This is a genomic window from Streptococcus sanguinis (genome assembly GCF_003943655.1).
In the GTDB taxonomy this organism is placed as follows: domain Bacteria; phylum Bacillota; class Bacilli; order Lactobacillales; family Streptococcaceae; genus Streptococcus; species Streptococcus sanguinis_F.
This window is the reverse complement of the sequence record NZ_RJMM01000010.1, coordinates 1-57,099: the sequence shown is the minus strand read 5'-3', so window position 1 is coordinate 57,099 and position 57,099 is coordinate 1. Positions and strand designations below refer to the sequence as shown.

At 44.3% G+C, this 57,099-nt stretch carries 57 protein-coding genes; 50 read left to right on the top strand and 7 right to left on the bottom strand.

All coding sequences use genetic code 11. The features are described from left to right. Positions 1-71: 71 nt before the first annotated feature. Positions 72-674 carry a DUF6287 domain-containing protein gene (locus D8886_RS11690; protein WP_002910874.1) on the top strand — a complete coding sequence of 201 codons (603 nt, stop codon included), beginning with the start codon at positions 72-74 and terminating at the stop codon, positions 672-674. Between the two features lie 141 nt (positions 675-815). Here the strand turns inward: D8886_RS11690 and D8886_RS05880 are convergent, their stop codons facing one another. Together D8886_RS05880 and D8886_RS05875 are read right to left on the bottom strand one after the other, a co-directional pair. Then, the gene (locus D8886_RS05880) at positions 816-1,388 is read right to left on the bottom strand and encodes a TetR/AcrR family transcriptional regulator (protein ID WP_125434544.1); all 573 of its coding nucleotides are present in this window, start codon (positions 1,386-1,388) and stop codon (positions 816-818) included. Between the two features lie 212 nt (positions 1,389-1,600). Further along, positions 1,601-2,203 (bottom strand): TetR/AcrR family transcriptional regulator, encoded by a 603-nt coding sequence (locus tag D8886_RS05875; protein ID WP_002896831.1) that lies wholly within the window; start codon positions 2,201-2,203, stop codon positions 1,601-1,603. Between the two features lie 355 nt (positions 2,204-2,558). Here D8886_RS05875 and D8886_RS05870 point away from each other — a divergent pair, with 355 nt between their 5' ends. Beyond that, positions 2,559-4,952 (top strand): SIALI-17 repeat-containing surface protein, encoded by a 2,394-nt coding sequence (locus D8886_RS05870; protein WP_125434542.1) that lies wholly within the window; start codon positions 2,559-2,561, stop codon positions 4,950-4,952. A gap of 178 nt (positions 4,953-5,130) precedes the next feature. Further along, positions 5,131-6,261, top strand: a complete 1,131-nt coding sequence (locus tag D8886_RS05865; RefSeq protein WP_002910867.1) for an ABC transporter ATP-binding protein — start codon at positions 5,131-5,133, stop codon at positions 6,259-6,261. Between the two features lie 83 nt (positions 6,262-6,344). Here D8886_RS05865 and D8886_RS05860 read toward each other — a convergent pair whose 3' ends face one another. After that, positions 6,345-7,193 carry a methyltransferase domain-containing protein gene (locus tag D8886_RS05860; protein WP_002910866.1) on the bottom strand — a complete coding sequence of 283 codons (849 nt, stop codon included), beginning with the start codon at positions 7,191-7,193 and terminating at the stop codon, positions 6,345-6,347. 93 nt (positions 7,194-7,286) lie between these two features. Then, a complete protein-coding gene (gene tyrS, locus D8886_RS05855) occupies positions 7,287-8,543 on the bottom strand; it encodes a tyrosine--tRNA ligase (RefSeq protein ID WP_032912553.1) in 1,257 nt (418 codons plus the stop codon). 154 nt (positions 8,544-8,697) lie between these two features. Here tyrS and pbp1b point away from each other — a divergent pair, with 154 nt between their 5' ends. From pbp1b to D8886_RS05685, 32 genes are all read left to right on the top strand, one after another. Continuing rightward, positions 8,698-11,112 carry a penicillin-binding protein PBP1B gene (gene pbp1b, locus D8886_RS05850; protein ID WP_125434540.1) on the top strand — a complete coding sequence of 805 codons (2,415 nt, stop codon included), beginning with the start codon at positions 8,698-8,700 and terminating at the stop codon, positions 11,110-11,112. 393 nt (positions 11,113-11,505) lie between these two features. Then, positions 11,506-15,072, top strand: coding sequence for a DNA-directed RNA polymerase subunit beta (gene rpoB, locus D8886_RS05845; RefSeq protein WP_125434538.1), 3,567 nt, complete (start codon positions 11,506-11,508; stop codon positions 15,070-15,072). 40 nt (positions 15,073-15,112) lie between these two features. Then, positions 15,113-18,793 carry a DNA-directed RNA polymerase subunit beta' gene (gene rpoC / locus D8886_RS05840; protein WP_125434536.1) on the top strand — a complete coding sequence of 1,227 codons (3,681 nt, stop codon included), beginning with the start codon at positions 15,113-15,115 and terminating at the stop codon, positions 18,791-18,793. Positions 18,794-19,556: 763 nt separating this feature from the next. Then, a complete protein-coding gene (gene wecB / locus D8886_RS05835; RefSeq protein WP_125434534.1) occupies positions 19,557-20,714 on the top strand; it encodes a non-hydrolyzing UDP-N-acetylglucosamine 2-epimerase in 1,158 nt (385 codons plus the stop codon). Beyond that, positions 20,707-21,495 (top strand): hypothetical protein, encoded by a 789-nt coding sequence (locus tag D8886_RS05830; RefSeq protein WP_125382177.1) that lies wholly within the window; start codon positions 20,707-20,709, stop codon positions 21,493-21,495. The genes wecB and D8886_RS05830 overlap by 8 nt, the downstream gene beginning before the upstream one ends. Positions 21,496-21,506: 11 nt before the next feature. Then, the gene (locus D8886_RS05825) at positions 21,507-21,650 is read left to right on the top strand and encodes a hypothetical protein (RefSeq protein WP_125434532.1); all 144 of its coding nucleotides are present in this window, start codon (positions 21,507-21,509) and stop codon (positions 21,648-21,650) included. Then, entirely contained in the window at positions 21,643-22,953 is a 1,311-nt protein-coding gene (locus D8886_RS05820; RefSeq protein WP_004189100.1) for a glycosyltransferase family 2 protein, read from the top strand. The genes D8886_RS05825 and D8886_RS05820 overlap by 8 nt, the downstream gene beginning before the upstream one ends. A gap of 8 nt (positions 22,954-22,961) precedes the next feature. After that, a complete protein-coding gene (locus D8886_RS05815) occupies positions 22,962-24,068 on the top strand; it encodes a family 8 glycosyl hydrolase (RefSeq protein ID WP_185761262.1) in 1,107 nt (368 codons plus the stop codon). Between the two features lie 376 nt (positions 24,069-24,444). Beyond that, positions 24,445-24,825 (top strand): DUF1033 family protein, encoded by a 381-nt coding sequence (locus D8886_RS05805; RefSeq protein ID WP_125434528.1) that lies wholly within the window; start codon positions 24,445-24,447, stop codon positions 24,823-24,825. A 129-nt stretch (positions 24,826-24,954) separates the two neighbouring features. Then, positions 24,955-25,896, top strand: a complete 942-nt coding sequence (gene comGA / locus D8886_RS05800) for a competence type IV pilus ATPase ComGA (RefSeq protein ID WP_125434526.1) — start codon at positions 24,955-24,957, stop codon at positions 25,894-25,896. Then, positions 25,826-26,860, top strand: coding sequence for a competence type IV pilus assembly protein ComGB (comGB, locus tag D8886_RS05795; RefSeq protein WP_260469499.1), 1,035 nt, complete (start codon positions 25,826-25,828; stop codon positions 26,858-26,860). Before comGA ends, comGB begins: the two co-directional genes overlap by 71 nt. Further along, positions 26,860-27,177, top strand: coding sequence for a competence type IV pilus major pilin ComGC (comGC, locus tag D8886_RS05790; RefSeq protein ID WP_002896769.1), 318 nt, complete (start codon positions 26,860-26,862; stop codon positions 27,175-27,177). Before comGB ends, comGC begins: the two co-directional genes overlap by 1 nt. Then, positions 27,137-27,571: a competence type IV pilus minor pilin ComGD gene (gene comGD / locus D8886_RS05785; protein ID WP_185761261.1), complete on the top strand. Its 435-nt coding sequence runs from the start codon at positions 27,137-27,139 to the stop codon at positions 27,569-27,571. Before comGC ends, comGD begins: the two co-directional genes overlap by 41 nt. Beyond that, the gene (gene comGE / locus D8886_RS05780) at positions 27,537-27,830 is read left to right on the top strand and encodes a competence type IV pilus minor pilin ComGE (RefSeq protein WP_125434522.1); all 294 of its coding nucleotides are present in this window, start codon (positions 27,537-27,539) and stop codon (positions 27,828-27,830) included. Before comGD ends, comGE begins: the two co-directional genes overlap by 35 nt. Continuing rightward, positions 27,814-28,251: a competence type IV pilus minor pilin ComGF gene (gene comGF / locus D8886_RS05775; RefSeq protein ID WP_125434520.1), complete on the top strand. Its 438-nt coding sequence runs from the start codon at positions 27,814-27,816 to the stop codon at positions 28,249-28,251. The genes comGE and comGF overlap by 17 nt, the downstream gene beginning before the upstream one ends. Continuing rightward, the gene (gene comGG / locus D8886_RS05770; protein WP_125434518.1) at positions 28,232-28,624 is read left to right on the top strand and encodes a competence type IV pilus minor pilin ComGG; all 393 of its coding nucleotides are present in this window, start codon (positions 28,232-28,234) and stop codon (positions 28,622-28,624) included. Before comGF ends, comGG begins: the two co-directional genes overlap by 20 nt. An 81-nt stretch (positions 28,625-28,705) precedes the next feature. Beyond that, on the top strand, positions 28,706-29,671 hold the full coding sequence (locus tag D8886_RS05765; protein WP_125434515.1) for a class I SAM-dependent methyltransferase: 966 nt from the start codon (positions 28,706-28,708) through the stop codon (positions 29,669-29,671). A 36-nt stretch (positions 29,672-29,707) separates the two neighbouring features. Continuing rightward, positions 29,708-30,901, top strand: a complete 1,194-nt coding sequence (locus tag D8886_RS05760) for an acetate kinase (protein ID WP_125434513.1) — start codon at positions 29,708-29,710, stop codon at positions 30,899-30,901. A gap of 134 nt (positions 30,902-31,035) precedes the next feature. Continuing rightward, a complete protein-coding gene (locus tag D8886_RS05755; RefSeq protein WP_185761260.1) occupies positions 31,036-31,785 on the top strand; it encodes a CPBP family intramembrane glutamic endopeptidase in 750 nt (249 codons plus the stop codon). Positions 31,786-31,902: 117 nt separating this feature from the next. Continuing rightward, the gene (locus tag D8886_RS05750) at positions 31,903-32,541 is read left to right on the top strand and encodes a hypothetical protein (RefSeq protein ID WP_002901701.1); all 639 of its coding nucleotides are present in this window, start codon (positions 31,903-31,905) and stop codon (positions 32,539-32,541) included. Positions 32,542-32,735: 194 nt separating this feature from the next. Continuing rightward, positions 32,736-33,695 (top strand): dihydropteroate synthase, encoded by a 960-nt coding sequence (gene folP, locus D8886_RS05745; RefSeq protein ID WP_125434509.1) that lies wholly within the window; start codon positions 32,736-32,738, stop codon positions 33,693-33,695. Between the two features lies 1 nt (position 33,696). Next, positions 33,697-35,094: a bifunctional folylpolyglutamate synthase/dihydrofolate synthase gene (locus D8886_RS05740; RefSeq protein WP_125434507.1), complete on the top strand. Its 1,398-nt coding sequence runs from the start codon at positions 33,697-33,699 to the stop codon at positions 35,092-35,094. After that, entirely contained in the window at positions 35,075-35,629 is a 555-nt protein-coding gene (folE, locus tag D8886_RS05735) for a GTP cyclohydrolase I FolE (protein ID WP_002896758.1), read from the top strand. The genes D8886_RS05740 and folE overlap by 20 nt, the downstream gene beginning before the upstream one ends. 87 nt (positions 35,630-35,716) lie before the next feature. After that, positions 35,717-36,529, top strand: coding sequence for a 2-amino-4-hydroxy-6-hydroxymethyldihydropteridine diphosphokinase (gene folK, locus D8886_RS05730; protein ID WP_125434505.1), 813 nt, complete (start codon positions 35,717-35,719; stop codon positions 36,527-36,529). Positions 36,530-36,623: 94 nt separating this feature from the next. Further along, complete coding sequence (locus D8886_RS05725) at positions 36,624-37,331, top strand: ABC transporter ATP-binding protein (protein ID WP_060976232.1); 708 nt, start codon at positions 36,624-36,626, stop codon at positions 37,329-37,331. Between the two features lies 1 nt (position 37,332). Beyond that, entirely contained in the window at positions 37,333-38,121 is a 789-nt protein-coding gene (locus tag D8886_RS05720; RefSeq protein ID WP_125434503.1) for a lantibiotic ABC transporter permease, read from the top strand. Further along, a complete protein-coding gene (locus tag D8886_RS05715) occupies positions 38,121-38,843 on the top strand; it encodes a lantibiotic ABC transporter permease (RefSeq protein WP_125434502.1) in 723 nt (240 codons plus the stop codon). The genes D8886_RS05720 and D8886_RS05715 overlap by 1 nt, the downstream gene beginning before the upstream one ends. Before the next feature lie 12 nt (positions 38,844-38,855). Continuing rightward, a complete protein-coding gene (locus D8886_RS05710; protein ID WP_125434501.1) occupies positions 38,856-39,554 on the top strand; it encodes a response regulator transcription factor in 699 nt (232 codons plus the stop codon). Continuing rightward, entirely contained in the window at positions 39,521-40,558 is a 1,038-nt protein-coding gene (locus D8886_RS05705; protein ID WP_125434500.1) for a sensor histidine kinase, read from the top strand. The genes D8886_RS05710 and D8886_RS05705 overlap by 34 nt, the downstream gene beginning before the upstream one ends. Positions 40,559-40,854: 296 nt before the next feature. After that, positions 40,855-41,058: a type II toxin-antitoxin system RelB family anti-toxin gene (relB, locus tag D8886_RS05695; protein WP_002896748.1), complete on the top strand. Its 204-nt coding sequence runs from the start codon at positions 40,855-40,857 to the stop codon at positions 41,056-41,058. Continuing rightward, on the top strand, positions 41,055-41,219 hold the full coding sequence (locus D8886_RS05690) for a hypothetical protein (protein ID WP_002928949.1): 165 nt from the start codon (positions 41,055-41,057) through the stop codon (positions 41,217-41,219). The genes relB and D8886_RS05690 overlap by 4 nt, the downstream gene beginning before the upstream one ends. Before the next feature lie 9 nt (positions 41,220-41,228). Then, positions 41,229-41,663 (top strand): hypothetical protein, encoded by a 435-nt coding sequence (locus D8886_RS05685; RefSeq protein WP_125434499.1) that lies wholly within the window; start codon positions 41,229-41,231, stop codon positions 41,661-41,663. 54 nt (positions 41,664-41,717) lie between these two features. On the opposite strand, the gene D8886_RS05680 is transcribed toward D8886_RS05685, so the two are convergent. Together D8886_RS05680 and pepA are read right to left on the bottom strand one after the other, a co-directional pair. Next, positions 41,718-43,202 (bottom strand): DUF1846 domain-containing protein, encoded by a 1,485-nt coding sequence (locus D8886_RS05680; RefSeq protein ID WP_125434498.1) that lies wholly within the window; start codon positions 43,200-43,202, stop codon positions 41,718-41,720. A 119-nt stretch (positions 43,203-43,321) separates the two neighbouring features. Next, complete coding sequence (gene pepA / locus D8886_RS05675) at positions 43,322-44,386, bottom strand: glutamyl aminopeptidase (RefSeq protein WP_125434497.1); 1,065 nt, start codon at positions 44,384-44,386, stop codon at positions 43,322-43,324. 170 nt (positions 44,387-44,556) lie between these two features. On the opposite strand from pepA, the gene D8886_RS05670 reads away from it, so the two are divergent. The 3 genes from D8886_RS05670 to ytpR are packed head-to-tail and all read left to right on the top strand — an operon-like array spanning position 44,557 to position 45,799. Next, positions 44,557-44,844, top strand: a complete 288-nt coding sequence (locus tag D8886_RS05670; RefSeq protein WP_125342633.1) for a DUF4651 domain-containing protein — start codon at positions 44,557-44,559, stop codon at positions 44,842-44,844. After that, positions 44,841-45,176, top strand: a complete 336-nt coding sequence (locus D8886_RS05665; protein WP_125434496.1) for a thioredoxin family protein — start codon at positions 44,841-44,843, stop codon at positions 45,174-45,176. Before D8886_RS05670 ends, D8886_RS05665 begins: the two co-directional genes overlap by 4 nt. Next, entirely contained in the window at positions 45,173-45,799 is a 627-nt protein-coding gene (ytpR, locus tag D8886_RS05660) for a YtpR family tRNA-binding protein (protein ID WP_125434495.1), read from the top strand. The genes D8886_RS05665 and ytpR overlap by 4 nt, the downstream gene beginning before the upstream one ends. Positions 45,800-45,879: 80 nt before the next feature. Here the strand turns inward: ytpR and D8886_RS05655 are convergent, their stop codons facing one another. Then, positions 45,880-46,467, bottom strand: coding sequence for a hypothetical protein (locus tag D8886_RS05655; RefSeq protein WP_125434494.1), 588 nt, complete (start codon positions 46,465-46,467; stop codon positions 45,880-45,882). A gap of 129 nt (positions 46,468-46,596) precedes the next feature. Between D8886_RS05655 and D8886_RS05650 the strand changes: the two genes are divergently transcribed. The 12 genes from D8886_RS05650 (at position 46,597) to groL (ending at position 56,961) form a co-directional block, all read left to right on the top strand. Next, the gene (locus D8886_RS05650; RefSeq protein WP_125434493.1) at positions 46,597-46,992 is read left to right on the top strand and encodes a single-stranded DNA-binding protein; all 396 of its coding nucleotides are present in this window, start codon (positions 46,597-46,599) and stop codon (positions 46,990-46,992) included. Positions 46,993-47,273: 281 nt separating this feature from the next. Further along, complete coding sequence (locus D8886_RS05645) at positions 47,274-48,260, top strand: substrate-binding domain-containing protein (protein ID WP_125434492.1); 987 nt, start codon at positions 47,274-47,276, stop codon at positions 48,258-48,260. Further along, positions 48,260-49,573 (top strand): sensor histidine kinase, encoded by a 1,314-nt coding sequence (locus tag D8886_RS05640; protein ID WP_002896734.1) that lies wholly within the window; start codon positions 48,260-48,262, stop codon positions 49,571-49,573. The genes D8886_RS05645 and D8886_RS05640 overlap by 1 nt, the downstream gene beginning before the upstream one ends. Next, positions 49,566-50,249, top strand: coding sequence for a response regulator transcription factor (locus tag D8886_RS05635; protein WP_002896732.1), 684 nt, complete (start codon positions 49,566-49,568; stop codon positions 50,247-50,249). Before D8886_RS05640 ends, D8886_RS05635 begins: the two co-directional genes overlap by 8 nt. Next, positions 50,246-51,529 carry an ABC transporter substrate-binding protein gene (locus D8886_RS05630; RefSeq protein WP_125342625.1) on the top strand — a complete coding sequence of 428 codons (1,284 nt, stop codon included), beginning with the start codon at positions 50,246-50,248 and terminating at the stop codon, positions 51,527-51,529. Before D8886_RS05635 ends, D8886_RS05630 begins: the two co-directional genes overlap by 4 nt. A gap of 220 nt (positions 51,530-51,749) precedes the next feature. Beyond that, positions 51,750-52,187: a PTS sugar transporter subunit IIA gene (locus D8886_RS05625; RefSeq protein WP_002919851.1), complete on the top strand. Its 438-nt coding sequence runs from the start codon at positions 51,750-51,752 to the stop codon at positions 52,185-52,187. Between the two features lie 43 nt (positions 52,188-52,230). Further along, positions 52,231-52,725: a PTS sugar transporter subunit IIB gene (locus tag D8886_RS05620; protein WP_002896729.1), complete on the top strand. Its 495-nt coding sequence runs from the start codon at positions 52,231-52,233 to the stop codon at positions 52,723-52,725. A 27-nt stretch (positions 52,726-52,752) separates the two neighbouring features. Continuing rightward, a complete protein-coding gene (locus D8886_RS05615) occupies positions 52,753-53,598 on the top strand; it encodes a PTS mannose/fructose/sorbose/N-acetylgalactosamine transporter subunit IIC (protein ID WP_002896728.1) in 846 nt (281 codons plus the stop codon). After that, complete coding sequence (locus D8886_RS05610) at positions 53,582-54,436, top strand: PTS system mannose/fructose/sorbose family transporter subunit IID (RefSeq protein WP_002896727.1); 855 nt, start codon at positions 53,582-53,584, stop codon at positions 54,434-54,436. The genes D8886_RS05615 and D8886_RS05610 overlap by 17 nt, the downstream gene beginning before the upstream one ends. 94 nt (positions 54,437-54,530) lie before the next feature. Beyond that, complete coding sequence (locus D8886_RS05605; RefSeq protein ID WP_002901670.1) at positions 54,531-54,821, top strand: hypothetical protein; 291 nt, start codon at positions 54,531-54,533, stop codon at positions 54,819-54,821. Between the two features lie 212 nt (positions 54,822-55,033). After that, on the top strand, positions 55,034-55,315 hold the full coding sequence (gene groES / locus D8886_RS05600) for a co-chaperone GroES (protein ID WP_125342626.1): 282 nt from the start codon (positions 55,034-55,036) through the stop codon (positions 55,313-55,315). Between the two features lie 23 nt (positions 55,316-55,338). Next, positions 55,339-56,961 carry a chaperonin GroEL gene (gene groL / locus D8886_RS05595; RefSeq protein ID WP_125342627.1) on the top strand — a complete coding sequence of 541 codons (1,623 nt, stop codon included), beginning with the start codon at positions 55,339-55,341 and terminating at the stop codon, positions 56,959-56,961. Positions 56,962-57,099: the final 138 nt, after the last annotated feature.

The following is a 57,099-nucleotide window of genomic DNA, read 5'->3' as shown; positions in this document are numbered from 1 at the left end:
TTTGCGCCTGCCCAGTTGCTAGAATTCTTCTTGTAAAAAGCGATGAAATAATCTATAATGTTACTAATCACATGATTTATCTTACCGTGAGAAAGAGGAGAAAAATGAAGAAAAAAGCTTTACCTTTTTTACTAGCAGGAGCTGCTTTATTAGCTATGACAGCTTGCTCAAGGGGCAGTGCTACGAATCAATCAGAGACGCCTACTAGCAGTACGGGCTCGGTAACAAGTTCTGTGGAGCAGGCATCCAGTCAATCAACTGCAGCAGCATCTTCAGCGGCTAGCAACACTAGCTCAGAGAGTGCGAGCACAGAAAAAACCAAGGAAAAGAAGGAAGCGATGGACATTTCAGCACTTGCAAATGGTAATTATACCAGCGTTAAAGGAACCTGGCAGGATGCTTCTGGCAACCAGCTTGTTTTTGATGAAAAGGGCTTGGTTTCAAGTGGTTATGAATTGTATGGAGCTTCTCTGACAGACTATGGTACTGCTGCTGGCGGTGTCTACGGCGGAGAAAGCGGAGGTTTTCTGATTGAGTTTCTTCCCAAGGGAGTTAAGGTCGCAGACAAGGAAAACTTTACAGACAACTCCGATGCTGGCCAAGACAGAATCTGGACAGGTGTTGGCCTGAATAGCTTTGACGAGCAAGGCAGCTTCTATTATCGTGTAGATTAAACGAAGCTTGTCTTTTGATGTTAAAATCTATATAGTTGATGAGAGCAGAAAAACATCTGCTCTTTTTCTTTGGGAGAGTAAGAAATTTTGCCGACAAAAAAGCCTGCCTAAATTAGGCGGGCTTCATAATTTTGAGTTGAATTAGGATTCACTGTGAGGTGTTATAAACTGATCCATAGGGGTTGAAATCACATTCAGGAAGAGCTTGGCGAAATCCTCTGCTGGCATAGGATCTTCTTTGATAATCCAAATTTCAATGAGGGAGTTAATCCATCTAACAACAATTTCCGTAGCCATTTCTTTTGGAATTCCCAATTTTTTAGAGTCAATTTCTAAATTTTGCACGACCCACTGAGTGAAGAAGGTAGATAGATAGTCACTCCAGAAAGGATCGATAGCTGTAGTATAGAGCACCTTCATCCATTTCCTATGGTCATAGAGGGTAGGAATCATATGCTTGGCAAAGAAGCAGAATGGATTTTCTCCATTTCCTTCTTCGTAGCTTTCATACAGGGGCAAAAACGGAGTCATAATTGTTTGGCGGATGTATTGGATAATGTCTTCAACATTGCTAAAATGCTTTTTATAGATAGCCTGGCGCGATAGACCAGCTTGTTTTGCAATCTCTGAAAAAGTAAAATAAGACTTTTCAGGGTTTTGCTCTGCCAGCTCAATTAAGGCATTGACGACTTTGTCTCGAGTATCTTGGGGCATAAGTACCTTCCTTCTTTTTTATTAAGTTCTTGCTGGTTTGTCTAAAAACAGAGCAAATTCCAACAAAATAGTTTACCGCTTGTCAACTAAAATGATAACACTTTATAGAGGAAATGTCCAATTATTTTTAAAATTTAATATAAAAATATTAAAAAACCAGTCTTACCTTACAAGGACCGGTTCTGTCATTTCTCTGTTTTTCTTCTAGTTGGTTATGCGATAACAATTTTATTTGAAGGACCAGCTGGACTATCATAGGCAGCAAAGCTGGTTAGGGGTGAAGATACAAGGTTGAGAAATGTCTTAGAGAACTGCTTGCAAGGAACGGGGTCATCCTGAGTGATCCAATTCTCAATAAGAGAACTAATCCAGCCGGCCAGCAGTTGATTGGCCAGGTCTTCAGGAATACCTAATTTTTGGTGGTCAAGATTTAAATTCTGCTCGATCCAGTCCTTGTAACTGGCAGTAATAAAATCGCTCCACAAGGGATCGACAGAACTAGTATATAATATTTTAATGCGTTGGCGTTGCTCATAAATAGCGGGAAGAATCGTTTGAGCCAAAAAAGTGAAAGGATCTAAGTCCGCTTCAGCATTGTTGCTATTCCAGTTGGGGGCAAAGGCTTGCTTTACCATATCTTGGCGAATGTATTCGATAATTTCAGTAGTGTTATTAAAGTGTCGTTTGTAAATAGCTTGTCTTGACAAACCGGCTTCTTTAGCGATTTCTGTAAAGGTAAAACGCGACCTGTCTGGCTGTTTATCTGCTAATTCAAAAAATGCATCTAAAATCCTATCTCGTGTATTAAGAGCCATAATTTTATCCCTCCTATACCATTTTACTTTTTCTGTCTGAAATAAGCTAGAAAATAGCCCGGAATTTTTACTAAAAAAGTTTACACATTGTTAAATGGAAAAATTTTTAGTTTAATTTCTGGACATCATGTCTGTTTAAAAACTGGACGATTTCACAAAAATGTACATAAATCAAGCCGATAATTCTTTTATTTTAACAAGTTAATATGATAAAATAATAAAAAATCTTATCAGAAGTCAAATAGAAAGTGTAGTTTAAAGATTACCTAATCTGAAAGATTTATGGGAGGTTTGACTGGACTTTTTATTAAGGGTTACTGATCAGGAAAATAAAATATGTTCAGAGGAGAATAAAATGAAAAGAACAGAAAAAGTTTTGCGATATTCTATTCGGAAGTCAGTTTTAGGTGTTAGTTCAGTCCTTATTTGTGCTCTGTTTTTAGGTCACAGTATGGTGGCGGCAGATGAGGAGCGGCCAGTGGCAAATGCAGTAGAGACTCCGGTCGCTGCATCGCCAGTAAATCAGGATTTGACAACGGTCAGGGAGGCTGCTAATACAGAAGTAGGCACGTTTCTGGCTGAGAAAGTGACAGATCTTGGGAATAATCCAAATTTGTCAGCTGAGGAGCTTGCAGCAGCTAAGGAGGAAGTCAATCAAACAGCTGCAAAGGCTCAGAATGAAATTGCTGCAGCTGAGGATAAAGAAAGGATTGATCAAGCTAAGGAAGATGGATTGGCAGACATCAACTCTATCAATCCAGTCGGCAAAGATTTACTTCTAGATGAAATCCAAAATGGAAAAGCAGAGTTTGACAAACTTGTAGATAGTAGCGATTTACTGCTTGAGGAGCAAAAGAAAAGCTTCCAAGAGTCTGTAAGGAAGAAGGCAGCAGAGGCAGAAGATGCAATTCAGAAATTAGATGTTAATGCAACAACAGCTGAGCAAGCGGAAGTGATTCAAGAGCAAGCAGTAACCGAGGAAGATAAGTTTTTCAAATTTATAGCAAGTTCAACCGTAGATTTCACTCTGGCTTCCAAGTTAGCTGACTTGGAAGCAAATCCTAATCTTTCAGAAGCAGAAAAGAAAGCAGTTAGAGGCGAGATAGAGCAGGTGGTGGAAGCAGCCAAGAAGGCTATTGAAGGAGCAGATTCTCAGGAAGTCTATGACCAGGAAAAAGAAACAGCTATAGCCCGCTTAGCCAAGATTCACCCTATTGGCAAAGAGCAGTTCTTAAAAGAAATTCAGGAAGAAAAAACAGCTACTATCGAGGCTGTTGAGAAGAGTCAAAGTCTTTCTGTTGAGGAAAAAACTGCAGCTAAAAAGAAAATTGAAGATGCAGCAGCCATAGCTCAAAAAGCAATTGCAGCTTATAATGCTTGGGTTGAAAGTCCTGATGATGCCGAAAAAATTCAAGAACAGGTAGCGGCAGAGAAGCAAGGTTTGCTGAAAGCTACGACTGGACTGAAACTAGATCTTGCTCTGTCTGATAAGCTAACAGACTTACGGAGCAACCCGAATCTGTCAGATGCAGAACGGGCTACGGCTAAAGCTGAAGCGGAAGCAACTCTAGCAGATACGAAAACAGCGCTTGAAAAGGCTGATACCGAAGAAGAACTGGAGAGAATTGAGGAAGCTGGAATTGCTAGCTTGGACACGATTCATCCAGTTGGCAAAGATTTGGTTTTAGATGAGCTTGAAGAAGAAGTCGACAAACAGATTGAAGCAATTGAACATCATCAAACACTTTCAGAACTCGATAAAAAGCAAGCTAAAGAAAAGATTCTAGCAGTATTAAAGACGGTGACAGATGCGATTGCGCAGCTAGATGATAGTGTAGACAGTGCTGAAAAAGCAGAGAAGCTGCAGGAACAGATTGCTGCTGAGCAGACAAAAGCTCTTGAAAATCTAGAAGCGATTGTCAAGAATGCTGCTAAAGCTAAGACAGCTTCTTCTATTCCAAGTGATTCACCACAGGAAGATAGGCAAGAATTTAGTGGAGGCGTCAGCGACTCTGAGCCAGCAACAGCAACGGCGTCGAAATATGATTTGTCTAGCCATGAAGTTGGAACTCATCCCGATACAGCTCCACAGTCTTCAGTACAACCAGAATTCAGTGGCAATGTAAATGATTCAGAAGCACCAACAGCAACACGGCCTGAATTTAGTGGAGGCGTCAGCGACTCTGAGCCAGCAACGGCAACGGCGTCGGAATATGATTTGTCCAGCCATGAAGTTGGAACTCATCCCGATACAGCTCCGCAGTCTTCAGTACAACCAGAATTTAGTGGAAATGTAAATGATTCAGAAGGAGCAACAGTAACACGGCCTGAATTTACAGGAGGCGTCAATGATTCTGAGCCAACCATGGCAGAAAATAACGCCTATGATGCTGGCGTTCAGCCATCAGTCAGGAGTGCACATCCAGACAGCGCTCCTCAAATGGCGGCTCTTCCGGAATTTACCGGCGGTGTCAATGCTGCTGACGCGGCAGTAGCTGATGCTTTACCTGCTTACCAAGTAACTAGCGGTATTTTGCCAGCAGTTGATGGGACCAAATCAGTACAAGAGCAGTCTTCATCAGCTAAGGTCACCCAGCTAGCTCAGCTTAAAAACAAGGAAAGTAAGAGTGGTGCGTCAGTCTTGCCGCATACGGGTCAAGCTTCTAATGCTCTTTTCACAGTTGCAGGACTTATCAGCGCTTTAGGCGCAGCTGGATTGTCATTCCGTAGTAGAAAAAAAGAAGAATAAGTTTTAAAGAGGCCCAGTGGTCTCTTTTTTTGATGGAGAAAATTTTCAAAAATTATGCAAACGTTTTACTAAAAGTGCTTGAAAAAGTCAAAAAAAAACGATATAATGGACAATGTGAAAGCGCTTTGCAAACGAGAGCTTAAAATAAAATATTTTTATTCAAAAGAAGGGGCTTATTATGGTCGAATTAAATCTAAAAAATATCTATAAAAAATATCCCAACAGCGACCACTACTCAGTGGAAGACTTCAATTTAGATATCAAGGACAAGGAATTTATCGTCTTTGTTGGTCCGTCCGGTTGCGGAAAATCAACTACTCTGCGTATGATTGCGGGTCTTGAAGACATCACTGAAGGAACTGCTTCTATTGACGGTACAGTGGTCAATGATGTGGCGCCAAAAGATCGTGATATCGCTATGGTCTTCCAGAACTATGCCCTTTATCCGCATATGACTGTCTACGACAACATGGCTTTTGGTCTCAAGCTGCGCAAGTACAGCAAGGAAGATATTGAAAAACGGGTCAATGAAGCAGCAGAAATCTTGGGCTTGAAGGAATTCTTGCAGCGTAAGCCAGCTGATTTATCTGGTGGTCAGCGTCAGCGGGTAGCAATGGGACGCGCTATTGTTCGGGATGCAAAGGTTTTCCTTATGGATGAGCCTTTGTCTAACTTGGATGCTAAGCTACGTGTTTCTATGCGGGCAGAGATTGCCAAGATTCACCGTCGTATCGGGGCAACAACTATTTATGTTACCCACGACCAGACTGAAGCTATGACTCTGGCTGACCGGATTGTTATCATGTCAGCGACCAAGAATCCTGCTGGAACTGGAACGATTGGACGAGTGGAGCAGATTGGTACACCTCAAGAAGTCTATAACAACCCAGTTAATAAGTTCGTTGCCGGTTTCATCGGCAGCCCAGCTATGAACTTTATCCCAGTTAAGCTTGAAGGGAATGAGATTGTAGCAGAAGGTCTGCGCTTGACTGTGCCAGAAGGAGCTCTCAAGGTTCTGCGGGAGAAAAATTACGAGGGCAAGGAGCTGATCTTCGGTATTCGTCCGGAAGATATCAATGCGGAAGCTGCTTTCTTGGAAACTTTCCCGAATTCAGTTGTCCATGCTAAGATTTCTGTTTCAGAATTGCTGGGAGCAGAGTCTCACCTCTACTGCCAAGTGGGTTCTAGTGAGTTTGTAGCGCGTGTGGATTCACGGGATTACCTAGAAACTGGTGCAGGTATTGACCTAGGCTTTGACCTCAATAAAGCGCACTTCTTTGATCCAGAGACAGAGAAGACAGTCTATTAATCAGTTGATAAACAAATAACGCAGACAGGCTTGTCTGCGTTTTTAAAATGGCTGTTATAACAGCGTTTTTTACTGAAAGGAGCTTAGATTTTTTCTTGTTTTAGTTTTCCGATAAGAATCTCAGCTGAAATGGTGGCATGTGTAAGCTGCTCCCAATTGATTAGATTTTTTTCAACATGAAAGAGTAAAGGAGTCATCTGCAGTAGGGCAGTTTTCTCCTTAGAATGCAGGGCATGTGTGGATTCTACGGTTTTTCTGGATAGAATCGTAAAGTGCTTCTGGAAGTGCTGGATGATATCTTGATTAGAATAATCTTTCTTGTCCAGATATTGAGTAGCTTTTTGACGAATTTCTTTCAGATGACTTTCTGTCGGGATGACTTTAATGATAAGCCCCTCTTTTTTCAATACTCGTTGAAATTCATGATAGTTAGCTGGTGAGAAGATGTCCAGTAAGACATCCATGCTTTGATCCTGAACGGGTAAGTGTGCCAAATCCCCGACGAACCATTTTACAGCAAGGCTCTGATCACTTTTGGCAGCTAGTTGAATAGAATCTTTGGATAGATCAAAAGCGTAAATTTCTTTGTTGGGGAATTTTTCCTGAATTTTTCGAGCATAGTAGCCCTCTCCGCAAGCGACGTCTAGAATGGTCTGTTCTTTAGGCAGGGTCTGCAGCAGATCCTGCAACTCATCTAGAATATGCTGATAAAAGCCGGCTTCCAAGATGACTTTTCTATTTTGAAAGCTCGTTTTGTCATAGTCTCTAGCTTGTTTGACCTGGGGAGCTAGATTGACATAACCGAATTTGGCGATGTCGTAGGAATGGCGATTAAGACACTTGAGGCTGCTTTCTTCCATAGCCAAGCTTTGCTGGCAAAGTGGGCAGGCCAGAGCCGAAGCTTGGGCAAAGCGGGCGAGTTTTGGTTTCATGAGAACTCTCTTTCTATCTGTTTTTATAAAGTTGAATGTCCTTTCCTTGGTAAGACATAGAAAAATCCGATTCAGGTAATCGGATTTTTATCTTTAGTAGGTCAGGACAAAGTATTTCTTCTTACCGCGGCGGATAACTGTCAGCTCGTCTTCCAGTTTATCTGAGGCGCTAAGGACATAGTCTAAATCTTGGATGCGCTCGCCATTGAGGTAGATGGCACCGTTTTGGACATCCTCGCGGGCTTGACGTTTTGAGTTTACCACGCCGGCTGTCACAAGCAGTTCTACAATATTGAGGTTGTCTTCTGCTTGGACCTGATAGTTAGGCACACCGCGCAAACCTTGTTTGAGTTCCTTGACGGATAGGTTCTTGATATTTCCGGCAAAGAGCTGCTCAGTGATGTTGAGGGCTTCCTGGTAAGCTTCTTGACCGTGAACCAGACTGACCACTTCGCGAGCTAGGACTTTCTGAGCCAAGCGTTCGTGTGGTGCTGCTTCAAACTGCTGACGAATTTCTTCAATCTCATCCAAGGACAGGAAGGTGAAGATTTTCAGGAAGCGGATAGCATCTGCGTCCATGACATTCATCCAGAATTGATACATTTCGTAAGGAGAAGTCTTGTCAGGATTGAGCCAGACAGCATTGCCTTCTGACTTACCAAATTTTTTGCCAGTAGCATCAGTAATGAGCGGAACGGTTATCACATGGCCAGTCTTGTCAGCCTTGCGGCGCAGGAGTTCTGTACCTGCTGTCATATTGCCCCACTGGTCAGAACCACCGATTTGCAGGGTTACACTATGGTTTTGATTGAGGATATAGAAGTCATATCCTTGCATGATCTGGTAGGCGAATTCTGTATAGGAAATCCCTGTCTCAATCCGGCTCTTGACGGAATCTTTACTCATCATGTAGTTGACAGTGAAGTATTTGCCGACGTCACGCAGGAAGTCGATAAAGCTGATGCTGCTAAACCAGTCATAGTTGTTGACCATTTCGGCCTTATTATCACCCTTTTCAAAGTCCAGAAAACGAGAAAGCTGATCTTGGATGGATTTTACCCAGCCTTCTACCGTTTCTTTGGTTTGGAGACTGCGCTCTGCATCCTTAAAAGATGGATCGCCAATCAATCCAGTTGCTCCTCCAACCAGAGCGTAGGGTTTATGGCCAGCTAGTTGCAGGCGGCGGCTAGTCAGAATGGCTACCAAGTGGCCAAGGTGCAGACTGTCAGCGGTTGGATCGTATCCGGTATAATAAGAGACTTGTCCTTCTTCTAAGGCTTTGCGTAAAGCTGCTTCATCAGTGGTTTGGAATACCAAGCCACGTTCTTTTAGCTCATCAAAAATGTGCATCATGTCTCTCCTATTCTAAAAGCCAAGAAATTGGCTTATTTATATTTTAAATTTATGTTACTCTATTGTATCATAAAGCTTTTAAATAGCAATGATTCCTTGAAATAAATCATAGATATTTGGTATAATGGGAAGATAACAAGGAGAATCAAACTTGGAACAATTAATAGAAAAATTAAAAGAGTTCTGGGAAAAAGCCCAGCATTTTATCAAAAAAATACATCTTCCAGAATGGAGCAAGAAAATCGGCAGTAGCAACAACGGCTGGTCTATCGGTGATGTTTTTGCTGTTTTCTTGCGGACTTTTAAGCTTCTGATGAATATGGCTTTTGTGTTTATCTTCTTCGGTGGCGTAATTGGTGCTGGGATCGGGATAGGCTATGCAGCTAGTCTATTCAGTAAGGTTGAAGTGCCCAAGCAAGAAGAGCTGGTCAAGCAGGTGAATAATATCTCTGGGATTTCTAAGCTTACCTATGCTGATGGTAGCTTGATTGCAGAAGTGGATAATGATTTGCTCCGCATCCCGGTTAAGAGTGACGCCATTTCTGAAAATGTAAAAAAAGCCGTTATCGCTACAGAGGATGAGAATTTTGAAACGCATAACGGAGTGGTGCCTAAAGCTGTGCTTCGGGCTACGCTCGGCTCTGTTGTCGGAGTTGGCTCGTCCAGCGGGGGTTCAACCATTACCCAGCAGCTAATCAAGCAGCAGGTGGTGGGCGATGCGCCGACCTTCAAGCGGAAAGCGGCGGAGATTGTCGATGCGCTGGCTTTGGAGCGCTACATGTCCAAGGATGATATTTTGACCACCTACTTGAACGTTTCGCCTTTTGGGCGTAACAATAAGGGGCAGAATATCGCTGGTGTGGAAGAAGCTGCTCAAGGGATTTTTGGTGTTTCTGCTAAGGATTTGACTGTGCCCCAGTCTGCTTTTATTGCCGGCTTGCCACAGAGCCCGATTGTTTATTCGCCTTATGCAGCGGATGGCAGTCTCAAGAGTGAAGGGGATATGGCTCTGGGCTTGGAACGTGCCAAGGATGTGCTCTATAATATGTACCGGACGGGCCATCTAAGCGAGAAAGAGTACAAGGAGTACAAGGACTACGACTTGACCAAGGATTTCAAGCCTTCTGAAAGCTCGGAAAAATCTTCGCATGGCTACCTTTATTACACAGCGATTGAAGAAGCTCAGCAGACCATGTACGAGTACTTGATTCAGCGGGATAATGTTTCTCAGCAAGAGCTGAAAAACAATGACACTGTCAAAGCCTACAAGGAATTGGCCGCTAAGGAACTGAGCGATGGCGGCTATACTGTCACCACCACGATTAACAAGAACATCCACATCGCTATGCAAAATGCAGTAGCCAACTATGGCGGCATCTTGGATGACGGCACTGGTGCAGTTGAAGTGGGAAATGTCCTCTTGGATAACAAAACCGGTGCTGTGATTGGCTTTGTTGGCGGCAGAGATTATGCTTCCAATCAGAACAATCATGCCTTTGATACAGAGCGCTCGCCGGGTTCGACTATTAAGCCGATTCTGGCTTATGGGATTGCTATTGACCAAGGTCTGATGGGCAGCGCCAGCGTTCTTTCTAACTATCCGACTAACTTTTCAAGCGGCGATCCAATCATGCACGTGGACAGTCGTGGTACGGCCATGATGGATTTGCAAGAAGCTCTCAATACTTCTTGGAATATCCCGGCTTATTGGACTTACCGCGGATTACGCGAGAAAGGTGTCAATGTCCGTGGCTATATGGAAAAAATGGGTTATTACATCGATGACTACAGCATTGAGAGTCTCCCAATGGGCGGCGGAATCGAAGTATCTGTAGCTCAGCACACCAATGGTTTCCAAACCTTGGCTAATAATGGAACCTACCAGAAAAAATACATGGTTGAAAAAATCACTGACCGAGATGGGAAGGTAATATACCAGCATAAGGCCAACCCGGTTCAGATATACAGTCCGGCAGCAGCTACGATTATGCAGGAGCTCATGCGGGGAGTTATCAATTCTGGAGCGACTACGACCTATAAATCCAGAATCAGTCAGGTTAACGGAACCTTGGCTGGAGCCGACTGGATTGGTAAGACTGGAACGACCAACAGCAACGGCGATATGTGGCTGATGCTTTCTACTCCAAAGATGACTTTGGGAGGCTGGATCGGTCATGATGATAATAGCTCTATGGCAGCGTTGACTGGTTATAACAATAACGCCTCCTACATGGCCTATATGGTAGATGCCATCTATCAGGCAGATCCGAATGCCTGGGGTGTTGGTGATAAGTTCACTCTTGATCCGAGTGTGATTAAGTCTGATGTACTCAAGTCCACAGGAGAAAAGCCAGGGACAGTAACGGTAAACGGCCGCTCTGTTAATCTCAGTGGTCCGACAGTGCCTAGCTATTGGGCTAAAAATGGTGCTCCGACCACGACCTACCGCTTTGGTATCGGGGCATCAGATGCGGATTATCAGAAGGCTTGGTCAGCTATTCTGGGCGGTTCTACCTCCAATTCTAATTCAAGTTCCAATTCCAACAATAATCGGCAGGGGAATTAGCGCATCAAGAACAGTTTTAACTTTTCAGAAAGCGGATGAAATCCTTGCAATTTCTAGCTAAATAAGGTATAATGATAATAATAATTTGTCGTGTGCTTTATTTGAAATATTGTCCAAATAGAAGCTTACAGCAGTTAAATCAAACTTGAATAAGTCAGATTTAGCTGCTCTTTTTGTGCCTATTTTTAGGAAAAACGAATTATGTAACCATAATTTAATTTTTCTGAAAATTAAACAAAAGGGACTGATTGTGGCTGTTTTGCAGCATTGTAAATGACAGAGGATTTTCCTCTGAAAACATTTCACAGAACTCGCCCTCAAAGCGTTGAGAAAAAGATACCTTTCTTCTCGCTTTATCAAGGGCTCAGTATCTTATCATAAAGGAGTAAAAACTTGGCAGGACATGAAGTTCGATACGGTAAACACCGTACCCGTCGTAGTTTCTCAAGAATTAAGGAAGTTCTTGATTTACCAAATTTGATTGAAATCCAAACGGATTCGTTCCAAGATTTCTTGGATCATGGTCTGAAGGAAGTCTTTGAAGATGTACTTCCTATTTCAAACTTTACCGACACCATGGAATTGGAATTTGTCGGCTATGAAATCCGTGAGCCTAAATATACGCTGGAAGAAGCACGCATTCACGATGCCAGCTATTCAGCGCCAATCTTTGTGACTTTCCGTCTGATTAATAAGGAAACTGGTGAAATCAAGACTCAGGAAGTCTTCTTTGGTGATTTCCCAATCATGACTGAAATGGGAACCTTCATCATCAATGGTGGTGAGCGGATTATCGTATCCCAGTTGGTGCGTTCTCCAGGGGTTTACTTTAACGATAAAGTTGACAAAAATGGAAAAGTTGGCTACGGTTCAACGGTTATTCCTAACCGCGGAGCTTGGTTAGAGTTGGAAACAGACTCAAAAGACATTGCCTACACTCGTATTGACCGGACACGGAAGATTCCATTTACCACTTTGGTGCGTGCGCTTGGTTTCTCAGGTGATGATGAGATCTTGGACATCTTTGGTGACAGCGACTTGGTGCGCAACACCATCGAAAAAGATATCCACAAGAACCCAATGGACTCCCGTACAGATGAAGCTCTGAAAGAAATCTATGAGCGTCTTCGTCCAGGTGAGCCTAAAACGGCTGAAAGTTCTCGTTCCCTTCTTGAAGCGCGTTTCTTTGATCCGCATCGTTATGACTTGGCAGCAGTTGGTCGTTACAAGATCAATAAGAAACTCAGCGTCAAGACACGCTTGCTGAACCAAACCATTGCAGAGCCATTGGTAGATGCTGAAACAGGAGAAATCTTGGTTGAAGCTGGTACAGTCATGACCCGCAGTGTGATTGACAGCATTGCAGAGCAGTTGGACAATGGTTTGAACAAAATCACTTATATTCCAAACGACTCAGCTGTCTTGACAGCTCCTGTAGAATTGCAGAAGTTCAAGGTAGTGGCACCAACTGATCCAGACCGCGTTGTGACTATCATCGGTAACGCAAATCCATCTGACAAGGTTCGGATTGTAACACCAGCTGACATCTTGGCTGAGATGAGCTACTTCCTCAACTTGGCTGAAGGTATCGGTCGTGTAGATGATATTGACCACTTGGGGAACCGTCGTATTCGTGCAGTTGGCGAACTTTTGGCCAACCAAGTTCGTCTGGGACTTTCTCGGATGGAGCGTAATGTTCGTGAACGGATGTCTGTTCAAGACAATGAAGTTCTCACACCGCAACAAATCATCAACATCCGTCCAGTAACTGCAGCTATTAAAGAATTCTTTGGTTCTTCTCAGTTGTCTCAGTTCATGGACCAACACAATCCGCTGTCTGAGCTTTCTCACAAGCGCCGTCTTTCTGCCTTAGGACCTGGTGGTTTGACACGTGACCGCGCTGGCTATGAAGTGCGGGACGTGCACTATACTCACTACGGTCGTATGTGTCCGATTGAAACGCCTGAAGGACCAAATATTGGTTTGATTAATAACTTGTCTTCTTATGGACACCTTAACAAATACGGATTTATTCAAACGCCTTACCGTAAGGTAGACCGTGAAGCTGGTGTAGTAACTAACGAAATCGTTTGGCTGACCGCTGATGAGGAAGATGAATTTATCGTAGCGCAGGCCAACTCTAAGCTTAATGAAAAAGGCGGCTTTGCGGAGCCTATTGTTATGGGACGCCACCAAGGTAATAACCAAGAATTCCCGTCAGACCAAGTAGACTACATGGATGTATCGCCTAAGCAGGTAGTTGCCGTAGCGACAGCATGTATTCCTTTCTTGGAAAATGACGACTCCAACCGTGCCCTAATGGGTGCCAACATGCAGCGTCAGGCTGTGCCTTTGATTGATCCAAAAGCGCCTTATGTCGGTACTGGTATGGAATACCAAGCTGCCCACGACTCTGGTGCAGCAGTCATTGCCCAGCATGATGGTAAGGTTACCTATGCGGATGCTGACAAGGTTGAAGTCCGCCGTGAAGATGGTTCTCTTGATGTTTACCAAATTCAAAAATTCCGCCGTTCTAACTCAGGAACTGCTTACAACCAACGTACCTTGGTGAAAGTTGGCGATGTCGTTGAAAAAGGCGACTTTATCGCTGACGGACCTTCTATGGAAAAGGGAGAAATGGCCCTGGGACAAAACCCAATCGTTGCTTACATGACATGGGAAGGTTACAACTTCGAGGATGCGGTTATCATGAGTGAGCGTCTGGTGAAAGACGATGTCTACACCTCTGTTCACTTGGAAGAATACGAATCAGAAACTCGCGACACCAAGCTTGGCCCTGAAGAAATTACCCGCGAAATTCCAAACGTAGGGGAAGATGCCCTGCGCAACCTTGATGAAATGGGGATTATCCGCATTGGGGCGGAAGTCAAAGAAGGCGATATCCTAGTCGGGAAAGTCACTCCAAAGGGTGAAAAAGACCTTTCTGCTGAAGAGCGTCTGCTTCATGCCATCTTTGGTGACAAATCTCGTGAAGTTCGTGATACCTCTCTGCGTGTGCCACACGGTGCCGATGGAGTGGTTCGTGACGTGAAGATCTTTACCCGTGCTAATGGTGATGAACTGCAATCTGGCGTTAATATGTTGGTTCGTGTCTACATCGCTCAAAAACGTAAAATCAAGGTCGGAGATAAGATGGCCGGTCGTCACGGAAACAAGGGGGTTGTATCCCGTATCGTTCCTGTGGAAGACATGCCTTACCTGCCAGACGGAACACCAGTTGATATCATGTTGAACCCACTTGGGGTACCATCTCGTATGAACATCGGTCAGGTTATGGAGCTTCACCTTGGTATGGCAGCGCGTAACTTGGGCATCCATATTGCAACGCCAGTCTTTGATGGAGCAAGCTCAGAAGATCTCTGGGATACTGTCCGCGAAGCTGGTATGGACAGCGATGCCAAGACTATTCTTTATGACGGACGTACCGGTGAGCCGTTTGACAACCGTGTATCTGTCGGTGTCATGTACATGATTAAGCTCCACCACATGGTAGATGACAAACTCCATGCCCGCTCAGTAGGTCCTTACTCAATGGTTACCCAACAGCCGCTCGGAGGTAAAGCTCAGTTTGGTGGACAACGTTTTGGTGAGATGGAAGTTTGGGCCTTGGAAGCTTACGGTGCTTCTAACGTTCTGCAAGAAATCCTGACCTATAAGTCAGATGATGTCAATGGCCGTTTGAAAGCTTATGAAGCTATTACCAAAGGAAAACCAATTCCAAAACCAGGTGTGCCAGAATCCTTCCGCGTTCTTGTCAAAGAATTGCAATCTCTTGGTCTGGACATGCGAGTTCTTGATGAAGACGACAATGAAGTAGAACTGCGTGACCTAGACGAAGGTGAAGATGATGATGTGATCCACGTTGACGATCTTGAAAAAGCGCGTGAAAAAGCGGCTCAAGAAGCCAAAGCAGCTTTTGAGGCTGAAGGAAAAGAATAAGAATACACACTGATTAGAAAATGAAGAAAGGTAAGAAATAGTGGTTGATGTAAATCGTTTTAAAAGTATGCAAATCACCCTAGCTTCTCCAAATAAGGTTCGTTCATGGTCTTATGGGGAAGTGAAGAAACCTGAAACAATCAATTACCGAACCCTGAAACCAGAACGCGAAGGCCTTTTTGACGAAGTGATCTTCGGTCCAACCAAGGACTGGGAATGTGCCTGTGGTAAGTACAAACGGATTCGTTACAAAGGAATCGTCTGTGACCGCTGTGGTGTTGAAGTAACCCGCGCCAAGGTTCGCCGTGAGCGTATGGGCCATATCGAGTTGAAGGCACCAGTTTCACATATTTGGTACTTTAAAGGAATTCCAAGCCGCATGGGGCTCACTTTGGATATGAGCCCGCGCGCTTTGGAAGAAGTTATTTATTTTGCGGCTTATGTGGTGATTGATCCTAAGGATACTCCGCTAGAGCACAAGTCAATCATGACGGAGCGTGAGTATCGTGAACGTTTACGCGAGTACGGTGCAGGCTCATTTGTAGCCAAAATGGGAGCAGAAGCTATTCAAGACCTATTGAAACAAGTGGACTTGGAAGCTGAAATTGCTGTCCTCAAAGAAGAATTGAAGACTGCTTCAGGTCAAAAACGGATCAAGGCTGTCCGTCGTTTGGATGTCTTGGACGCCTTCTACAAGTCTGGTAATAAACCAGAATGGATGGTTCTCAATATCCTGCCGGTTATTCCGCCAGATTTGCGTCCTATGGTTCAGCTGGATGGTGGTCGTTTTGCGGCTTCTGACCTCAATGATCTCTATCGCCGGGTTATCAACCGGAACAACCGTTTGGCTCGCTTGCTTGAGTTGAATGCCCCTGGTATCATCGTTCAAAATGAGAAGCGTATGCTTCAAGAAGCGGTTGATGCGTTGATTGATAACGGTCGTCGTGGTCGTCCAATCACGGGACCAGGCAGCCGACCACTCAAGTCTCTGAGCCACATGCTCAAAGGGAAGCAAGGTCGCTTCCGTCAAAACTTGCTGGGTAAACGGGTTGACTTCTCAGGTCGTTCCGTTATTGCCGTTGGTCCTACATTGAAAATGTATCAATGTGGTGTGCCGCGTGAAATGGCGATTGAGCTCTTCAAGCCGTTTGTGATGCGGGAAATCGTTGCTCGCGATATCGTGCAGAACGTTAAAGCTGCCAAACGCTTGGTAGAGCGTGGAGATGAGCGTATCTGGGATATTCTGGAAGAAGTGATCAAGGAACACCCAGTGCTTCTCAACCGCGCACCGACCCTTCACCGTTTGGGAATTCAGGCCTTCGAGCCAGTGCTGATTGATGGTAAAGCTTTGCGTTTGCATCCACTGGTCTGTGAAGCTTACAATGCCGACTTTGACGGTGACCAAATGGCCATCCACGTACCATTGTCAGAGGAAGCGCAAGCTGAAGCTCGTATCCTCATGCTGGCTGCTGAGCACATCTTGAATCCGAAAGACGGTAAACCAGTTGTAACACCATCTCAGGATATGGTCTTGGGGAACTACTACCTGACCATGGAAGAGGCTGGCCGCGAAGGCGAAGGCATGATTTTCAAGGATATGGATGAGGCGGTCATGGCCCTCCGCAACGGTTATGTTCACTTGCATACTCGTGTTGGTATCGCAACCGATAGTCTTAATAAGCCTTGGACAGAAGACCAGAAGCATAAGATTTTGATCACCACTGTTGGTAAAATTCTCTTTAACGCGATTATGCCAGAGGAATTGCCTTATCTGCAAGAGCCAACCAATGCTAACTTGACAGAAGGTGTGCCAGCTAAGTACTTCTTGGAGTCAGGACAAGACATCAAGGAAGTCATTGAACAGCTTGAGATCAATGTTCCGTTTAAGAAGAAAAATCTTGGTAATATCATTGCGGAAATCTTTAAACGCTTCCGTACTACAGAAACATCTGCTCTTCTTGACCGCTTGAAGAACTTGGGTTATCACCATTCTACTTTGGCTGGTCTGACAGTGGGTATCGCTGATATCCCAGTTGTTGAAGACAAGGCTGAGATTATTGAAGAATCCCACAAGCGTGTTGAAGAAATTACTAAACAATTCCGCCGCGGTATGATTACTGATGACGAACGCTATAATGCAGTTACTGCTGAGTGGCGAGCAGCACGTGAGAAATTGGAAAAACGTTTGGTTGCCAACCAGGATCCTAAGAACCCTATCGTTATGATGATGGACTCTGGAGCCCGGGGTAACATCTCTAACTTCTCCCAGTTGGCCGGTATGCGTGGTCTGATGGCTGCGCCAAATGGACGTATCATGGAATTGCCAATCTTGTCTAACTTCCGTGAAGGTCTGTCTGTTCTGGAAATGTTCTTCTCGACTCACGGTGCTCGTAAGGGTATGACCGATACGGCCCTTAAGACTGCCGACTCTGGTTACCTGACTCGTCGTCTGGTTGACGTTGCCCAAGATGTGATTATCCGTGAAGACGACTGTGGTACAGATCGTGGACTTCTTATAACTTCTATCACAGAAGGCAAGGAAATGATCGAGTCTCTGGAAGAGCGTCTCATCGGTCGTTATACTAAGAAAACGGTTAAACACCCAGAAACTGGTGCAGTTATCATTGGTGCAAATGAATTGATCACAGAAGACAAGGCTGCTGAAATTGCAAATCTCAAAATCAAGAATGAAGATGATGAATTTGTAAATGGGATTGAAGAAGTAACCATCCGCTCCGTCTTTACATGTAACACCCGCCACGGTGTCTGCCGTCATTGTTACGGTATCAACTTGGCAACTGGTGATGCGGTTGAAGTCGGTGAAGCAGTCGGAACCATCGCTGCCCAGTCTATCGGGGAGCCTGGTACACAGCTGACCATGCGTACCTTCCACACGGGTGGTGTTGCCTCTAATACCGATATCACGCAAGGTCTTCCTCGTGTCCAAGAAATCTTTGAAGCCCGCAATCCGAAAGGGGAAGCGGTCATCACTGAAGTCAAGGGTGAAGTTACTGCCATCGAAGAAGATGCATCTACTCGTACTAAGAAGGTCTTTGTTAAAGGCCAAACTGGCGAAGGTGAATATGTGGTACCATTTACAGCCCGCATGAAGGTTGAAGTGGGGGACCAAGTTTCCCGTGGTGCTGCCTTGACTGAAGGTTCTATCCAGCCTAAGCACTTGCTGGCTGTCCGCGATGTCTTGTCTGTTGAAACTTACCTGCTTGCCGAAGTACAAAAAGTTTACCGTAGCCAAGGGGTAGAAATCGGCGACAAACACATCGAAGTAATGGTTCGTCAGATGATTCGCAAGGTACGCGTCATGGATCCAGGTGATACAGATCTTCTTATGGGAACTCTCATGGATATCACTGACTTTACAGATGCTAACCGTGATGTGGTTATCTCAGGCGGTGTGCCTGCGACAGCTCGTCCAGTCCTCATGNGAATCACCAAAGCTTCCCTTGAGACAAACAGCTTCTTGTCTGCAGCTTCCTTCCAGGAAACAACTCGTGTCCTGACAGATGCTGCTATCCGCGGTAAGAAAGACCATCTGCTTGGACTCAAGGAAAATGTTATCATCGGTAAGATTATCCCGGCCGGTACAGGTATGGCCCGCTACCGCAATCTGGAGCCTCAGGCTGTCAATGAAGTTGAAATTATCGACGAAGTGACAGAACTGCCAGGTGGATTTGAAACTGAAGAAAATATTGTTCTTAAATAAGGAACTTTCCCTCCCGAAAATCGGGAGGGATTTTTTGTTGTAGCCGATAGTTTCTTGCTCCCTACTAAATATTATCCTATAATATACTTAGAAAGTTGTTGTTAAGTTCTCCTTTATGGATAAACAACTATAGAAGAAATACTCGAGATTTCCTGTTTCAGTTTTTCTATGATGCGAGACGCCATATTTATTTTTAATCAGGGAGGTAGCTGGTTTTTTTGTAGTATGATAGCGCTAGGTTATACTATTTTAAAAATCCTAAAATAGTAGGAGGGGGAGGTTCGAAATTTTAAAAAAGAGGAGGTTGATTTTAATGGTAGTGGTCGAAGATTATAGAGAACGGTAGATGGCATTTATCTAGCTAGCTCATTCATGAAGGGAGGATTTTGAAATATAAAGAATAGAAAATAATTAGATTACAAATAGAATAATATTTTATTACAATGAATAAAGATTAAAAAATATAGGTAAAAAGCACAAAATTCTGCATAAAATAGGACTTTAAGCCTATAAGTTCTTTCCTTTTTATTTATTTTTTTGAGAAAACCGAAAAATTTCAGCAATTTTAAGTTACAGTTAAGTTAAGAAAATTAAAATAATCTTAAATAAGTTACCAACATGTAAATTACTATTAAGAAAGTATAAAATAATAGTTCATGCTTTGATTATTGAAACGCTTGATGGTAAAATAACTAAGGTTACTTAAAACAAACATTTTTTAGTAAAAAGTTAATATAACAATGTTGATTTTTGGTGAGGAAAAATGAAGAAAATTAAGGTAATGGTTGTTTTTGGAACTCGTCCAGAAGCAATTAAGATGGCTCCACTGGTTATTGAACTGAAGAAGCAGGCAGACTTGTTTGAGACAACAACAGTTGTGACTGCTCAGCATCGTCAGATGCTGGATCAGGTACTTGAAACTTTTAAGATTAAGCCTGATTATGATTTGGATATTATGGGGAAGAATCAAACCCTGACAGATATTACTGTCAAGATTCTTCATAAGCTGGATGATATCTTAAAGGAAAACAAGCCAGATATTATGCTGGTGCACGGTGATACGACAACGACTTTTGCGGCTAGTCTTGCAGCGTTTTATAATCAAGTTCGTATCGGCCACGTAGAAGCTGGCTTGCGGACTTGGAATAAATACTCTCCTTTCCCAGAAGAAATGAATCGTCAGATGACCGACTCTTTGACCGACTTGTATTTTGCACCAACGGATCAGAGTAAGGCTAACTTGCTCAAGGAAAACCATCCGGCAGAAACAGTTTTTGTGACAGGAAATACAGCTATCGACGCTCTCAAGCTGACCGTCCAAGCTGATTATCACCACGAGGTGCTTGACCGTATTAATCCAGCTCGCAAGATGATTTTGGTGACCATGCATCGCCGGGAAAATCAAGGTGAGCCGATGAGAAGGGTCTTTCGAACTCTACGGCAGATTGTAGATGCCCATGATGATGTGGAAATTGTCTATCCCGTTCACCTGAGCCCAGCGGTTCAGGAAGCAGCCAGAGAAATTCTGAGTGACAATGAGAAAATTCATCTGATTGAGCCTTTAGATGTGTTGGATTTCCATAATATCGCAGCTAAAAGCTACTTCATCATGTCAGACTCAGGCGGAGTGCAGGAAGAAGCGCCTTCCTTAGGTAAGCCTGTACTGGTACTTCGTGATACAACAGAGAGACCAGAAGGAGTTGAAGCCGGCACCTTGAAGCTGGTCGGTACAGAAACTCAAGCAGTAGCAGAGGCGATGGAAGCTCTGCTGACAGATGAGTCACTCTATCAGGAAATGGCCCAAGCCAGCAATCCGTATGGTGACGGTAAGGCTTCTGAGCGGATTGCTCAAGCAATAGCTCACTATTTTAAGCAGACGGCTAGGCCGGAAGAATTTAAGACAGGAGTAAAAGATGTTTAGGAAAAAAGGACTAGAAAAATCATTAGCAGTCTTTGTACTGGCAATTGGACTAATTCTTTTCTACAGTTGGAATTTTGCAGCTAACATATTTTATATCGGAATCGCGCTGATTTTATTAGGTATTTTTAGTGTCTTTGTCCTATCCGATCTCTTGGTGACATGGGCTATGATTCTGGGTGTGGTTATCGCAACTTTAATCTTGCTCTTTGATGTAACTTACCTACCAGATAATCAAGTTCTCTTCTTGCTTTATGTCTTCCCTGTCAGCGCTTGGCTGACCAGTCGAGTGAATTTCTATCTCCATCAGCGTTTGGGATTAGTGCAGGATGACAGTGAAGATGCTGCTGAGGCCTATGATGAGCTAGTTCAGAAGGTGCATCTGGAAGAAGCTCCAGCCTTTCAGGCCTTACTGGTTCATTGGGCACACAATCATCATTTTTATCAAATTCACTCTCGGGAGTACAAGCGGATGCTCAAGAGAATTTTACGGCTGCTCAACTGGGACTTCCAGAATGTAGAAACTGTTTACTATGTATCAAATGGTAACTTTCTAGTTCTGGTAGAAGATCTGGATCAGGAAGTCAAGGAATATTTCCAAGAGAAAGTGCGTGCCGATTTGACGACAATGCGCTTTGAAAATAAAAAAACTGACCAAGAAATTCAGTTTCAGTCTGGCAGCTTAAAACTGAATGCTCAAAACATTGATAAATTCCATAATTTTGACGACGCTTTGAGCAATCTGGAGCGTCAGCTTGAAACCGACATTATCGTAGAATACTAGGAGGTAAACACATGTCTTTAACAGAAGTATTTTTTATCATCTCTATGGTGCTAAGTATCTTTTTTGCTATTAGTTTTTTTGTCCTCTTCATCTATTATCTGGTTATTTACAATCGGGTTAATAAAAATTTTAGGGCGGTGACTCGTCATGATTAGTCAGCTTATTATGATTATCACCCTGTTCTCCATCTGGATGTCTCTGGCTTGGGCTTTGGTTATTCTATGCTCTTCCGTGCATTTCTGGATGAAGCGCAGTGACTTCAATGTGGATACCAGTCCCTTGGAGCATTATCCTATGGTTACAGTCGTTGTTCCTGCCCACAATGAAGATGTGGTTATCGCTCAGACGACTAAGGCCATTCTGGACTTGGATTATCCTCATGACCGAGTGGAAGTTCTGCTCTTTGCGGACAACTGCTCGGACGATACCTATCAGGAAATGCTGAAAGTACAGGCGATGCCTGAGTATGCTGGACGCAATGTTATAATTACAGACCGTACAGGTACGGGAGGTAAGGCAGGGGTGCTGAATGATGCCCTGAAGATGGCCAAGGGCGAATATATCTGTGTCTATGATGCGGATGCCATGCCAGAAAAGAATGCTCTTTACTTCCTAGTCAAGAAAGTCTTAGAAGATCCAGAACGTCACGTTGCTTCCTTTGGACGCAATAAGACTCGGAATGCCAACCAGAACTTCCTGACTCGCTGTATCAACCAAGAAATCGTTGTAACTCAGCGTGTTTACCACGTAGGTATGTGGCATCTCTTCAAAATTGGACGGATTCCAGGTACAAACTTCTTGATTAACACTGAGTTTGTTAAGAGTATTGGTGGTTGGAAAAATGGTGCCTTGACAGAGGACACGGAAATTTCCTTTAAGATTATGCAGAGCGGCAAGTTGATTGCCTTGGCTTATAACTCAGAGGCTTTCCAGCAAGAACCAGAAACCCTCAAGTCCTACTACTTGCAGCGTAAGCGCTGGGCTAAGGGGAACTATGAGGTGGTTATTGACAACTTCAAGCATCTTTTTAGCGGCGGTAACTGGCGCGTGAAACTGGAAGTGTTCAATTATTCTTGTATCTTCTTCTGGTTTAATTTGGCGATTGTCTTATCTGACTTGGTTTTCTTTGCCAATGTAGCGGCAATGATTACCCAGCTCTTTATACCGGATGTGCGGATTCCTTTCGCTTTTGATGCTCAGAATATCTATATCGTCCAGCTGATGCTCTTTAACTGGCTTCTGATGATTTTGCTTTATCTTTTGCAGATCAATATCGCCCTAGCTTCTCAGTTTGGACAGGCGACCACCAAACAGATTTGGCTGGCCCTTGTGTCCTATTTGACTTACTCTCAGCTCTTTATCGTTGTTTCTTTAGATGCAGTAGGATCTGTTATCTTGGACAAGATTTTGAAGCGGAAAGAAACCAAGTGGGTTAAAACAAAACGATTTGCAGGTTAGGAGAAAGTGTGAAAAGAACAAGATTAAGATTTATTTGGTTTGTGATAATTCTGGCTGTCTTGGCTAGTATCCTCTTGTACACCCGCATGGGCAGTACTCCTAATATTAAAAAGAAAATATACAGCCAATGGTCTAAAGAATATGTCGTAACCAAGGACAAATTGTCTTATATCAGGACGACAAACAGTAAGACTGAAGATGTTGTGCTGTCTGAGGCACAGGGTTATGGCATGGTGATTGCTGTGGATGCAGCTAAGCAAGGTGATGCTAGTTTGGCTGATTTTGAAAAGCTCTACCAATATTATCTAGCTCATCGTCTGAAAGATACCCAGCTTATGTCTTGGAAGCAGACGATTAAGGATGGTAAGAGCAATCATGAAGACGAAAACAATGCTACAGACGGCGATCTTTACATTGCCTATGCTTTGATTCAGGCAGCTAAGCAGTGGCCAGACAAGGCTAAAGAATACCAAGCTCAGGCTCAGGCTATTCTGAAAGATGTCTTGGCATATAACTATAATGAAAGCAACGGTGTTTTGACGGTTGGGAACTGGGCAAATGCAGAATCGAAATTTTATAATCTCATGCGGACTTCTGATACGTTGCCGCAGCAGTTCCAAGCTTTCTATGAGTTGACAAAGGATAAGCAGTGGCTGACAATCCGGGATAACATGCTCAGCAAACTTGAAGCAATCAGTGCTGATAATAAGACTGGTTTGATACCAGACTTTATCTGGGTTGAAGGCGACAAAGTTCGGGCAGCTGATGCTGATACAGTTGAGTCTGCAAATGATGGCTATTATTCTTATAATGCCTGCCGACTTCCTTACAACCTGGCTCAAAGCAAGGATGAAAAAAGTCAAAAAATGCTGAAGAAGATGTTGAGCTTCTTCCTTAATCAAGAAAAGATTTATGCGGGCTACAACCTGAAAGGGAAGGCTCTCAATAGCAATCAGGCTGGCAGCTTTACTGCTCCAGTATTCTATGCAGCTAATAACAACATTGAATTCCGCAAATTGGTGCAGCAGAATAAATATCTCTTCATGCAAGGTTTGCCGTCAGACAATTACTATGACGCAGCTGTGACCACAATGATTGCTTTAGAAACTTTATAATGCAGAAACAAGCAAGATGAAAATTTTGCTTAAGATGATGCAGACAATAGGGTGGGACAAAATGACATTTGTCTCACCTTTTTTGAATAAAAAGATTGAGGTTTATTTCACAAACCGTTAAAATAGAAAGCCTGTGTTTATGTTAAATCAGGACTTACTCAGTTTCTAGATGTTGAGAAGTCTGTCATATGTTCAAATGGTCCGACACTATTTGTTCGCATGGTTAAGAACACTATCCATGATGTTAATCTTCATATTATGAAGAGTGATATGCTTGTCTCTGTTCCAATAAAGTTCTTGTTTTCTGATTTTGAGCAAAATAGTTTTGTTCGTCAAAGAATTCATATATAATATACGGTACAAAGAGAGGACGAGTATGTATTGTGTAATTGAGATGTACGGGGACTATGAACCGTGGTGGTTCCTGGATGGCTGGGAAGAGGATATCGTTGCAAAGAAGCAGTTCGATGATTATTATGAAGCCCTTAAGTATTATAAAAGCCGCTGGCTGCAAATGGAAGAGCAGTCACCTTTGTATAAGAGCCGTAGTGATTTAATGACAATTTTTTGGGATCCGGAGGATCAGCGCTGGTGCGAGGAGTGCGATGAGAATGTTCAGCAGTACCACTCTCTGTTTTTGCTGGAGAATGACTGCAAGATTCCTAAGAGCAAGTATCGGCCGGGCTATACTAAGCAAAACGGCCTTGAAAAGCACCGAGCTTGCTCAGTCAAACTAAAAAATGCTAAGCCTCTTTAAATCGATAGAATATATTTTGCAAATCTGATAATAGAGCAGCAGAAGAGACCTAACTTATTAGAAGTTAAGTTTCTTCCGCTGTTTTTTCTTTTTCTGGATTTTTTGCGAATAGTAAGGTGAGGAGGATGTATGGTTCAAGAAATTGCAAAAGAAATGATTAGGCAGGCTCGGCAAGAGGGGGCGCAGGATATTTACCTCATTCCTAAGACTACTTGCTATGAGCTTTATATGAGAATCGGTGATGAACGTCGTTTTATAAGGACTTACGATTTTGAGCTTCTGTCAGCTGTTATCAGCCACTTTAAGTTTGTCGCAGGTATGAATGTTGGAGAGAAGCGCCGCAGTCAGCTTGGGTCTTGCGATTATGACTGCGAGGAAGCCAAGGTTTCAATCCGGCTGTCGACAGTTGGGGATTACCGTGGTTTTGAAAGCCTGGTTATCCGACTCCTTCATGACGAAGACAGGGAGCTGCGCTTTTGGTTTGAGCAATTGCCGGAGCTGCGAAAGAAAATTCAGGCTCGCGGTCTCTATCTTTTCTCAGGACCAGTCGGCAGTGGCAAGACGACCTTGATGTACCATTTGGCTCAGCTTAAATTTTCTGATCAGCAGGTTATGTCGATTGAAGATCCGGTTGAGATTAAGCAAGAGGCTATGCTGCAGCTGCAACTGAACGAAACCATTGGCATGACTTATGACAGTCTGATTAAGCTGTCTCTGCGACATCGTCCGGATCTCTTGATTATCGGGGAAATCCGTGATCGAGAGACAGCTAGGGCAGTGGTTCGGGCAAGTTTGACCGGAGCTACGGTCTTTTCAACGATTCATGCCAAGAGTGTTCGCGGTGTCTATGAGCGGCTTTTGGAATTGGGCGTTAGTGAGGATGAGCTAAGAATGGTGCTGCAAGGTGTTTGTTACCAGCGTTTAATTGGGGGAGGAGGTGTCGTTGATTTTGTCAGTCAAAACTATCAAGAGCACGAAGCCGAAGTCTGGAATCAGCAGATTGATCAGCTTTTTGCAGAAGGACATATCAGTGCTGAGCAAAGGCAGACCGAAAAAATTGTCTACGCCTAAGCAGAAAAAGATTATTGAGCTCTTTCATAATCTCTTTAGCAGCGGTTTTCACTTAGCAGAGATTGTAGACTTTCTGAGGCGAAGTGCCTTGCTGGAGGAAGTATATGTCACTGAAATGCGGGCAGGCTTGTCAGCTGGTCAGTCCTTTTCAGAGATTGTCAGTCGACTGGGATTTTCCGACAGCGTTGTAACCCAGCTGTCCTTATCTGAGCTACATGGCAATCTGACACTTAGTCTGGGCAAGATTGAGACCTATCTGGAAAATCTGTCCAAGGTTAAGAAAAAATTGATAGAGGTAGGGACCTATCCTCTCATGCTGCTGGGCTTTTTGGTCCTTATCATGCTGGGATTGCGCAACTATCTTCTACCTCAATTAGACAGCCAGAATCTAGCTACCCGGTTGATTAATCATCTGCCTCAGATCTTTTTGTGGAGCAGTCTTACTTTAGCTATCTTGGTTTTAGTGGCTCTCTTTTACTATCGAAAGTCATCCAAGATTCGTTTTTTCAGCAAACTAGCAGCTCTGCCCTTTTTTGGGCGTTTAGTACAGGCTTACTTGACCGCTTATTATGCTCGTGAATGGGGAAATATGATTGGTCAGGGCCTGGAATTGAGTCAGATTTTTGCGATTATGCAGGATCAGCCTTCCCAGCTCTTTAAAGAAATCGGAGCAGACATGGCTGCCGCTTTGCAAGCTGGACAAGGCTATGCGGACAAGGTGGCGAGCTATCCTTTCTTTAAAAAGGAATTGTCCTTGATGATTGAGTACGGCGAGGTCAAGTCCAAGCTAGGTAGTGAGCTGGAAGTCTATGCTGAAAAGACTTGGGAGGAATTTTTCCTACGTATCAACCGAGCCATGAATTTCATTCAGCCCCTAGTATTTATTTTTGTTGCCTTAGTGATTGTTTTACTTTATGCGGCAATGCTCTTGCCCATTTATCAGAATATGGAGGTTCATTTGTAATGAAAAAACTTAATACCTTAAAAGTTCAAGCATTCACCCTTGTGGAAATGCTGATTGTCTTGCTGGTTATCAGCGTACTCTTGCTGCTCTTTGTGCCTAATCTGACCAAGCAAAAAGATGCTGTTTCAGATACAGGAACGGCAGCGGTGGTCAAGGTAGTAGAAAGCCAGGCGGAGCTGTATGAACTGAAGAATACCAATGAAAAGGCTAGCCTGAGCAAGCTAGTCAGCGCAGGGAATATCAGCCAGAAACAGGCAGATTCTTATAAGGCTTACTATGGGAAACACAGTGGCGAAACTCAAGCGGTTGCCAATTAAGGCTTTTACACTGCTGGAAAGTCTCCTGGTTCTTTTTGTTGTTAGTTTTCTCTTACTGGGCTTATCTGGCTCGGTAAGGGCTGGCTTCAATCAGGTTCAAGAGCAACTCTTCTTTTTAGAGTTTGAGAGGCTCTATCAGGAGACGCAGAGGCTAAGTCTAGCCGGCCATGAGAAACTGTCTCTCAAGATTTCAGGACGGCAGATTTCCAATGGCTATCAAGAGCTGGACTTTCCACAAACTTTGCAGGAACATGAGCAGCAGGTCATTCAGTTTGACCGGGCTGGCGGGAACTCATCGCTCAGTAAAATTACTTTTCAGACGGAGGATAGGACAGTTGTTTACCAACTTTACATGGGGAATGGCAAGTTTAAAAAGACGACAGCTTCAAGCTAGCATTCTGCTGGAAGCTCTAGTGGCCATGGCAGTTTTTGCGGCTATTGCCAGTTTGCTTTTGGGACAGATTAGCCGGTCTCGTAAGGAACAGCGGGTCCTTCTGCAGAAGGAAGAGGTGCTTCGGGTAGCTCACATGGCTCTGCAGACAGGACAAGAAGAGCTTCATACCAATGGAATTACTGTGCGCCAGCTGAAGACAGACAAGCAGCTACTGATCTATCACGAAGGGGAGGTAGTCATTCGTGTCCAAAAACCTTAAAGTCAAGGCCTTTACTCTCTTAGAGACCTTAGTAGCCTTGCTGGTCCTTAGTGGTGGAATATTGGTCTTTCAGGCCATGACTCAGCTGCTTTCCTCAGAACTTCATCAGCAGGAAAATAATCAGCAGCAAGAGTGGCTTTTGTTTGCCGACCAACTGGAGACGGAGCTTTCGCGAAGTCAATTTGATAAGGTTGAAGACAATAAAATCTACATCAGACAAGATGGCAGGGACTTGGCCTTGGGTAAATCCAAGGGAGATGATTTCCGTAAAACAGATAAGAGCGGTCGCGGCTACCAGCCCATGATTTATGGTTTAGAAGCAGCTGACGTCCGTCAGGAAGGTAAGCTTGTCCATCTTCATTTTCGCTTTGAAAAAGGTTTAGAGAGGGAGTTCATCTATCGTGTGGAAGAAGAAAGTTGAGGCTGGTATTTTACTGTATGCGCTGCTGATGGCCGCTGTCTTTAGCCTGCTCCTGCAGTTTTATCTCAACCGTCAAGTCAGCAGTCAGCGTTTGCAGCTTTTCAACATGGAAAGGACAGAAGCTTATGCAATGGCAGTTCTGACAAAAGCTACAGCCAAGGATGATAGCGGTGAGATGGAGTTTGAGCAGGGCAAGGCTGTCTACCGCAGGCAAGGGAAGAATCTTGAAATCAGCAGTCAGCTCAGCAGCGGTCATTCCTATTCCTTTACTTTTAGTACTTCTAAGAAAGATGAGGGTAAAGCAAAGGAAGACAAAAAAGCAACTGACAAAAAAGAGAAAGCGATTTTGGACGAAGCTGGTAAGTCGGACTAATATAACTGTAAAATCTTTGTAATTTTATATATCTTGGAATGGGGCCTTATTTTTGGTATGATAGGATGAACGGAGGATTCCATGAATTTTGAAAAGATAGAACAAGCTTATACTCTGATTCTCGAAAACGTCCAGAATATCCAAAACGCTCTGGCGACCAATTTTTACGATGCTCTGATTGAGCAGAACGGCATTTACCTAGATGGGGATACTGATTTACAAGAAGTTCTGACCAACGATGAAAAAATCCGTGCTCTGCATTTGACCAAAGAAGAATGGCGGAGAGCCTATCAGTTTATTCTGATGAAGGCTGCCCAGACGGAGCCCATGCAGGTCAATCATCAGTTCACTCCTGATACAATTGGTTTTCTGATTACTTTCTTATTGGATCAGCTAGCTCACGGAGAGGAAGCTGATGTATTAGAAATCGGCAGCGGAACTGGAAATTTGGCTGAGACTATTCTCAATCATACCCAAAAGAAGATTGACTATCTGGGTCTGGAACTAGATGATTTATTAATTGACCTTTCTGCCAGCATTGCGGAGGTTATGAACTCTAAGGCTCACTTTGCTCAGGGGGATGCAGTTCGGCCTCAGGTTCTGAAAGAGAGTGATATCATTATCAGTGATTTACCGGTCGGTTATTATCCAGACGATAGTATCGCCTCCCGCTATGAGGTGGCTAGCCGGGATGAGCATACCTATGCCCATCATCTCCTGATGGAGCAGTCGCTCAAATATCTGAAGCCAGGTGGTTATGCCATATTTCTAGCGCCGAATGACCTCTTGACCAGCGCTCAAGCTCCTTTGCTGAAAAAATGGCTCCTAGCTAAGGCTCAGTTTATCGCGATGATAACTTTGCCAGAGTCTATTTTCTCAAGCAGCAAGCATGCCAAAACTCTTTTTGTCTTGAGGAAGCAAGAAGCTAACAACGTTCAGCCTTTTATCTATCCTCTGCGGGATTTGCAGGATCATGATGAAATGTTTAAATTCCGCCAAAGTTTTCAAAACTGGTACAAAGATAGTGAAATTCAAACAAAATTTTGATATAATGATTTTGAAAACGCTTAAAGAGGTGAAGAAATGTCGAAAACAATTTCTATTAATGCAGGAAGCTCAAGCTTAAAATGGCAACTCTATCAGATGCCAGAAGAAAAGGTCTTGGCTAAGGGCTTGCTGGAACGGATTGGTCTCAAGGATTCTATTTCAACAGTGAAATTTGATGGTCGGTCAGAGAAGCAGGTTCTTGATATTGAAGATCACACGCAGGCCGTAAAAATTTTGCTGGATGATTTGAAACGCTTTAATATCATTGAATCTTATGATGAGATTACCGGTGTGGGCCATCGTGTTGTGGCTGGCGGTGAATACTTTAAGGATTCAGCCCTTGTTGATGAAGAAGTGATTCAAAAGGTAGAGGAGTTGTCTCTTCTGGCTCCATTGCATAATCCAGCCAATGCTGCAGGCATCCGTGCTTTTAGAGAAATTCTGCCAGACATTACCAGCGTGGTAGTCTTTGACACCTCTTTCCATACAACTATGCCGGAAAAAGCTTATCGCTATCCGATTCCGACTAAATATTACACTGAAAACAAGGTCCGCAAGTACGGAGCTCACGGTACCAGCCATGAGTATGTAGCCAAGGAAGCTGCGAAAGTTTTGGGTCGTCCGATTGAAGAACTCAAGCTTATCACTTGCCATATAGGTAACGGAGCTTCTATCACAGCAGTTGACAAGGGCGTTTCTGTAGATACATCTATGGGATTCACACCACTTGGCGGTGTCATGATGGGAACGCGTACAGGGGATATCGACCCAGCTATCATTCCTTACCTGATGCAATACACAGATGACTTTAATACTCCGGAAGATATTAGCCGCGTTTTGAATCGTGAATCTGGCTTGCTGGGAGTTTCTGAGAAGTCAAGTGATATGCGTGATATCCATGAGGCGATGCGGGCAGGTGATGCCAAGGCTCAATTAGCCAACGATATTTTTGTCGATCGGATTCAAAAATACATTGGTCAGTATCTTGCTGTTTTGAATGGAGCTGATGCTATCATCTTTACTGCAGGAATCGGTGAAAATTCTGTGACCATTCGTGAACTGGTTATTAATGGTATTTCTTGGTTTGGCTGTAACGTAGACCCAGAAAAGAATGTGCGTGGTGCAGAAGGCGTGATTTCCAGTCCTGATGCCAAGGTCAAAGTCTTGGTTATCCCGACTGACGAAGAATTGGTCATCGCGCGTGATGTCGAACGTTTCAAAAATCAATAAATCCAAAAGCTCAGTTTGACTGGGCTTTTTATATGCTTTAAGAAAGGATTTTCTTGGTTGCTGGCCTTGAAAACATTGAGCGATTCGTTCTCATAGTCACTATCAGTATTGGCTCTCAATACGTAATATACAAAATGCTTGCAGTCAAGAATTGTCTATACAAAAAGAGAAAATTGAGCTATACTAGGAAGGAAAAGGAGAAAGATATGAAAGCAATTCTAAAAAAATTAGAGTACATCCTACTGACTCTGTTTGTCTTATTTCTCAGCCAGATACCATTTATATTTATCCGACATATGACTGCTTCTGAGAAGAGTTTTTCAGCTGGACAGACTATCTTTGTGCTGGTTGTATATTTTTTGATTGTCTTTTTTGTTCTGAGAATGGCTAAGCAAGAAGAACTACTGAGCCTTGACTTTAGCTTCTTCAAATGGTCTTCGTTTGGCTGGTTAGCTGTTTCTAATGTTGTCATGATTGGCGTCAACATGCTGGGAGCAATTATCATGCTGCTGGAAGGTCAGGCTATTTCTACTGCTAATCAGGATGCCTTGAATGCATTATTTCAGCATGTACCCAAGATTTTATTAGTAGTAGGAGCTGTGATTCAGGCTCCTATCTTGGAGGAAGTAGTCTTTCGCGGTTTGATTCCTCAGAAAATTTTTACCAAGCATTATGTTTGGGGCTTGGTTGTAGGAGTCATTCTTTTCGGTCTTTTTCATGGTCCGACCAATATCGGCAGTTTTGTTATATATGCAGGTATGGGTGCTGTTTTAGCTGCTGTTGCTTACATATTTAAGCGTTTGGAAATGTCTATTTTAGCACACATGCTAAGAAATGGAGTTGCAGTACTCATTATGATACTGACAGGTTTGGTGAACAAGTAGGAAAGCAGAGAATACCTGCTTTTTTTGTCATTTGAGGCACAAATTAGGACATTTGAGGGGATTTCTACCAGCTTGCTCTTACTTCTTCTATAATGATAAGAGAAGAATGGAGAGAATATGCTGAAACTAGAGAAAATCATTCAATTGTTACTACTGGCTATGTTGTCTCAGACGGGACTGCTGCTCATGCTTCATCCAATGCCTCATCGCTTGGTCTTTAGTCAGGCTAATCTGCTTTTTATGGTGGGCTTGCTGGGGTTGCTTTTTTGTTGTGCCTTTTATTTTGCCAGAGAGCTGCAGGAAATCAAAGGTTCTCTGCGTCAGTCAAGCAATTGTCGACACTTGCTTTTCTTGTATTTTTTGATGATTTTGGTCAATGCTGCGGGGGTTCTTCTGCTGTGTGGTAAGGAGGTGCAGTCAGGTCAGGCGGTGGAGCAGATGCTGACGGAGAGTTTTCTGTCGTCTTCTCTTTTGCTTTTGGGGATTGACATCGCCGTCTTATCCCCTGCAGCACCGAAATTTGTTGACAGTGACTTCTCTCTTCGCTATCGGAAGAGCTGGGGGATTGCACTAGGTTTGCTCTGCTTTTCCCTTGCGAAAAATCCTCAGGAAACTCTGTGTTTTCTGTCCCATCTAGTTTTGGGACTAGTCTTTGCCCATCTCCTCAGGCCTTATTTTCAGCGTTTGGAGCTGTCTATGCTGGCCCATATTCTCAGAAATATGATTATTCTCAGCCTTTTACCCTTTTGCTTTTAGAAAGTGTTTTGTCAAATAGAAGAATTATGGTAAAATGGTAAATGAAACAAGGGGCTGGATAAGGTCTTCTTGTGAAGTCGAGTGCAGTTCATAGGACTGGATGCTGCATCTGCTGAGAGCTTTGCGGTACACTAGATGAGTGTGTCTTTTTTGTTGAAGAGCAGGGCAGCCGATAGAAATGAGATGAAAGTCAAATGGTGAATCTAAAAGCAATTGCTCCAGATGGCCGAACGGGCCTCTGTGGCATTATCAATGCGACGCCAGATTCCTTTTCAGATGGTGGGCGCTACAATACGGTTGAGACGGCATTGGCTCAGGCTAGAAAGCTGATTGCTGAGGGAGCTCACATGCTGGATATTGGTGGTGAGTCTACTCGGCCTCGGCCAGGCAGTCATTTTGTGGCTATTCAAGAAGAGATAGAGCGGGTGGTGCCAGTTATTGAAGCTATTCGTCGGGAAAGTGATATTGTGATTTCTGTAGACACTTGGAAGTCAGAAGTGGCTGCAGCGGCATTGGCTGCGGGTGCAGATATCATCAACGATATTACGGGTCTCTTGGGCGATGAAAAGATGGCAGAGACAGCTGCGGAATATGGCGCGTCAGTCATTGTCATGTTTAATCCAGTGATGGCTCGTCCTCAACATGCCAGCTCAAAAATTTTCCCAGAATTTGGCTTTGGTCCAGCCTTCACAAAGGAAGAGTTGTCTCTTTTTGCAGAGCTGCCGATTACAGAACTGATGTGGAAGTGTTTTGAGAAATCTTTGAAGGTGGCCGAAAATGCTGGCCTTTCGCGTGATAATATCATGCTGGATCCAGGGATTGGTTTCGGTTTGACCAAGCGGGAGAATCTTCTCCTTTTGCAGGAGCTGGATAGTCTCCATCAGGCTGGTTTCCCTATTTTTCTTGGGGTTTCTCGTAAGCGGTTTCTCGTTAGTATCTTAGAAGAAAACGACTTTGAGGTCAATCCTGAGACTCAGGAAGGCTTCGAAAACCGTGATACAGCTTCAGCCCATCTGACTAGCCTTGCGGCTAGCAGAGGCGTTGAAGTTGTCAGAGTGCACGAAGTGGCTAAGCACCGGATGGCTGCTGCCGTTGGCGATGCGATTCGTCTAGCGCAGCAGACAGAAGATCTCAATCTAGGTCAGTATAAGTAAGATGAAAAAACAAGAATTACCTGATTTAAGTTGGCTGGAAGCCTATCGGACAGCCAGTCCCCATTTTGGCTTGGAGCGGATGGAGCTTTTGCTGGAGTTGCGGGGCAATCCGCATTTGCAGCTGCCAGTCATTCATATCGCCGGGACGAATGGCAAGGGTTCAACCATTGCCCATCTGCGCCAACTTTTGGAGGTGCGAGACCTGCGTGTTGGCACCTTTACCTCTCCTTATCTGGTCAGCTACAATGAGCAGATTGCCATTAATGGCAATGAGATCTCCGACCAAGACCTTCAGAGATTACTTTCTATTTACCAAGAGCTTTTGGCCCAGCATGCGGCTGACTCTAGTTTACAGGGAGTGACTGAGTTTGAAATTGTAACTGCCCTAGCTTATGATTACTTTGTCCAGCAGCAGGTGGATGTGGCTATTATCGAGGTCGGCATGGGTGGGCTTTTGGATAGTACCAATGTCTGCCAGCCCTTACTGACTGCTATCACGACAGTTGGTTTGGATCATGTGGCCCTGCTGGGTGACAGTCTAGAGGCTATTGCCCAGCAGAAAGCTGGCATTATCAAGCCTGGAGTTCCCATTGTGACCGGTAGGTTGGAGCCAGAGGCTCTGGCAGTAGTCAAGCAAAAGGCTGCTGAAAAAGATGCTCCGCTCTTTTCTTGGTCTCAAGACTATCAAGTGGAACATCAAGTGTCAGAGAAGGCGGAGGAGAGCTTTTCCTTTTCGAATGCCTATCGGGCCAAAGACTCGTATCAAACAGCTCTGATGGGACTGCATCAGGCAGATAATGCTGGACTAGCTCTGCACTTGTGCGACCTATACTGTCAGCTGCAGTCGCTGCCCTTATTGACAAAAGCAGAGGTTGAGAGTGCTTTGCTTGCTGCTGTATGGCCTGGGCGTTTGGAAAGAATATTGGATCAGCCGCTTATTCTTCTGGATGGAGCCCATAATCCCCATGCCCTGCGGTCGCTAGCTGCGACACTGAACCAGCATTATCCGACTTATAAGAAGCACATTTTATTTGCTTGTATCCAAACCAAAGCCTTGAATGATATGGTGGAGCTCCTGCAAAAGATTCCCAAAGCAGCTATAAGCTTGACAGCCTTTGCCGATCCGCGGAGTTTTTCTAAAGAGAGTATGCAAGCCTTGGCTGAGCAGCAAAGCCTGTCTTACAAAGAATGGCCGGATTATTTAGCAGATTATTTAGCAGTAGAGCATGAGTCAGATGAGCTTTTGCTGATTACGGGTTCTCTTTATTTTCTAGCTCAGGTTAGAAAATCAATCCTTGAGAATCGCAAGTTAGACTTTGCTGAGCGTCCTTCTCAGTCAAGTCAGTTATCAAAAAATAAAAATGAACATAGGAGCGTATATGGACACGAAGAAAATTGAAGCAGCTGTTGCCCAGATTATTGAGGCGGTTGGAGAAGACGGAAGCCGCGAAGGTTTGCAGGAGACGCCACAGCGCATTGCTAAAATGTACCAGGAAATCTTTGCTGGCCTGGGTGAGACTGCTGAGGAGCATCTGGCCAAGTCTTTTGAAATCATTGACAATAATATGGTAGTGGAGAAGGATATTTTCTTTCATTCCATGTGTGAGCACCACTTCCTGCCATTTTACGGGAAGGTTCACATCGCCTATGTGCCTAATGGTCGGGTAGCAGGCTTGTCCAAGCTGGCCCGAACGGTAGAGGTCTATGCCAAGAAACCGCAGATTCAAGAGCGATTGACCGTAGAGATTGCTGAGGCCTTGATGGACTATCTGGGTGCTCAAGGGGCCTTGGTCTGGGTGGAAGCTGAGCATATGTGTATGAATATGCGAGGAGTCAGAAAGCCTGGCACTGCAACGGTTACTACAGCAGCGCGTGGCGTTTTAGCGACGGATAAGGATCTGAAAAATGAAGCTTACAAGCTGATGGGACATTGATCTTATCAGTGGTGGAGCATGTCAGGAAAGGCCAAATAGTTTTATTAAGGATGAAATCCAGAAACTTGAATCAGAAAGGACAAGAGAATGGATCAGCTGCGCATAAAGGATTTGGAAGTATATGCTTATCACGGTCTGTTTGGAGCAGAGAAGGAATTGGGCCAGCGTTTTGTGCTGGATCTGATTTTGGACTATGATATGACTCGGGCTGCCAAAACAGGCGACCTGACAGCTTCTATCCACTATGGAGAATTGGCTCAGGATTTGACCTACTGGTGTCAGGAAAGCAAGGAAGACTTGATTGAAACGCTGGCTTACAAGCTGATTGATCGGATTTTTCTGACTCATCCTTTGGTGCAGAAGGTCAGCTTGGAGGTCAAGAAGCCTTGGGCACCCGTGCCGCTGCCTTTAGAGACCTGCTCAGTCAAGCTGGTGCGTCAAAAGCGGAAAGTCTTTATCGCTCTGGGCAGCAACCAAGGCATCCCAACTGCCAATCTGGATGCTGCTCTGGAAAAAATGGCAGAGCAAAATATAAGAGTTTTGAAGGCATCAAGTCGTATCGAGACGGAGCCTTGGGGTGGGGTTGAGCAGGATTCGTTTCTCAATCAAGTTGTTGAAATTGAGACTTGGCTCAATCCGGAGGAGTTAATGCAGACGCTGTTAGCTATCGAAGCGGATTTAGGGCGCGTGCGGGAAATCAAATGGGGACCCCGTGTGATTGATCTGGATATTCTTTACATAGGACAAGAAGAGTTATACAGTCCAAACTTGATTGTTCCTCATCCTTATGTGGCTGAGCGGGCTTTTGTCTTGCAATCTCTGGTGGAAATCGCTCCACACTTTGTCGATCCCGTGCAGAAAAAAAGCATCCGCCAGCTCTGGGATGCGGTTGAAAAATGAGAAAAGAAACTTGTCGCAAGGCAAGTTTTTTTATTGTCTGAACTTTCTCTGAACTTGCCCCTGTATACTAAAGAAAAATCAAAAGGAGTTCAATATGGAACATATGGTGAAAATAGAAGGAGTCTGCAAAAAGCATGGCAGCAAGCAGATTTTAGAAGATATTTCTTTTACAGCTAGAAGCGGGCGGATTACAGCCTTTCTGGGCCCAAATGGTGCTGGTAAAAGCTCGACCTTGAGGATTCTCTTGGGGTTAGATCGGGCGACAGCAGGGACGGCGACTTTTGATGGGCAAACCTATCAGTCAATGACCTATCCGCTCAGAACGGTAGGTGCAGCCTTTGACGGCATTGGCGGTCTGCCAAATCGAAAGGTTTATGACCACCTGAGGATTATTGCGGCGAGTAATGCTATTCCCAAGTCTCGGATCGATGAGGTTTTGGAGATGACTGGAATCGCTCATAAGAGGAAGGACCTCTTGTCAAGCCTGTCTTTGGGAGAAGGTCAGCGGTTAGGTTTGGCCGCAGCTTTGCTGGGTGATCCTCAGTTTCTTATATTAGATGAGCCGACTAATGGCCTGGATCCAAGTGGGATTAAGTGGTTTAGAAAGTTCATCCGTCAGCAGGCTGATTTAGGGAAAACGGTACTTCTATCTTCTCATATCCTATCAGAGGTGCAAATGGTGACAGATGATGTAGTCTTGATTCATCATGGGCGAATTATTGAGCAGGGACGATTGGAAGAGGTGCTGGAAGATTCAGACAGTCTAGAAGAGATCTTCTTTGATTTGACAGAGGAGGTTTAAGATGAAAGAAACGATGTCTTTATTGCATTCAGAATGGTTGAAAATTCGCTCAACCAAGGCTTTCAAAGTGAGTATGGCCTTCATGCTGCTCTTGGTGCCTGCCGTATCCTGGCTGGAGGGTCGACAGTATTTATCTGTCGGCTTGGATGCCACGCCTGAGACGGTTCCCGGCCTGGCAGAAGCCATTGACCCGCTGGAATATCTAGGCCTCAATGGTGCCTCTATGGCAGGCATGGTTTTGGTCATTTTAGCTGGAATTTTGGGAGCTATGGAATTTCAGTCTCATAGCTTGAGAACCAGTCTTTTGACCTGTAATAACCGCCTGAAGTTGCTTGTGGGGAAACTCATGACCTTTGCTTGCTTTTCTCTTGCCAGTAGCTTTTTATCAATCTACTGTAGTTATATGGTCATGCATCTGGCTTTAGGAAAGGAAGGGCTTAATCCGATTCTGCTCAATCAGGCTGCTTGGAGTCTGATTTTGTGGAAAACCTTATCTCTAACCCTATTAGGAATCCTTTCATTTTTGTTAGGTTTATTGGCTCGGACCATGCTAGTTCCTCTGCTTTTTCTCGTGCCACAGATCTATAATCTAGGAAACTACCTGGCAGCTCACACGAGTTGGGGAGCTTATCTGCCACAACCAGCAGGAGAGTTGTTTGCGGCAACGCCAACTTCCCAATATGCCAACAATCCCTTACAAGGACTGTTGATACTTGGCGTATGGTTACTAGTCATCGGCGGCATGACCTCTCTGCGCTTTTTGAAGACGGATTTAGGAGGGCGATACTGATGATAAAAGCTCTACTTAGAAGTGAATGGATTAAGTTCCGTTCTTACTATTTCGCTCTTGGTGCCGCCTTGGTGGCTCTGGTAGTCGTTCCTTTTTTTCTGATGAATCTTGACTATAGTCAGACAGTAGTTGGCCAGACAAAGGCTCTGAGTGAGGCTTTACATGCCCTCTATCTGGCGCAGCCTGTCATCGTCATCTTTACTTCGCTCTATTTTGCCCAGGAGTTTGTCAAGTCTGGGATGCGAACGAATTTTCTAGCCGTATCAAATAGAAAGGCTTGGTTGGCTGGGAAATTCCTTTTTCTGGCCTTGCTGCTCTTGGCTCTCTACAGTGTCATGATAGGCAGCTGTTTCCTTGTTATGCTGGCTCGTTTTAACCTAGACTTTAGCTGGTCCTTATTGGGGAAATTCCTTTATTACAGCTCTTTTGGTCTTCTCAGCAATCTTTTTCTGGCTTTTTTAACTGCCGGCCTCGCTTTTCTATTTCAATCTTGGGTTGTGCCGGTGTCGGTGCTCTTTCCTCTCTTGATTGGTCTCAGTCGTTTGTTGGCAACGTTCATCAAGGAAGCAAAATACCTGCCCGATCTGGCTACCCTAAATCTCTTTGAGTATGAAGGGCTTCAGCATTCAATAGATTTATCAGGTCTGGGGATACAGCTGTTCTGGCTAGCTTTGGTTTGGAGCTCTGCTATATTCTTAAGCTTGAAACGAGATGTTCGCTAGAGGTATGCTATAATGGAAATTATGAGACAGTATCGTATTTTGGTGGTTGATGACGACCGGAGCATTTTGAAGCTGGTGAAAAACGTCCTAGAGCTCGATGCTTATGATGTGACGACGCTTGATCGGATAGAAGAGCTAGAGCTGACGAATTTTGTCGGATATGACTTGATTTTGCTAGATGTGATGATGGAGCCTGTTAATGGTTTTGAGCTGTGCTCCTACATTCGTCCTCATCTTTCGTGTCCCATCATCTTTCTGACGGCTAAGGAGTTGGAGGCGGACAAGGTGGAAGGGCTCTTTCGTGGGGCAGATGACTATATTGTCAAACCTTTTGGGACCAAAGAATTGCTGGCGCGTGTCAGAGCTCATCTTCGTCGGGAGGAAAGACGTGAGGAGCGCTATTCTGAAATTACTTCTTGTCAATTTTATCCAGAGCGCTATGAAGTTGCCTGTTTTGGTAAAGTCTTGAAATTTTCAGAGCGAGAGTTTAAGTTGCTACATTTACTAGCTAGCAATCCCAAGCAGACCTTTTCAGCTGAACGCCTGCATACCTTGCTTTACCCAGAAAGCTCAGAAACACAGCTTCGCTCTATTTCAGAATACGTATATCAGATTCGCCAAAAATGCAAACAAGAAGGGCTGCAAGCAATCGCAACAGTGAGAGGAGTAGGCTATAGATGGCAATTAGAACCCGAAATTTCAAAAGCCTAGTCTGGACAACCAGTTTAAAAATCGTCTTCTTTCATGTTTTGATTTTTGTACTTATAGGCTATGAATTTACGCAAGGAAGTAATCACGTTCTTTTCACCTTGTTCTTTTGGGCAGGGAGCTTGCTGCTGATTACTTTTTATCATATTTTGAAATTGCTCCGAAAAATCGACAGGGAAATAAAAATGCTAAAGAGCGAGAAGCTTTTAGAAGAAAATCAAAGTCAGCTTTTTCGGATTGAGGAAATGCTAGAAGTCTACAGCGATTTACGGAGCAGCCACCAAGATAATGCTCGTCTTCTAGAAAGAGAGCAGCAGCATAATCAGGAGTTGATTTTACAGCTATCAGCGACATCGCACGATTTGAAGACGCCCCTAACTGTGATTAAGGGGAATGCTGAGCTCTTGGAATTGGCGCAGTTGGGCTATCCACAGGCAGAATATGCTGCTGAGATTTTGCAGGCCAGTCACAAGATGGAAGAGTATTGTGGCTCTTTGATTGATTACGCTAAGACTTTTCAGATTGATTCTAATCAGTTCAGTCAGCTTTCCTTAGGGGACTTTTTGGCTAATCTCCAGGACGACTGGGCACTGTTCAGCAAACAGGGAAGCTATCGTTTTTCTCTCCAAGAAGATTGTGAGCTTAGTCTGATTTTGTCGATTCATTTGGACTATCTCAAGCGAGCTTTGCTCAATATCTTACTAAATGCACTTGAACATGCTGACCAGGATCAAAAGGAAGTCAAGCTAACGGTATCAGTTCAGCAGGACCAGTTGGTTTTTGCTATCTGGAACAACGGCCCTTCATTTTCAGAGGAGATGCTGCTGGGAGCGGAACGGCTCTTTTACCAGAGTGACCAAAGCCGCAATTCAGCTAATCCCCATCATGGTATCGGCTTAGCCTTTTCTAAGCAGGTAGCTCTCTTGCACGGTGGTCGTCTGACCCTGCTCAATCCAGACCAAGGAGGAGCCTGTGTCGAGTTGACTGTAGCTTTAAAAGGCAAATAACAAAGGAAATCAATAAAGATGATAAAAGAGAGTGGGACAGAAATCGGTAATTCGTTAGAATTCGATTTCGTCGTCCCGCCTCCGCACAGTTGAGTAGGGCTGTAAAAGCTGATGAAATCAGCGTAATAGAGCCCACTCAACCACTGCGTCTTGCTCGACAATCCAAAGACAATTGAGAGGCTAGGACTTTTGTCCCAGCCTCTTTTTTGCCGCTTTCTTCTTGACAAAAGATGTAAAGGAGGCTATACTATATTTGAAAAGTAAAGTTTGTTTTACATTATGAAAAGGAGGCAGCCTTGGAAAATCGAATTCAAGAATTACGAAAAAGAAAAAAGCTCAGCCAGGAGGAGTTGGCTGAGAAGCTAGAGGTCACGAGACAAACGATTATTTCTTTGGAAAAGGGGCGCTACAATGCTTCGCTGCTTTTGGCTCATAAGATTGCATCCTTTTTCAATTTAAGGATTGAAGAAGTTTTTCTCTTTGAGGAGGATGAATCATGAAATGGACTTATTTGTGTAAATGGCTATTGGCTATTTTGGTGGTGGTTGGCTTATCTTATTTCCATTTCACCACCAATTTTATCCCTAAGGAAATCCTGCCTTTTGTGGGAATTATTCTAATTGTAGTGATCTTGAAAATTTTTCAAGCGTATGAAAAATAGGAGGCTGATATGGAAACACTAACGAAACAAGAATTTCGGAAAAAACTTCAAAGGAAAGTTATCGTGGGGCGTATCTTAATCTTTATCATCTTGGTAGGACTGGCCTGGAGCCATTTTCATTCTCTGGATGATCAGCAGGAAGGAGTCATGGTCGGCATACTGCTGGGGCTTTCTTTGATGACCATTCGGTATAATCTGGCCTTAAGACGGGAAGAAAATTTTGATAAGCTCTACATTCAGGTGACTGATGAGCGCAATCGCATGATTGACGAAAAGACTCGTACTTTGCTTTTCAATATCCTTTTGCTGCTGGCAGCGTGCTTGAGTGTCCTGTCCATGATTTTCCCAATCATCTTAAGTCTCAATCAGTTTCTGACCTTGAACATTATTCTGGTTTTGGGGCTTTACTATCTTTTGCGCTTTCTCTTGTCTAAGCGTTATTAACAAAAAAAGCTGGCAGAGCCAGCTTCCTCAACAAGCTTTTAACAGAGCTTGTTTTTATTTTCTATAGAGTCGATCATACTGGTAAACGGGGTCCATGGTTACATGGATGCCCAACTTACGCAGGACGTTTTTGTCTTCATCTGTCAGAGTGACAGTGGAGTGGGCCTCGCTGCCCTTGAGATTGCCGAGTTGTTGCATGGCATTTGCCGCATCTTGATTTTCCATGGCCGTGATAGCTAGAGCAATCAAGATTTCATTGGAGTGAAGACGCGGATTGCGGCTGCCCAGATGATTGATTTTCAGGCCTTGGATTGGCTTGACATACTCAGGCTCAATCAGCTTGGTCTCTTTGGCAATATTGGCTAATTTCTTAATGGCATTAATCAATACAGCTGCCGTAGGACCAAATAGTTCAGAGGTTTTACCGGTTACGATTTCACCGCTTGGCAATTCCAAGGCCAGAGCTGGCTCGCCAGTGCTTTCAGCCTTGGCACGCGCAGCAACTGTTACCTTACGATCCAGCGGTGTAATGCCCAAGTCGTTCATCAAGAGTTCGATTTTCTTGACAGCAGATTCAGAAACGCGCTCCGCCTTGAAGTCCAGAATAGTCTGGTAGTAACGACGGATGATTTCCTGTTGAGATGCCTCGATAGCCGCATCGTTGTCTACAATGGCAAAACCGACCATGTTGACGCCCATATCCGTTGGAGAAGCATAAGGTGATTTGCCTAGGATGCGCTCCAGCATGCGCTTAAGGACTGGGAAAATTTCAATATCACGGTTGTAGTTGACTGTAGTCTTGCCATAAGTTTGCAGATGGAAAGGATCAATCATGTTGACATCGTCGAGGTCTGCCGTCGCTGCCTCATAGGCTAGATTGACCGGATGGTGCAGGGGAAGATTCCAAACTGGGAAGGTTTCAAACTTGGCGTAGCCTGATTTGATGCCATTGATTTGGTCGTGATACATATTGGATAGGCAAGTAGCTAATTTACCAGAACCAGGACCAGGTGCGGTAACAACGACTAGATTACGGCTGGTTTTGATGTAGTCGTTTTTCCCCATACCTTCAGGTGAGATGATATAGTCCATGTCAGTCGGATAGCCCTTGATCGGGTAGTGGATGTAGGAGGCGATGCCATTCTTTTCCAGCTGGCTACGGAAGAGGTCAGCTGCCGGCTGGCCGGAATACTGGGTGATGACCACTGAGCCTACATAAATATCCAGCTCGTTAAAGGTATCGATTAGTCGCAGAACTTCCTGGTCATAGGAAATGCCCAAATCGCCACGCGCCTTAGAGTGCTCAATGTTGTTAGCATTGATAGCAATGACAATCTCTACTTGGTCCTTGAGCTCTTTGAGCAATCTGATTTTATTGTCCGGCTCATAGCCTGGCAGGACACGGGCAGCATGGAAGTCTTCCAGCATTTTACCACCGAATTCCATGTAAAGTTTGCCCTCAAATTGATTAATGCGTTCCAAGATATGGTCGCGCTGCAGGTTTAAGTATTTCTCAGAATCAAAAGCAATTTTTTTCATGTATATTTTCACCTCTGCTAAGCATTATAACAAAATTTTCTTCAAATTGGAAAGTTGAAAGGGAAAGTATCAGACAAAAGAGATAGCAGCCCGAATGAAGAACGGGCTGCCTTTTGAAATTAATAGTTGGTAATCGTGTCCACCGTTGAGCGATCCAGTTTTTTGACCAAAGCTTGCAGGAAAGCTTGGGCTTGCAAGAAATCGTCCATGGCATAGAGAGTTTGGTGAGAATGAATGTAGCGGGCACAGACACCAATGGTAGTAGATGGGACACCGCCGCTTTGGAGATGGGCAGCACCAGCGTCCGTTCCGCCCTTGCCGCAGTAGTATTGATACTTGATGCCGGCTTCCTCAGCAGTTGTCAAGAGGAAGTCCTTCATAGCTGGCAGCATGAGATGACCAGGATCAAAGAAGCGAATCAGCGTTCCATCGCCGATGGCTCCTTGACCGCCATAGATGTCGCCCGCTGGGGAGCAATCCACAGCCAGAAAGACCTCAGGAGCAAATTTTGTTGTTGAAGCATGAGCACCACGCAGGCCAACCTCTTCTTGAACATTGGCACCTACATAGAGTTGGTTGCCTAGTTTTCGACCAGACAAGGCTTGAGCCAATTCGCTGACCATAAGGACGCCGTAGCGGTTATCCCAGGCTTTGGAGATGATATTTTTACCGTTAGCTGTGAGAATAGCAGAGCTGTCTGGCACGATCGTGTCTCCTGGACGGATGCCGTAGCTTTCAGCTTCTGCCTTATCCGCAAAGCCTCCGTCAAAGACGATATCAGCAATTTGTGGCATAACTGGTCCGCCAGATCCGCGTGTCAGATGAGGAGGGACAGAGCCTGAGATAAGTGGGATTTCCCGACCTTCACGGGTAAAGAGTTTGAAGCGTTGGCTGCTAACGACCAGGGGGTTCCAGCCGCCGATTTCCACCACGCGGAAGGTCCCGTCCGGCTTAATCTCGCTGACCATAAAGCCAACCTCATCCATGTGGGCCGCTACCAACAAACGGGGAGCATTTTCAGCTTCTGCATGGCGTATCCCAAAGATGCCGCCCAGACCATCAGTGACGACCTCATCGACATGGGGAGTGATTTTATCCCGCAGGTAGCTACGAACAGGTGCCTCGTGACCTGAAATGGCAGAAAGTTCTGTTACTTCCTTGATTTTTGAAAATAATGTTGTCATAAACTTACCTTCTTTCTGCCCCCTATTTTATCACTTTTTGCGGTAAATGAGTAGGGAAATCTTATAGCTTGCCTGAATCAACAGGACTGCCCATTCAAGAATCCAGCTTCTCCCAGGAAAATCTGGAATATTGTTTGTCGCCTCTGCTCTTTTGTGTTAAAATATTCTACATGAAAGCTAAAAAAATCATTTTAACCACAACCGCCCTTTTGGGGGCTGGAGCGCTGGCTTTTGGGGCAGCCAAAGTCGTACAGGAACAGAAAAGACTGCGTAATCGGGAGGAAATCGTCGAGCTTGTGCGAGATTTCTTTTCCAGTCAGGGTAGTATTTCCTGTCTCTATGTCAAGCTCTATGAGTCCACAGATGACCGCTTGGTTGGAGGTCTGGTCTTAGAGGACGACCGTCATTTCACCTTTGTCTATGAAAATGGTCAGCTAAGCTACGAGGAAGAAGTATGATTGTTCCTGTAAATATAGAGGAATTGGCTTCTTATGTCAATGATGGGGAGAAGACTGTCTTCTTTTTCACGGCTGACTGGTGCGGAGATTGCCGATTTATCAAACCTTTTCTGCCAGAGATAGAAGGGGAAAATCCTGACTATCGCTTTATCCAAGTGGACCGTGATGCCTATCTGGATCTGGCCAAAGAGTGGGACATTTACGGGATTCCCAGCTTAGTAGTGCTGGAAAAGGGACAGGAGATTGGCCGTCTGGTCAATCGTGAACGCAAGACCAAGGGTCAAATCAATGAATTTTTAGCTAGTATAAGAGAAAAAGGGAGCGTAAAATGATTTTTACCTATAATAAAGAATATGTCGGTGATGTGCTGATGGTTATTGTTGCGGACAATCAAGGAGCTAAACTGGCAGCTGAGCGCAAGGGACGAGTGGCGCGTGTTTACCGTGAAGACAATGGCCAGACAGTAGCTTGGAATATTTTTGAGCAGTCAGACCTTTTTGAAATTGCAGAGCGCGGACAGGTCTTTTTGACAGATGAGCAAGTGGCCATTCTCAATCAGGAGTTGAGCAAGGCAGGCTTCCCAGCGGACTTGGTTAATGACAGCCAGCCAAAGTTTGTGGTTGGAGAAATCGTTGATATGGTAGCTCATCCAGATAGTGACCACCTGAATATCTGCCAAGTGCAGGTAGCTGCTGATAAGACTGTTCAAATCGTGGCCGGTGCTCCCAATGCTAAGGTTGGCCTCAAAACAATTGTAGCTCTGCCAGGTGCCATGATGCCTAAAGGGAATTTGATTTTCCCAGGAGAACTTCGAGGCGAAAAGAGTTTTGGTATGATGTGCAGCCCACGGGAACTTCAGTTACCTAATGCGCCTCAAAAACGCGGCATCATTGAATTAGCCGATAGCGAACTAGTTGGAACCGCCTTTGACCCAGCCAAACATTGGCAGGGATAAAAATAAGGATTCAACATCATAAAAAGCTCAGAATTTCTGAGCTTTTTTGTTAGAAACTTATGTCTCGTGCCCGCGTTTTCTCAAAAGAAGACGCTGTCGCTATTACTTTGCGAATCGGTTGTCGACTGAGGAGTGGCTGTGGGGCTCTGGCTCGGAGAGCTGTATTTGTATTGGTAGATAAGGCTGTTGAGGCCGTGGTCTTCCAATACTTTGAGGCGCTTTCTCTTGAAAACAATACCGATGAGCTGGCTGTCAGGATAGGCATAAATTTTGTGGCGGGGATGGTTAAAGGCTGCAAAGTCATGGAAGCCCTCCTCCATCCAAAGACTAATCTCGGATTCTTGACTGTCTCGACTGTAGCGAGCATGACTAATCTGCTGCATAGGAATGCAGTAGGTGGCAGCTGATAAGAGTCCGCTATAATGGTAGGTTACATATTCGTGGTCAAAGGAGAGGATAGTCGCATGAATGGTTAGTCTGCAAATAGCAAAGATAAGGAGCAGTAAGAAGAAAGCAGCAACCATTAGACTAAGGAAAAAGAAACTGGTGTCTTTGTAGGGGTTGGAGCTAGTCAGGTAGTCTACGGCAGCCAAGGCGGAAAAACCTCCGAACCACAGAGAAATCAGAATAAAAAGAATATTTTTCACAGGCGAATGTTTAATGGTCATCGGAGCCTCCATTATACAAATCTAGTAGGAAAGGGGCAGAAACTGCAACTTTCCTTTTTATCTATACTATACCATATTTTTTTTCACTTTTTGCCTCCTATTACGAATGATAAGTTAGGAGGATATAAAATGTATAATAAAGTAATTGTAATCGGCCGACTGACGGCTACGCCTGAACTGCACAAGACTGCGAATGAAAAATCTGTGGCCCGCGCAACGGTCGCGGTTAATCGCCCTTATAAATCTCAGAACGGTGAGCGTGAGGCGGATTTTGTAAATGTGGTTGTCTGGGGGCGCCTAGCTGAGACTTTAGCCAGCTATGCAAGTAAGGGCAGCTTGATTTCTCTGGATGGTGAGTTGCGGACTCGTCGCTATGAAAAGGAGGGGGCCACTCATTATGTGACAGAGGTGCTTTGTCATAGCTTCCAGCTGCTGGAAAGTCGGGCTCAGCGCGCTCTGCGTGAAAATAACAGCGGAGCTGATTTGGCAGATTTAGTATTGGAAGAAGAGGAACTTCCCTTTTAAGCAAGAAGCAAAGAGTGGGAAATGACCCAGCTCTAAAAAAATCATTATTCAGTTTTGCAGGATGCAAGCTCTGTTTGACTGAAAGTCTCTTTCTATCAAGCTTATAAAAGTTTAATTATGATTACTGAGGTGGGACCAAGAATCAAAAATCATGAATTTTTTAGATTCTGTCTCGCCTCTTTTATTATGGCTATTTCTGGAAAGATTTTGCTTTTTGGTGGCTTTGTAATATAATAATCCTATATGTTTCATAAAGGTGCTTGCGGCGTAGGAGGTGAAAAATGGTATCAGCTAAGGTCAAAAGACGGATACGGCATTATCAAAAGAAGGCTCTCTGGCCGCTTTTCATTCTGCTTATCTTGGGTTTGCTTTTTGTTTATTTCAAGGGCGTTCTGCCAGATGAGAAGCAGGTCAAGATTGGGGTGACTTACATGACCATGAACAATGACTTTTACAAGACCTTAAATGCGGAGCTGGAGAAGAAAACCAACCAGCAGGGCAGCAGGCTCTACGTTCGGGATCCTGAGCTGGATGAGGGCAAGCAGAGCCAGCAGATTGACTTTTTTATCCGAGAAAATGTTGATGTCATTGTTATCAATCCGGTGAAAAGCAATAGTCCAAGTATCATTTCCTCTCTTCAAAAGGCTAAGAAAGCTGGGATTAAAATCATCGTAGTGGATGCGCCTATCAGTCAGGATGTAAAAGTGGATACGACCATTGTGTCTGATAACTACCAAGCAGGCGTCCTGATTGCCCAGGACATGATGAAGCGTCTGCCTTCTGCCAATATTCTCCTTCTAGAGCACCGCAATGCCGTCTCTGCCATGGATCGGATTCAGGGATTTATTGATACGATTGAAAATCAGCCCAGCTACAAGATTGTTTCCCAGAAAGAAACACTAGGCCAGACTGAGGAAACCATGCCACAAGTCAAAGGGGCTCTAGACGAAGGTTTGGACTTTAATGTGGTTATGGCGCTTAATGACCGGGCAGCCATCGGGGCCTTGGCTGCTATTAAAAATCAAGGCCTTGATAAGAAAATCTCAATCTATGGCGTGGATGGTTCACCAGATATCAAAAACTTTCTGGCTACGACTAGCGATATAGAGGGAACCGTAGCCCAATCGCCCATTCAGATGGGACGCAAGGTGGCACAGGTAATTGAGCTGATGCAGGAGGGGAAATCCTACGACAGCCAATACCTGATTCCAGTTCATCTGGTTAATAGAGATAATATCAGTCAATACACAGTTACAGGGTGGCAATAATGAGACCTCAAAAAAGTATATTTTACAGCAAAATAGCCTTGATGGTCATCAATCTGGTTGCCATTGTCTATAATGCGTCCATCTATCTCTTTGCGACCAACTATGTAGCTGCTAAGGGCTTCAGTCACTCGCTTTTGGAGCGTTTGGATGCTATTCCGGGCTCTCCCAGCTTGATTTTCTGGGTATCAATTAGCCTCTATGGTAGTTTGCTTTTAGTCATGTACTATCGCGAGCGCCACCCCAATCAGCTGTCCGTCTATGACAAGGCGACTATTATTGAAATCCTGCTCATGCTGGTCATCTTTTCCGTCTTGCACTCGTCCTACAATGGCTTGATCCTCTTGGTGTTTGCGGATATTTTCTATGGCTCTAAGGAGTTCAATTCTTCCAAGGACAAGAAGTACTGGTTTTCTTTCATTATTTTGAGCTTTGGCATGCTGCTCTTGTCCAACTATGACCTCATGTCGCTCTTTATCAAGTTGCCTTCTCTAGATACCTATATTCGGTTTTACCCAGAGTCCGTCCGGTTGTTGCTGCTTTTTGGCAAGAACTTTCTCTACTCCCTCAATATCGTTGTCTTTATGATTTCCTTGCTCTTCTATATCTTGTCGGCTATTACAGAGCGTCATCGGATTGAGGAAGAGCTGCGCATGGCTTCTCAGGCCAATCGCGAGTTGAACTCTTATCTGGCCTTGTCTGAAAAAATAGCAGAAGACCGAGAGCGGAAGCGGATTGCCAGAGAGATTCACGATACATTGGGCCATGCCCTAACGGGAATTTCAGCGGGTATTGATGCGGTCAAGGTCTTGGTTGATATTGATACCAATCGGGCTAAGGAGCAGCTCAATAATGTCTCAGTCGTCGTTCGAGACGGTATCCGTGATGTCCGAGGCTCGCTCAATAAAATGCGGCCGGGAGCTCTGGAAAATAACACTTTGAAGGAAGCTCTGATTAAGATTATCCGTGAGTATGAAGCCATCTCCAATTTGGAGATTCATCTCCGTTACGAATGGGATAATATTGACTTGGATATCGCCAAGGAAGACATTGTCTTCCGGGTGATTCAGGAGTCTATTACCAACTCTGTCCGCCATGGGCATGCCAAGACTATCTGGATTGAGTTGCTGGAGGAAGAGTCCTATGTAATGACCATTCAGGATGATGGTGTTGGTTTTGATGAACTCCACTATGGCTATGGCCTCAAGCAGATGCAGGAGCGCCTAATGATTATTGGCGGAAGCGTCCGATTTGAAAATCGGGACGGTTTCTACACGCATATCGAAATCCCAAAAATAGGAGGAAGACATGATTAAGGTTTTAATAGCAGACGATCAGGCCTTGATTCGCGAGTCTCTGCAAATCATCCTGTCTGCCCACGCAGATATTGAGGTTGTCGGGACAGTCGGAGACGGCAAGGAAGTGCTGGAAAAGCTTCATCGGGTGCGCCCAGATGTGATTTTGATGGATATTCGCATGCCAGTCATGGACGGTGTTCTCTGTACCAAGGCTGTCAAGGAGCAGTATCCAGATGTTAAGATTATCATTCTGACGACCTTTGATGACGATGAATTTATCTTCTCCGCTCTCAAATACGGTGCGTCTGGTTATATTCTCAAAGGGGTTTCGACAGAAGAACTTCACGAAGCTATTCAGACAGTCTATCGAGGCGGAGCTATGATCAATCCCAATATTGCCACCAAGGTCTTCAAAATCTTTTCACAGATGGCTCAGTCCAACTTTGCTATCACAGTGACGGAAGAAAATATAGAGGACATGAGCCGGACGGAGTGGAAGATTATCCAGCAGATTGGCTTTGGGATTTCTAATAAAGAAATTGCAGCCAAGCTCTTTCTATCAGAAGGGACAGTCCGAAATTACCTGTCAGGCATCCTAGCCAAGCTCAACTTGCGTGACCGAACCCAGCTGGCTATCTGGGCTGTGCAGACCGGAGTCACCCAGAGAGATTTTAGTAAGGAAAGCGACAAATGAAGTGGAGATTGAGACATTTGGCCCTACTGGTTGTCCTGATCATATCTGTTGCTCTGGCTTTTGTCTTTTGGGCTTCAGCTCAGGAAAAAGTCCTTCGTATCGGGGTCTATGCTGGCTCTAGCTGGGATGTGCCTAACAGCCGCGAAAACAAGGTCTTGGACAGCCTGATTAAAAAATTTGAAAAGACGCATCCTCATGTCAAGGTCGTCTACGAAAGCGGTATTCCCAAGGATGATTACGCTGACTGGCTGGCAGAGCAAGTCCTGAGAGGCGAACAGCCAGATCTCTTTACGGTACCGGAAAACGACTTTAGCATGTTGGCTTCGACTGGCGCGCTCAAATCCTTGGATACCCTCCTAACGGATGATGAACGAACAGCCTTTTATCCGGTGGCTTATGAAGCTGGGCAATATCAGGGGGTCAGCTATGCTCTTCCAGTTGAGAGCAATCCTATCATGATGTGTGTCAATAAAGACCTGCTTGAAAAAGAAGGAATTAGCATTCCTGAGTCAGGTTGGACCCTGGCGGATTTCTATGAGATTTGCAAGAAAGTGACAAAGGATACTAATGGTGATGGTATGGTGGACCAGTACGGTATAACAGATTACACTTGGCAGCAAGCTCTGGTAGCTTATGGCGGCCATCTTACCGATAAATCCGGTATCAATGTAGACAGTTCAGAGATGCACCAAGCCTTGGCCTTTATGAGCAAGCTAGATATGCTCAGCCAGCACTATAAGGTGACTTCTAATGATTTTGATGAGGGGCGGGTGGCCTTCTACCCCATGAGTTTGGCCCAGTATCGGACCTACAAGCCCTACCCTTACCATGTTGCCAAGTATTCTAGCTTTTCTTGGACCTGTATCCCGATGCCGACAGCCAATAGCCAGGTGATGGGAACACAGGTCAAGACCTCGCTCTTTGCCATGTCTTCCAATACCAAGCAAGAAAAGTTAGCTTGGGAATTTATGCTCTTGTTATCACAGGACAAAGAAAGCCAACAGGCTCTATTTGAGAAATCGCAAGGGACCTCGGTCTTGCCATCTATAGTGAAAAGCCAGCAATCTAGAGAAATCTTACAGGCTGATGATTTTGGCTTGGATTCCTTGACTTCTGAGAGGCTAGACCACATGATGAATCGCTCTATCATTGACATCAGTCTAGAAGTAGACCGTCATACGATGGACCGGATGGACTATCTGATTCAAAATGCTATGCAGAATCAAGAGATTGACAGTGCCCTACCGAGCATTCAAAGAGAAATAGAAAGCGGAAAATAATCTGCTTTCTTTTTTATTTCTAATTAAGCCAGAAAAAAGCACAGTTGACTAGACCAATATGACAAATGTCATATTTTTCCTAACAAATGTCATCTGGGCAAAGTGACATTTGACAATATGAAACCGGTTCCATATTCTGTACAATAAAATCATCAATAAATCCTTCGTCATCTAAAGCCTGACTTGGCTAAGAAATTGAAGGATAAAGGAGGCAGGAAAGATGAAATACCTTGTACTGGTCAGCCATGGGGGACTGGCTGCAGGCGTACAGAGTTCCTTGAAGATGTTTGCCGGAGACAAGACGGATCAGGTGATTGCGGTCGGTCTTCAGGAGGGCAAGTCAGTTGATGATTTTGCAGTTGATTTTACTCAGGCCTTGTCTGGCTTAAGCGCTGATGACAGTGTCTTAGTTCTGGCTGATATTGTAGGAGGCAGTCCTCTGACGACAGCAGCTAGCGTCTTAGCTGACATGGGTAAGCTTGACTCAGCAGTTATCTTGGGCGGTTTGAACCTGACCATGGGACTGACTGGCTTGGTTATGAAAGACATCTTGGACGGAAAAGAGCTGGCTCAGGCCATCCTTTCCGAGGCTACAGCTGCTTTGCAGGAATTTGAAGTCGTAAGCGATGCAGCTGACGAAGATGAAGATGACATTTAGTGCTTCCGCTATACATTATAAAAGATAAAAGGAGATTTTAAAGATGACAGTATCATTTGTACGGATTGACGACCGCATGATCCACGGTCAAACAGTCACTCGCTGGGCTAAGGAATACCCATGTGATGGCCTTATTGCAGTTAATAATGCTGCGGCAGGGAACAAGGTTTTGATTCAGGCCTATAAAGGAGCTTCTGATAAGAAGACTTTTGTTTGGACCAAGGAAGCCTTCAAGGAAAAATCAGGCAAGGTCACAGAGTCAGACAGTCGCTATTTCCTCATTACAAAAAATCCTGTGGACATGAAGGAAATATTAGTGGACCAAGGTTTTGTACCTGGGGATGTTAAGGAAATCATCGTCGGTCCTGCTAATGACCGTCCGGGGGCTGTTAAGCTGGGTAACAACCAGTCCATCACACAAGAAGAAGCAGAAGCGATTGAGGCGATCGAAAAAGCTGGCTACAAAGTCAAATTCCAGCTCTTACCAGATGTTTCCATCGGTTACTGGAGCGATTTCAAGTCTAAATTTGGTTTTTAATTACAATAATGAAAAGGAGAGTCTATTATGACAATTTCTTGGCTGCAAGCCGCTTTACTGGGTCTTTTTGCTAGTTTAGCTTCTATGCCTGGTATGGGTGGTTCTAGTATTGGTAACTACACTCTGGGACGTCCTCTGGTCGGAGGCTTGATTAGTGGCTTGATTCTTGGAGATTTAAAAACAGGGATTATGGTTGGGGTAGCCCTTCAGGTCCTCTATATCGCTCTGGTAACACCAGGTGGTACAGTTTCCGCTGACGTGCGGGCGATCTCTTACATTGGGATTCCTCTCGCAATCTTGTTTGTTCACTCTAAAGGAATCACGTCTGAATCTGCTATCGCTGCAGCAGCTGCACCAATCGGAGCAGCAGTTGGTACTATCGGTACAGTTCTCTTCTATGGAACAGCTACTACAAACTTGCTTTGGCAACATATTGGTTGGAAAGCTGTTGAAAAAGGCGAATTCAAAAAGCTTTACGCTGTTGACTGGGTCTATCCTTGGATTTCCCACTTTGTCTTCTCTTTCCTTCCAACCATGATCATCACGAAGTTTGGTCCGAATATGGTTGAACTGATGAAAACCCACCTGCCAATGGATGGCTTCATCATGAAATCCCTCTTTACAGTCGGAGCTCTTCTCCCATGTGTCGGTATTGCCATTCTCTTGAAACAAATCGTTACCAAGGCTGCTGACTTTATCCCATTCTTTGTGGGCTTCACCTTGGCTAAGTCACTTGGTCTTAATTTGGTTGCCAGTGCAGTTGTTTCATTGATTTTTGCAGTAATTTACTATGAATTGGAAGTAATCAAATCAGCTCGAGTAACCGCGCCGGCTGGTGGAGCTGATTTTGATGACGATGAGGAGGATATCTAAGATGGCTGAAAGAAAGAAAATAACTAAAAAGACTTTAGCGAAATCATTCCACCATTGGTACTATGGTCATTTGACTTGCTTCTCTCAAGAGCACATGCAGACTTTCGGCTACTTGACCTCTATGCTGCCAATCGTGGAAGAACTCTACAAAGACAAAGCTGAGCAGAAAGAAGCTATGCAGACCTATACAGCTTTCTTCAACACAGAACCTCAGCTTGGAGCTTTGGTAGTGGGGATTACAGCTGGTTTGGAAGAAGCGCGTGCCAATGGTGACGCTGTTGACGGCGAAACTATCAATGGTATGCGTGCCGGTCTCATGGGACCTATCGCAGGTATCGGTGACTCTTTGGTTGTTGGAACTTTGATTCCAGTTCTGCTGGGGATTGCCCTTGGACTCTCTAAAGGTGGAAATCCTATCGGCGCTCTCTTCTACATCCTTGTCTGGAATGTTCTCATCTATGGCGGTATGCGCTTTGCCTACTTCAAAGGCTATGAATTAGGGGACAAGGCGGTAGAATTCCTTGTAGGACCTAAAGGACAGGCGCTTCGTAAGGCAATCAGTGTCATTGGTGGTATGGTTATCGGGGCAGTTGCTGCAACTTGGGTATCTGTAACGACTTCATTAGAGCTGAAAAATGCTGATGGCGAAGCTTTCCTGAAGTTGCAAGAAAAGATTGATGGTGTTTATCCAGGTCTCTTAACAGCTGGCTTTATCACGCTTTGTTGGTGGCTGATGGCCAAGAAAAAAGTATCACCAAACCTCGTTATGCTCCTCTTGGTTGTCATTGCTTTGATTGGTGTAGCGCTTGGCATCTTTGACCCTCAACTTAAATACTAATTCTCGCTCAATTTTAGGCTGGCAGTAAGTCCGATTTGCTGCTAGTCTAATATAAATTTGTTTGAGCAGAGTAAAAGAAAGAACGGAGAAGATCATGACAGAACAAGAATTGATTCAAGGCTATGAAACAGAAATTCACTACCAGAAGCATATGATTGAAAATCTAGGACGCTGGTTCAGTCTCTTCTTTGCCATTGCCAGCATCGGTCTTGTTCTGATTTATCTCTTTCATGAGACCAATCTCCTAGCACTTATTGCAGGAATCGTCCTAGCTCTACTTGGTATCTTAGCCATGCTTTTGTTTGGCTATGGTATCTATAGAGGACGCCTAAATCTGCAAAAAGTGATTGATGATTTTGAAGCAAAACTAAAACTTGCAAGATAGACATTCCCCCTAAAGACAAGTCTGAGAGAATTTTAGCTCGGACTTGTTTTTTATTTCTTTGACTTTGGGAGCAAGTAAATCAAAAAAATAAAATTTTTCTTTCATCTAGCCGGTTTTTTTCTTGACTATTTCTGACCAAGTGATAAAATAATAACTATAGATTAGCACTCTATAGTTTAGAGTGCTAAAAATTCAATCTTTGGAGGAAAACTATGTTAAAACCATTAGGAGACCGTGTGGTCTTGAAAGTAGAAGAAAAAGAGCAGAAAGTTGGCGGATTTGTCATTACAGGCAACGGCCAAGCAGCGACTAAGACAGCAGAAGTTGTCGCAGTCGGTCAAGGCATTCGTACTTTGAACGGTGAGCTGGTAGCCCTGAGCGTTAAGGAAGGGGACAAGGTTCTCGTAGAAAGCCATGCAGGCGTGGAAGTCAAGGACGGAGATGAAGCTTATCTCTTAGTCAGTGAAGCCAATATCCTAGCAGTTGTCGAGTAAGAGTAGAAGAGAGGAATGATAAAATGGCAAAAGATATTAAATTTTCAGCAGATGCAAGAAGCAGTATGGTTCGTGGAGTTGACATCTTGGCGAATACTGTCAAGGTAACTTTGGGTCCTAAAGGCCGCAATGTCGTTTTGGAAAAATCCTTTGGCTCACCGCTTATCACCAATGACGGTGTAACCATTGCCAAGGAAATCGAACTGGAAGACCATTTTGAAAACATGGGCGCTAAGCTGGTTTCAGAAGTTGCTTCAAAGACCAACGATATCGCTGGTGACGGAACAACTACAGCAACTGTTTTGACACAGGCTATCGTCCGCGAGGGGATTAAAAATGTTACAGCTGGTGCTAATCCAATCGGTATCCGCCGCGGTATTGAAGCAGCCGTTGCAACAGCTGTTGAAGCTCTGAAATCTAACTCAGTTCCAGTTTCTAACAAGGAAGCTATTGCTCAGGTTGCTGCCGTATCTTCTCGCAGCGAGAAAGTCGGTGAATATATCTCTGAAGCTATGGAAAAAGTTGGAAATGACGGTGTCATTACTATCGAAGAGTCCAAAGGAATGGAAACTGAGCTGGATGTAGTTGAGGGGATGCAGTTTGACCGCGGCTACTTGTCTCAGTATATGGTAACCGACAATGAAAAAATGGTAGCCGAACTGGACAATCCTTACATCTTGATTACTGACAAGAAAATTTCTAACATTCAAGAGATTCTGCCATTATTGGAAAATATCTTGAAAACCAACCGTCCGCTTTTGATTGTTGCAGATGATGTGGACGGAGAAGCTCTGCCAACGCTGGTTCTTAACAAGATTCGCGGAACCTTTAATGTCGTAGCTGTCAAGGCACCAGGCTTTGGCGATCGTCGTAAGGCTATGTTGGAAGACATCGCTATCTTGACGGGCGGTACAGTGATTACAGATGATCTTGGCCTAGAGCTCAAAGATGCTACGATTGAAGCGCTTGGACAAGCTTCTAAAGTCACTGTTGATAAGGACAGCACTGTGATTGTGGAAGGCTCAGGAAATCCTGAAGCTATTGCCAACCGTGTGGCAGTCATTAAGTCACAGATTGAAAGCAGCACTTCTGAGTTTGACCGTGAAAAACTGCAAGAACGTCTGGCTAAATTGTCCGGTGGTGTAGCTGTGATTAAGGTTGGAGCTGCAACCGAAACAGAACTTAAAGAAATGAAACTCCGCATAGAAGATGCCCTTAATGCAACCCGTGCAGCGGTAGAAGAAGGAATCGTCTCTGGTGGTGGTACGGCCTATATCAACGTACTGGACGCTGTTGCAGATCTTGAGTTGGCAGGGGATGAAGGGACTGGACGTAACATTGTTCTTCGCGCCTTGGAAGAGCCTGTTCGTCAAATCGCTCTGAATGCAGGCTTTGAAGGTTCAATTGTCATTGACCGTCTGAAAAACTCTGAAGCTGGTACAGGTTTCAATGCAGCGACTGGCGAATGGGTTAACATGATTGAGACAGGAATCATTGACCCAGTTAAGGTGACCCGTTCAGCCTTGCAAAATGCCGCTTCTGTTGCCAGTCTTATCTTGACAACCGAAGCAGTGGTGGCTAATCAACCAGAACCAGCTAGCCCAGCTCCAGCTATGGATCCAAGCATGATGGGCGGTATGATGTAGAAAATAACGGATTATATATTCGTATAAATTAGGTATAATCTTTGTCTTATATTTATCAATTAGAAAACTGAGCAGATTTGTTCAGTTTTTTTAGTATGACTAGTTATGTAGGTTTTTTTAGTATGACTAGTTATGTAG

Excerpts from the sequence above, each read along its gene's own strand:
- D8886_RS11690 (WP_002910874.1), top strand. The coding sequence starts at position 72 with ATGATTTATCTTACCGTGAGAAAGAGGAGAAAAATGAAGAAAAAAGCT.
- D8886_RS05880 (WP_125434544.1), bottom strand. The coding sequence starts at position 1,388 with ATGCCCCAAGATACTCGAGACAAAGTCGTCAATGCCTTAATTGAGCTG.
- D8886_RS05875 (WP_002896831.1), bottom strand. The coding sequence starts at position 2,203 with ATGGCTCTTAATACACGAGATAGGATTTTAGATGCATTTTTTGAATTA.
- D8886_RS05870 (WP_125434542.1), top strand. The coding sequence starts at position 2,559 with ATGAAAAGAACAGAAAAAGTTTTGCGATATTCTATTCGGAAGTCAGTT.
- D8886_RS05865 (WP_002910867.1), top strand. The coding sequence starts at position 5,131 with ATGGTCGAATTAAATCTAAAAAATATCTATAAAAAATATCCCAACAGC.
- D8886_RS05860 (WP_002910866.1), bottom strand. The coding sequence starts at position 7,193 with ATGAAACCAAAACTCGCCCGCTTTGCCCAAGCTTCGGCTCTGGCCTGC.
- tyrS (WP_032912553.1), bottom strand. The coding sequence starts at position 8,543 with ATGCACATTTTTGATGAGCTAAAAGAACGTGGCTTGGTATTCCAAACC.
- wecB (WP_125434534.1), top strand. The coding sequence starts at position 19,557 with ATGAAGAAAATTAAGGTAATGGTTGTTTTTGGAACTCGTCCAGAAGCA.
- D8886_RS05830 (WP_125382177.1), top strand. The coding sequence starts at position 20,707 with ATGTTTAGGAAAAAAGGACTAGAAAAATCATTAGCAGTCTTTGTACTG.
- D8886_RS05825 (WP_125434532.1), top strand. The coding sequence starts at position 21,507 with ATGTCTTTAACAGAAGTATTTTTTATCATCTCTATGGTGCTAAGTATC.
- D8886_RS05820 (WP_004189100.1), top strand. The coding sequence starts at position 21,643 with ATGATTAGTCAGCTTATTATGATTATCACCCTGTTCTCCATCTGGATG.
- D8886_RS05805 (WP_125434528.1), top strand. The coding sequence starts at position 24,445 with ATGTATTGTGTAATTGAGATGTACGGGGACTATGAACCGTGGTGGTTC.
- comGA (WP_125434526.1), top strand. The coding sequence starts at position 24,955 with ATGGTTCAAGAAATTGCAAAAGAAATGATTAGGCAGGCTCGGCAAGAG.
- comGC (WP_002896769.1), top strand. The coding sequence starts at position 26,860 with ATGAAAAAACTTAATACCTTAAAAGTTCAAGCATTCACCCTTGTGGAA.
- comGD (WP_185761261.1), top strand. The coding sequence starts at position 27,137 with ATGGGAAACACAGTGGCGAAACTCAAGCGGTTGCCAATTAAGGCTTTT.
- comGE (WP_125434522.1), top strand. The coding sequence starts at position 27,537 with ATGGCAAGTTTAAAAAGACGACAGCTTCAAGCTAGCATTCTGCTGGAA.
- D8886_RS05765 (WP_125434515.1), top strand. The coding sequence starts at position 28,706 with ATGAATTTTGAAAAGATAGAACAAGCTTATACTCTGATTCTCGAAAAC.
- D8886_RS05760 (WP_125434513.1), top strand. The coding sequence starts at position 29,708 with ATGTCGAAAACAATTTCTATTAATGCAGGAAGCTCAAGCTTAAAATGG.
- D8886_RS05755 (WP_185761260.1), top strand. The coding sequence starts at position 31,036 with ATGCTTGCAGTCAAGAATTGTCTATACAAAAAGAGAAAATTGAGCTAT.
- D8886_RS05750 (WP_002901701.1), top strand. The coding sequence starts at position 31,903 with ATGCTGAAACTAGAGAAAATCATTCAATTGTTACTACTGGCTATGTTG.
- folP (WP_125434509.1), top strand. The coding sequence starts at position 32,736 with ATGGTGAATCTAAAAGCAATTGCTCCAGATGGCCGAACGGGCCTCTGT.
- D8886_RS05740 (WP_125434507.1), top strand. The coding sequence starts at position 33,697 with ATGAAAAAACAAGAATTACCTGATTTAAGTTGGCTGGAAGCCTATCGG.
- folE (WP_002896758.1), top strand. The coding sequence starts at position 35,075 with ATGGACACGAAGAAAATTGAAGCAGCTGTTGCCCAGATTATTGAGGCG.
- folK (WP_125434505.1), top strand. The coding sequence starts at position 35,717 with ATGGATCAGCTGCGCATAAAGGATTTGGAAGTATATGCTTATCACGGT.
- D8886_RS05725 (WP_060976232.1), top strand. The coding sequence starts at position 36,624 with ATGGAACATATGGTGAAAATAGAAGGAGTCTGCAAAAAGCATGGCAGC.
- D8886_RS05720 (WP_125434503.1), top strand. The coding sequence starts at position 37,333 with ATGAAAGAAACGATGTCTTTATTGCATTCAGAATGGTTGAAAATTCGC.
- D8886_RS05715 (WP_125434502.1), top strand. The coding sequence starts at position 38,121 with ATGATAAAAGCTCTACTTAGAAGTGAATGGATTAAGTTCCGTTCTTAC.
- D8886_RS05710 (WP_125434501.1), top strand. The coding sequence starts at position 38,856 with ATGGAAATTATGAGACAGTATCGTATTTTGGTGGTTGATGACGACCGG.
- D8886_RS05705 (WP_125434500.1), top strand. The coding sequence starts at position 39,521 with ATGGCAATTAGAACCCGAAATTTCAAAAGCCTAGTCTGGACAACCAGT.
- D8886_RS05690 (WP_002928949.1), top strand. The coding sequence starts at position 41,055 with ATGAAATGGACTTATTTGTGTAAATGGCTATTGGCTATTTTGGTGGTG.
- D8886_RS05685 (WP_125434499.1), top strand. The coding sequence starts at position 41,229 with ATGGAAACACTAACGAAACAAGAATTTCGGAAAAAACTTCAAAGGAAA.
- D8886_RS05680 (WP_125434498.1), bottom strand. The coding sequence starts at position 43,202 with ATGAAAAAAATTGCTTTTGATTCTGAGAAATACTTAAACCTGCAGCGC.
- pepA (WP_125434497.1), bottom strand. The coding sequence starts at position 44,386 with ATGACAACATTATTTTCAAAAATCAAGGAAGTAACAGAACTTTCTGCC.
- D8886_RS05670 (WP_125342633.1), top strand. The coding sequence starts at position 44,557 with ATGAAAGCTAAAAAAATCATTTTAACCACAACCGCCCTTTTGGGGGCT.
- D8886_RS05665 (WP_125434496.1), top strand. The coding sequence starts at position 44,841 with ATGATTGTTCCTGTAAATATAGAGGAATTGGCTTCTTATGTCAATGAT.
- ytpR (WP_125434495.1), top strand. The coding sequence starts at position 45,173 with ATGATTTTTACCTATAATAAAGAATATGTCGGTGATGTGCTGATGGTT.
- D8886_RS05655 (WP_125434494.1), bottom strand. The coding sequence starts at position 46,467 with ATGACCATTAAACATTCGCCTGTGAAAAATATTCTTTTTATTCTGATT.
- D8886_RS05650 (WP_125434493.1), top strand. The coding sequence starts at position 46,597 with ATGTATAATAAAGTAATTGTAATCGGCCGACTGACGGCTACGCCTGAA.
- D8886_RS05645 (WP_125434492.1), top strand. The coding sequence starts at position 47,274 with ATGGTATCAGCTAAGGTCAAAAGACGGATACGGCATTATCAAAAGAAG.
- D8886_RS05640 (WP_002896734.1), top strand. The coding sequence starts at position 48,260 with ATGAGACCTCAAAAAAGTATATTTTACAGCAAAATAGCCTTGATGGTC.
- D8886_RS05635 (WP_002896732.1), top strand. The coding sequence starts at position 49,566 with ATGATTAAGGTTTTAATAGCAGACGATCAGGCCTTGATTCGCGAGTCT.
- D8886_RS05630 (WP_125342625.1), top strand. The coding sequence starts at position 50,246 with ATGAAGTGGAGATTGAGACATTTGGCCCTACTGGTTGTCCTGATCATA.
- D8886_RS05625 (WP_002919851.1), top strand. The coding sequence starts at position 51,750 with ATGAAATACCTTGTACTGGTCAGCCATGGGGGACTGGCTGCAGGCGTA.
- D8886_RS05620 (WP_002896729.1), top strand. The coding sequence starts at position 52,231 with ATGACAGTATCATTTGTACGGATTGACGACCGCATGATCCACGGTCAA.
- D8886_RS05615 (WP_002896728.1), top strand. The coding sequence starts at position 52,753 with ATGACAATTTCTTGGCTGCAAGCCGCTTTACTGGGTCTTTTTGCTAGT.
- D8886_RS05610 (WP_002896727.1), top strand. The coding sequence starts at position 53,582 with ATGAGGAGGATATCTAAGATGGCTGAAAGAAAGAAAATAACTAAAAAG.
- D8886_RS05605 (WP_002901670.1), top strand. The coding sequence starts at position 54,531 with ATGACAGAACAAGAATTGATTCAAGGCTATGAAACAGAAATTCACTAC.
- groES (WP_125342626.1), top strand. The coding sequence starts at position 55,034 with ATGTTAAAACCATTAGGAGACCGTGTGGTCTTGAAAGTAGAAGAAAAA.
- groL (WP_125342627.1), top strand. The coding sequence starts at position 55,339 with ATGGCAAAAGATATTAAATTTTCAGCAGATGCAAGAAGCAGTATGGTT.